This window comes from Curtobacterium sp. TC1, from assembly GCF_019844075.1.
Classification (GTDB): Bacteria; Actinomycetota; Actinomycetes; order Actinomycetales; family Microbacteriaceae; genus Curtobacterium.
This window is the reverse complement of the sequence record NZ_CP081964.1, coordinates 1,937,579-1,994,429: the sequence shown is the minus strand read 5'-3', so window position 1 is coordinate 1,994,429 and position 56,851 is coordinate 1,937,579. Positions and strand designations below refer to the sequence as shown.

Sequence of the window (56,851 nt, the reverse complement as noted above, 5' to 3'; positions counted from 1 at the left end):
GCTTCGGCGCCAAGTTGTACCGATCGGTAGTCTCGAATGCCGGGCACCGAAAACTTTGCGGTCGTAGATGGCCGCCGGTCACCAGTCATCCTCCGGCCGGGCCCGCGAACTGAGACCGGACGACGTCCGCGCTTCAGCAACGATGTTGCGCAGGGCGGTACCGGCTCGGCGTGCCTCCCTCCGCGATCATGAGCCTCCATTACCTTCGATGCTGGCCAACGTGGCCGAGGACAAAGGGGAAGAAGTGTTCACCCGCTTCAATCACATTGGTGACTACCGCATCTACCAACGCTGGTCGATGGGGTCGAGCGCGAGCCCGTTCGGTCGCGTGAACCTCGTCTTCGGTACGAACGGGTCCGGCAAATCGACGCTCGCATCACTGATGCAGGAATGCGTCGATGAGACGCTCCTGCCGTCGGCAGACGTGCGGTTCGACTGGCAGGAAGGAAGCCTCGCCACCGAACAAGTCACGAGTCCCGGCCACGACGCCTGGAGACGTGTCCACGTCTTCAACCGTGACTACGTGCTTCGGAGCCTTCGGTTCGAAGGTGGTGACGGTCCTCGCCCGGACGCGCTCCTCACGATCGGTGAAGCGAATGTGCGTGCGCGAGAGGAGCTCGCGGAGAAACGTGCTCGTGCGACCGAAATCACAGCTCGGCGCGCAGAGCTCCGCGCGCAGTCCACGGCCGCGTCGAAGCGACGCGACGACCTCATGCGCTCCGCCGCGAAGACGGTTGTTGCGAATCTCGGCCACGTCGGCGATCGCTTTCGCGCAACTAACGCCTACACCATCACGCAAGTCCGCAACACCCTCCGTCAGGACCGTTCCGTTCTCGAGGGCGCGTCGGCAGACCTGGCGGAGGATCTGGTCGTCGCCAAGGCTGCGCCGATGGTGTCCTCAACCCACGTGACACGACCAGATCTCGTCAATGAAGCGGACCTGGAATCGATCGATTCGGTGCTCTCGGAGAGCGTCACCGACCGAGCCATCGACGCACTCGCTGGAAACGGGGAACGGGCTGAGTGGGTGCAAGCAGGCCTGCAGCTGCACAAGGATCTCGACCGCTGCCTCTTCTGCGATGGATCCATCACGACGACACGCCGAGAAGAGCTCGACGCGCACTTCGGCGCGGCACTACTGCATCTACAACGTCGCGTCGACATCCTCATCCGTCGCATGGAGGACTCGTCGACCAACGCCGAGCGGCACCTCACTGCACTGCCGCTCAGCCGTGACCTCTACACCGAAGTCGTCGTCGATTTCGACAAGGCCAAAGAAGCGTACTCGAACGCACTCGCGGTCTACCAAGCCTCAATTCAGGCGCTCCTTGACGCCTTGCAGATGAAGCGATCAAACCCGTTCGACACCCCTCGTCGTCCCGCAGACCTGCGTCTCGTTCCGCCCTCAACGGCCGACATCGATGCGATTCTGTCTCGCCACGACGCACGCAGCCAAACGCACGCGAAGAGCGTCGCGGATGCAGCGCGTCGTGTCGAGCTTCGGTACATCGCCGATATCGCCTCCGAAGTCGACCGATCAGAGGCGGAAGTGACGCGAGCAGATGATGAATGGACGGAGCTCGGCCGTGAGAAGGTCAAGACAGACAATCGGATTCTCGCGCTAGCGGACCTTGAAGCCGATCCCATCCCGCTCGCAGATGAGCTCAATAGGTCATTGACGCGCCTGCTCGGCCGGGATGAGTTGTCGATCACGACAGGACCGGACCGGGTCACCTATCGACTCGAACGCAACGGATCCCCGGCAACCGCGCTCAGCGAGGGTGAACGTACCTGTATCGCGCTGATCCACTTCCTCGCGCGCCTACGAAGCAGTGCCGTTGTGGACACCAAGCCGATCGTGTTCATCGATGACCCGGTCTCGAGCCTCGACCACAACGTGATGTTCGGTGTGTCCTCACACCTATGGGCTGAGCTTGTACCGCGCACCTCCATCGCCCAGGTGTTCGTCTTCACCCACAGCTTCGAGATGTTCCGTCAATGGGTGATCCAGCTGCAGACCGGACGCAGGCACGTGCCGGGTTCCGCTACCGTTCACGAGCTGCACATCCGGAATGTCGAGGCCAACGGTTCCGTGCAGCGGACCCCGACGTTCGTGAAGTGGCCACACACTGACTCGTCCAAGGCCGCAACGCTCCGCTCGCAGTACCACTACCTCTTCAGCCAGGTCGGCCGCGCACTCGAAGCAGCGGTGAACGGTGGAACGCTGGCTGAGCAGCTGGACGCACTCGCGCTCGCACCGAACGCGGCACGACGGATGCTCGAGGCGTTTCTAGCGTTCAGATACCCTCAGCACGTCGGGAGCTTCGACGCCGCCCTCAGGGTGGCAATCGATGCCCTGGAATTGGGTCCCGCGCGCACTCGCGTCGTTCGGTACCTCCATGCCTACTCCCACAACGAAGAGCCAGACATCGGCCGTCCGCTGCAGCCGAGCGAAGCGGTCCCGGTGATTCAGGCGGTGTTCGAACTGATGAGGATTCTCGATGCGGACCATTACACGTCGATGTGCGCCGTTCTTGAGCTCGACGATGCGCTGCTGACCGGCGACGCCGGAGCGCTGTCGGCTTGAGGAGCAGGAAGTAACCGCTGTGTAGTTTCGCGCAGAATCCTTGGCTCGCCAGACTGTGCGCGCTGTTCGCGGCTGCCGATGGCCTCCTCCTTCGTGGACGTGTCCAGCGGGTTGTGGCGCCGTCGAGTCGTGGTGGCGTGTCGCCACTGCGCTGAACCTGAACTTCGCAGATCTCGTCGAGCAACTCGACTCGGCGGACCGCAACGACGAGTGAGCGGGCGGGTGATCTCGGCGTCGAGGTCGGGCACTTCGCCTCGGTCATCTCAGGATGACGAGCTCGACTGGTGGCGCGAGCTACCTGACCTTGTCTCGCGCGCCGTGTGGGGAAAACTCCTGCCCATTGGTTACTGAGTGGTCGATACCGTTGCTAGATGAATGACGAGCATGGCTCGAGTGGCGCTAAACGAGTACATCCCAGATGCTCGCTGAAGCCCCGCAGACCAGGCCGCCCCCGATCAGGAGGAGATCGACGAATCTGGCTTTGCGGTCCTCCGTCAGAACTTCTTCTGACCACGATGCGACAAAGGCATCGAAGTCCCCAAAGGTCGGTTCTATGAAACCGCGCTGATCGACCTCAGCTTGTCGTTTGATGGACGCGGCGCGTGCCGCTCGATAGAGACGAACCAGGCCCGCGATGGGCAAGATCGCGGAGGCTGAGAAGAGGACGATGAGGGCTACAGTCACATCGCGACGCTACCGGGCTGATCCGATCGTCCGACACACCTAAGTCGTCTGAATTCGTCTCTGTCGCCGCAAGTACAGCGAGGACGTCGAACGGCTCGTAGCGGTCGACCTTGAATGGAGCAGTCGATCCCGCTGACGCAAGACTGCACTGGCTCCCCAGGCAGCGCGCAACCGAAGACGATTCACCTCTGATGCATCCGAGTATGCGCACGAGGGTGGGCCTCGAGCGCCCGATACGGCTACGTCGTCTCGACGCGCTGATGCTTGACGCGCGCGTAAGCGCCGCTGCTTCGCCGCCACCGGAGCAGGCGTCCTGATGCCATCCGCCGGCGCACTCCCCCAGCGAGGCGGCTGGCCTTCTATAGCCCGACCCGTGCAACTTGTCACAGATAGCCCGTTCGCTGGAGTTCTCAAAGGTGGAGCGCCATACGGACTGCTTACCTGCCTCGAACTGGCCGACCGATACACCACCTGACAAAGTCACTGTCATCCTTTCCCGGGTAGTCATCAAGGTCCTTCGGCCGACATCGGTCGGTCGCAATAGATCCGTAACCGAAGACGGCACCGCCAGCGGTCATCGGGGCACCAGCTGGGACGTGCGTCCCGGAACTTCGAGGCGCGTGCCGCATCTGGCCGGTTCGGAGAACGCCGCGCTCAGGGGACACCGAGGTTGGGCTTCACCTTCTTGCCACACCTGACAGAGCTCTTTCGAGAGGACCGAGCGCGTCTCATGCGTAGGGAACGACTCGCCGACGTGACCTGGGCTTACGTTCTTTGATCACGGCTGATGTCGCGTTCGCGCATAGACGGTGCGTCACCCACTCCGGAAGACAACGGGCTCACCGAGCTCGCCACGTCCAGCACCGAAAGCGAACCACCCATGCCCACGTCCTTGAGCCGCCTGACCGCGGAATCGGAGACCCGCGAGCTCACCCAGAAGTACGCAGCTCTCCTCAAGCCGGCTGAAGCCGCATCGTTCCTCCTCACGTCCGTGGGCACGCTCGCCCAGTGGCGCTACCTCCGCCGCGGCCCCGCGTACATCAAGGTCGGCCGCTCCGTGGCCTACCGCCTCAGTGACCTGCTCGACTACGTCGAGCAGACGCGCGTCTCGCACAACGGAGTGGCTGCCTGATGGCCACGATCCGAGAGTACGAGACGGCAAAGGGCAAGCGGTTCGAGGTCGGGTACACCAAGCCGGACGGGGGAACGACGCGGAAGCGCGGGTTCCGGACCAAGCGAGACGCGAACGTCTGGTCCGCGGCAAACGTCGTCGCGATGAGTAAGCCGACCTACCGGACCCAGTCTGACCTGTCGCAGAAGCTCGGCCCGTTCATCGACGAGTTCCTCGCGCGGCGCGCGACGCTCGCCGCGACCACGGTCGCGAACCGCGCGGCCGTCGCGGGCAAGTGGATCACGCCCTACTGGAGCGAGACGTCGCTCGAGGCCCTCACGAAGAAGTCGGTGCGGGCCTGGGTGGAGTCCATCCACGCCGCCGGCGCCGGAGCGCAGACGATCCAAAAGGCGCACCAGATCCTCGGGGGCGTTCTCGAGGAGTGTGTCGAGCAGGGCCTGCTGACCGGGAACCCAGCGCGAGGAGTCAAGCTGCCCACCGTAGTGACGCGCGAGCACGGCTACCTCAGCGCCCCGCAGGTCGCGCACCTCCTCGACGAGGCGCAGGAGCGCGACCGGATGCTCATCGCCTTTCTGGCGTTCTCTGGTCTCCGGTTCGGCGAAGCCGCTGCGCTCACGTTCGCCGACCTCGACTTCGCGAACAACGTCGTGCGCGTGCGGAGGTCCGCGACCGAGGTCAGGGGCGAGCTCGTGCTCGGTCCGCCCAAGAACGGCAAGGCGCGACAGGTTCCCGGAGTGCCACAGGTCATGGAGCCGCTCCGACGACGCTCGGCAGGACGTGCCGCACACGACCTCGTCTTCATCGCGCCGGAGGGCGGCATGCTCAGGCTCTCGACCTGGCGGCGTCGCGTCTTCGCTCCGGCCGTTCAGCGGGCGATCGCAAGCTGGCCCGCGAGCGACTTCGCGCATCGGACGGTCGTGCAGCATTTCCCGAAGCTCACCCCGCACGACTTACGGCACACCGCCGCGAGCCTCGGGGTGTCTGCGGGTGCGACCGTGCCACTCGTGCAGAGCATGCTCGGGCACGCGAAGCCGAGCATCACGCTCGACGTCTACACCGGGCTCTTCCCCGCGGACTTCGACCCGCTGGTCGCGAAGCTCGAAGACCTCGCCTCGGGATCTGGCATCGCGAACCGGCTCTGAACCCCCATCCCCGTCCATCTCGCCGAAAGCCGGCCTGTTTGATTCGTCGACAGGCCGGCTTTCGGCGTTCGTGCGAGACTCGCCCCGCGGGCAGCACGGCGTCGGCCGTGAAGCACCGAAGCAGAGCGCGTGAGAGCGACTCGCGCATCGGACACGACGGTTCGAGCACCGACATCGGCCGTCGAGCTCTTGCAGCGCGGGCGCCGACTCAGTCACTGCACGTGCCACGCTCGCGTCACGGGCACACGCCAACGGTCGCTCGTCCGCGGGTCAGCCTGATCGGTTTCGGACGCGACGATGACGACGATCGACGACAAGGCGACCAAGGTGGCATCTGCCACGGCGCGGGGGCGGCAGGACCTTGCAAGGATCGTGCCAAAACCGTGCCACGTGCTCTGATCTGAGCCCTTCGTAATACCTGATGAAACGCGAAAACCCCCGGATTTCCGGGGGTTTTCGTTTCGTGGGCGATACTGGGATCGAACCAGTGACCTCTTCCGTGTCAGGGAAGCGCGCTACCGCTGCGCCAATCGCCCAGATTCCCTGTCTGAACCGGAGTTCGCACAGGATCTGGAGGGTGTTGCTGGAGGTGGGGACGGGATTCGAACCCGCGTGGACGGCTTTGCAGGCCGCTGCCTAGCCTCTCGGCCACCCCACCATCGAGGTTCACGTCTCCGTGAGTACCCGAACGGTGGGATACCCTCTGGTGAGTCGCAGGGCTTCGAGAAGCCCCACACTCGAGCGGATGACGAGATTCGAACTCGCGACCCTCACCTTGGCAAGGTGATGCGCTACCACTGCGCCACATCCGCACTTGTCTTTCCGCTGTCGCGGCGACGACGTAAACTCTATACGAACCCAGGGGCATCCGCCAAAATCCTTCCCGTTCACCGGGCGTGTCCCCCGAGTTCATGCGGATCCGGCCGGCTCGAGCCCCCTCGCACGGCGCAGTCTTTGCCATGTGGTGCACGGTTGTGTGCTCCGTGCCTGCTTTCAGCCCCGCACCATACGGTCAAGCTCGCACCGAGGCGCCAATGCCGCACCGTGCGAACGCGCCCCAACGCCGCACGGTGCGCCGCTGCACACGCGCAGCGCGCCACACCCGGGCAGCGCGTCGTGTTCGGAGCACCGCGAGACATCCGCTACTATCGACTCGCACGAACAGTGCAGGGGGCGATTGGCGCAGTTGGTAGCGCGCTTCGTTCACACCGAAGAGGTCATCAGTTCGAGTCTGGTATCGCCCACCCTTGAGACAGAGCCCGACGCAGCAGCGTCGGGCTCTTGTCATCTCACCGGCCCGCAGCACGCGGGCCGCACCACCAGCACGATCGGACGAAGGGGCGCATGACCGACGTCGACCTCGAGTTCGCCCGGGTCCGAGCGGTCCTCGACCGTCCGACCCTGCGGCTCATGTCCCGCCCGACGAGCGCGACGGTCCTCGCCGTGTTCCGCACGGTCTTCGACCGCGACGTCCAGTACGTCCCCGCCGACCGCATGCACCTGCAGGTCGAGGAGCACGTCGCCCGCCTGCAGGCCTCGGGCGCGCGCGTGCCCGCGAGCGACCAGCACGAGCAGAGCGAGCAGGACCCCCGACCGAACGGCCGCGCCCTCTGCCGTGAGTGGGTGGCGGCCCAGTGGCTCGTGCGCTCCAACTCCCCGGACGGCGACGAGCAGTACTCCCTGACGAGCCACGCGCTCGAGGCCCTGAGCCTCGTCGACGCCCTGTCCGCCGACCGTGCCCTGATCAGCGAGAGCCGCCTGGCGATGATCGTGGACGCCGTGCACCGCTGGGCCGCTCGCGCCGAGCCCGACCCCGACGTGCAGATCCGCCGCATCGACGCCCAGATCGCCGAGCTGCAGGCTGAGCGCGAACGCCTCGAGCACGGCGACGACGTCGTCACCGTCGAGGACGACCGGATGCGGGACGGCTACACGAACATCTCCGACCTCATCCGGCAGCTCCCGAGCGACTTCAAGCGTGTGGAAGAGGCCGTCGCGACGATGCACCGCTCGATCGTCGAGGACTTCCGGCAAGAGGTCCGTCCGATCGGCGAGATCCTCGACGACTACCTCGCACGCACCGACAACCTGATGCAGGCCACACCGGAGGGCCGCGCGTTCGAGGGCGCCTTCGAGCTCCTGCGCGACGACGCGCTGCTGCTCCGCCTGCGGGACGACATCGCCACGATCCTGTCCCATCCCTTCGCCGAGGGCCTCGGCGCCGGTGAGCGTCGCGCGTTCCGCAACACGGTGACGATCCTCCGCCAGGGCATCGAGGACGTCCTCGCCCAGCGCCGCCAGCTCACCGCCACGCTCCGCGACCAGATCGTCGCCCACGACGTGGTCCGCGACCGTGAACTCGACGCCGTCATCCGTTCGATCAACCGCGGCCTGGCGACGCTGATGGACCAGGGCGGCGCGCGCGACCGCATCCCGCTCCCGCTGCTGCCGGCATCGGCCGAGATCGGCACCCTGCGCGAACGCTTCTACGACCCGGACGCCGAGTCGGTGCCGCCACCCATCGAGGAACCCGACGACGACGTCTTCGAGGACCTCGACGTCGAGATGCTCCGCAAGCACGGCGGTCCGCTCCTGACCGAGCTGCGCGCCGCACTCCGGTTCGCCGAGGCCGACTCGAGCGTCGACGCGTTCCACGGGCTGCCGCCCCAGCAGCGTCGACCGGTCGAGTTGTTCGGCCTCGCCCACCTGCTGACGGGGCGCGACGACTTCGAGTCCGCCGCGCACCTCGCCGAACACCGCACGGTGCGCCCGGACGGCAGCCCGGTCACCTTCCACATGCCCACCGCGGCGCTCGCTGCGGAGCGCACGCCGGCCGGCGATCCCCACGACGACACACAGAACGCACAGGAGGCACGGTGAGCGACACGACGCCGGCACCGGTCGACGAGACGGTCCCCTACGACGACCCCGCAACGGTCCTGCAGGACGACGAACGCGACGAGTCCAGCTTCGCCCTCTTCGAGGGCGACGAGGGTCGGCTCGACGAACACCAGCGCCGCGCCCTGGTGGCGCTGCTCCGCCACTCGTACGTCAGCTCCCGCACACACCCCGACGAGTGGCGTGCGGTGCTCGACGGCGAGTACCAACTACGATCGCGCCTGAACGACCTGTTCCTCGAGCTCCACGTCGACCGCGACCGCGAGGTCGCCTGGAAGCGCCAGGCCCGCTCGGAGAGCCAGCGCCGCACGTTCCCGACCCTGCTGCGCGACCTGCCGTACACCCGCGAGGAGACGATCGTCCTCGTCTACCTGCGGATGCGGCTGCGAGCCGATGCCCGACCGGGGCCGGACCAGGTCGTCGTCGACCGCTCCGAGATCCTCGGGCACGTCGCCGGGTTCCGACCGGCCACCGCGACCGACCGCACCCGTGACGAGGGCCGTGTGGCGAAGGCCGTCGAGCGCCTCGTCACGGCGCGCATCCTGATCCGCACGTCCGACCCGGACCGCTTCCGGGTGGCGAGCGTCGTCGAGGTGCTGCTCCCCCTGGAGCGCCTGCTGGAACTGGACACGTGGTTGCGGACCACCACCGCGCAGGAAGTGGCGACCGCCCCGGGCGGCGAGCCGACCGACGGAGCCGACCCGGGCCTCCCGACTGACGACACCGACACCGACGACGAAGGCGAGACGGAAGCGTGACCGACACGTTCGAGATCCCGGCGCTCTTCGACACGGTCGCGCAGTGGCGCGCCGAGTCGATGCAGGTCGTCAACTGGGGCGGGTTCCACGGTCACCGCCAGGTCGAGCTGTCCGGCACCGCGACGCTCATCTCCGGCGCGTCCGGCACCGGCAAGTCCACGCTCATGGACGCGTACCTGGCCGTGATGATGCCGTCCGACGTGCCGTTCAACGGCGCCTCGAACGACGCCACGACCGGGCGTGCCCGCAGCGCCGACCAGCGCAACCTGCTCACGTACCTGCGCGGCAAGGTCGACACCCGCCGCGACCCCGAGTCCGGCGCCCTGCGCGACGTGAACCTGCGCGGCGACGACCAGACCACCTGGGGTGCGGCCGCGGTCACGTTCCGGAACGACGACGAGCGCCGCTTCACGGTGTTGCGGGCGTACATCGTGCCGAAGCGCGCGCGGGGCGTCGGCGACATCCAGATGACCATGGCCACGGTCGACGACACCTTCGACCTGCGTCGCCTCGAGGAGTTCGTGCCGACGCGGTTCCACCACCTCGAACTGACCGGTCGTGTTCCCGGCCTCGTCATCCGCGACACCTACCAGGAGCTCGCGTACACGCTGCAGACGCGCCTCGGCATCGGCGACTCCGGTGGCGGCAACCGGGCGATGCGCCTGCTCGCGCGCATCCAGGCCGGGCAGCACCTGCCGACGGTCGACGCGCTGTACAAGTCGCTCGTGCTCGAGACCCCCGGCACCTACGAGGCGGCCGACCGTGCCCTCGCGCACTTCTCCGCGCTCGACGAGGCGTACGAGGCGATGGACACCGAGGAGCGCAAGGTCCGCATCCTCTCCCCCATCACCGACCTGCACGACGAGATCGAGCGCTCGAAGGCCGCGGCCGCGGCGCTGGACGGCATCGCCACCGGTGCCGAGGTCTCCCCGTTCGCGCACTGGACGGCCTCGCGGAAGCGCGATCTGCTCGACGCCGAGGTGGACCGCAACGGTCGGGAGCGCACCGCGTCCCGCGCCGAGGTCGCCGCTGCGGAAGCCCGGCACGCCGCCGTGGAGATCGAGCTGCGCGACGCCGAGGCGCGGCTGCGCGACCAGGGCGGCAACGCGCTCGCCCAACTCGAGGACCGCATCGACCGCCGCACGCGCGAACGCGACGCGGTCGTCCGCACCCGGGCGACGTTCGACGAGCGGACCGCCGTCCTCGGGGTCTCGGTGTCCTCCGAGCAGGACTTCACCGGGATCCAGCGCGCCGCGCACGAGTTCCTCGGTGGGTACGCTGCTTCGCGCTCGGACCTGGACGACCGCCGCGACGCCCTGACGCGCGAGGAGTACCCGCTCCTCGACCGGGAGCGCTCGCTGCGGCAGGAGCGGCAGTCGCTCGAGCACCGCCAAGGCGCGATGCCGCTGCCGATGCACGAGGCCCGGCTCGCGATGGCCCGGGCGGCCGGCATCGACCCCGCAGACCTGCCCTTCGTCGCGGAACTGCTCGACGTGCAGCCCGGCGAGGAGCGCTGGCGCACGGCGATCGAGTCCGTGCTGGCTCCCGTCGCCCGCACCCTGCTGGTCGACCAGGACCGGCTGGGCGCGTTCAGCGAGGCGATCGACGCGCTCCGCCTGCCCGTCCGCGTGCAGTTCGAGGGCGTGCCGACCGGTCCGCACCTGGACCTCGACGGCGACCCCGCGATGGTGTCCGGCAAGCTCGCGATCAAGCACTCGCCGTTCAGCACCTGGGTGCGCGAGCGGATCGAGTCCGAGCGCACCGACGCCCGCTGCGTGACCGACGCCTCCGAGCTCGGCGGCGGTGGCCGGCGCGTCACCGAGTCCGGCCAGCTCCGCGACGGCCGTCGTGGTGCGCACGGCGACCGGCGCCAGGCCAACGTCATCGGCTTCACGAACGAGGCCCGCGTCGCCGCCGTCGAGCAGGAGCTCGCGTCGATCGCGCAGGACCTCGCCACGCTCGAGGCCCGTCGCACCGACGTCGCACAGGACCTCACCGCGCTCGACGTCCTGCGCGCCGCCCACCAGCACGTCGTCGACGTGACCTGGGACGCCATCGACGTCGAGGGGGTCGAGACCTCGTTGGCTCGACTCGACGAGGAACGCCAGGCGCTGCTCGCCGCCGACGATGGCCTGCGGACGCTGCGCGCCTCGGTCGCCCGCCTACGGAAGTCGCTCGACGAGACCGCCGACCGACGCTCCGCAGCACGGCTCTGGGTGCAGCGGCTCGAGGAGCGGCACGCCGTGCTCGTCGACGGTCAGGACGCCGCAGCCGAGATCCTGTCGCGTTTCGACGACACCCCCGAGTCGTTGCCCGACGACGAGCAGTCGCGACTGCTCGCCGAGACGTTCGCCGAGGTCGGCGCCCCGGACGGCGTGGACGGCTTCGACGACGCCACACGACGGCTCCGACGCCGGCTGGAGGAACGGCTGTCGCAGGCGCTCGACGGTGCCGCAGCGGCCTCGACGTCGCTGACGCTCACGTTCCAGCGGTACCAAGACGCCTGGCCGGACCCGAACCTCGGCACCGGCGTCGCGTCCTACCCGGACTACCACGCCATCCTCGACCAGATCGTCGCGACCGGACTGCACGCACGCCGCACCGAGTGGCGTCGGCGGCTGTCGCAGTGGAGCGGCGAGGACCTCGTCCCGCTCGCCGGCGCGTTCGACCGTGCCGTCGTCGAGATCGAGGAGCGTCTCGAGCCGGTCAACGAGATCCTGCGGGACCTGCCGTTCGGCGCGAACCGCGACCGCCTGAAGATCCAGATCCGCCGGGTGACGCGCGAGGACGTCACCGCGTTCCGCCGCGAGCTCCGCGCCCTGTCCGCCTCGGTCGACTCCGAGCTGACCGACGACGTGCTCGAGACCCGGTTCCGCCGGCTCCGGCGCTTCATGGCCGTCATCCGCCCCGATCCCGACGCCGCCCGTGGTCGCACCACGCAGCGAGACGCCGTGCTCGACGTCCGACGGCACATGGAGATCACGGCCGTGCGCTACGACACGTCGGGCGTCGACCTCGGGGTGTACTCGTCGCTCGGCGACAAGTCCGGTGGTGAGACGCAGGAACTCGTGGCGTTCATCGTCGGTGCGGCGCTCCGGTACCAGCTCGGCGACGAGACCCGTCCCCGGCCCCGGTTCGCCCCGGTGTTCCTCGACGAGGCGTTCATCAAGGCGGACTCGGAGTTCGCCGGCCGTGCGGTCACCGCGTGGCTCCGGCTCGGGTTCCAGCTGGTGGTGAGTGCGCCGCTCGACAAGGTCACGGCGCTCGAACCCTCGATGGAGCGGCTGCTCTCGATGCGCAAGCACCCCGAGACGGGCCACTCGTCCATCACCGAGATCGCGCGGGTCCCCGCCGACGCCTGACGCGGGGCGCGGCGCGGGCGCGGGCGGCGGGCGTCCCGGCGGCGGCGTCCCCCCAGGTTCCGAAATCTCGGCATCCCGGGCGCCCGCGCCGGCGTCCGTGGAACCTCGGCGGACCGCACGCGGCGTGTCGTGGAACCTCGGCGAACGGCAACGCGGCGTGTCGTGGAACCTCGGCGCCTCCCCGCGGTCGCTGCCGTCCCCACCCAGGCCGACTCGCCAGGTTCCGAAATCTTGGCATCTCGGGCGCCCGCACCGGCGTCCGTGGAACCTCGGCGGACCGCACGCGGCATGTCGTGGAACTTCGGCGCACAGAACGGGGCGCGCAGAACCGGGCGCACCGGACGAGGCTGGCTGAGCGGCGAGCACGCTACGGTGATGGCGTGTTCGGACGACGCTCCCCCAAGCCCCGCCCCGACGACGCCCCCGGCCTCGGCATCGGTGCGCTCGTGCAGGTCATCGACTCCGTGCAGGGCGGTGAGCGGTGGGCCGACGAGCCGATCGGCGTGATCGTGGCTCCCGGCGGCAACCAGATCGTCGGGTACCCCGGTGTCGGTGAACCGCTGTCGTGGACGGTCGCGTTCGAGGAGCCCGTGTACACGAAGGACGGCCGCGGCCCCTTCGAGCGCGCGACCGTCCTGAGTCGTCAGTTGGTGCCGATCACGACCGGCAGCGGCGAGTAGCCCAGCGGGCTCAGTACTCCTCGGAGCCGCTCTTCATCATGGCGGCAACCGCCATGCAGCAGCCAACACCACCGAGGACGCCGATGCCGATGATGATGCCGGCGATAAGTTCGAGCATGGGGTGACTCCTTGGTTGCTTCGGCCGTGTGGCTTCCCTCAGGTTAGCGGATACCGCGCATGAGCTTCAGGACCGGCTTGGCCAGGACGAGCAGGACCACGCCGACCGCCACGGCGACGAGACCGAGGATCGTGAAGTACGGGGCCTCGTCCGCCGGGTCGTAGTAGCGCGACAGCACCCCGGTGACGGCGGTGCCGAGCGACACCGACAGGAAGAAGAGCGCGACCATCTGCGTCTGGAACTTCGGCGGCGCGAGCTTCGTGGCGACGGACTGCCCGACGGGCGACAACAGCAGCTCGGCCAGCGTGAAGACCAGCAGGATCGCGACCAGGGCGAGCAGGGGTGTGCCGTTCTGGCCCGAGTTCACGAAGGGCAGGAACAGCAGGAACGCGACACCCATGATCCCGGTGCCGAGGGCGAACTTCGTCGGCGTGGACGGCTGGCGGTCGCCGAGCTTGGTCCAGAGCGCCGCGAAGACCCCGGACAGCACGATGATGAAGACCGGGTTGATCGACTGCACCCACGAAACCGGCATCTCCCACCCGAACAGCGAGCGGTCCAGTCGCTCGTCGGAGTAGACCGTGACGACGGTGAACTGCTGCTGGTAGAGCGACCAGAACACCGCGCTGCCGATGAAGAGCGGGATGAACGCGAACACGCGCGAGCGCTCCTGCGCGGTGATGCCGCTCGTCAGGATGACGACGAAGTAGCCGATCGTGGCGAGGATCACGATCGCGACGACCACGGTGGGCAGGTTGCCGACGTTCAGCAGCCCGGTGAGCACGGCGACCACGACCACACCGAGGGCGACGACGACGCCGACACCGATCAGCGGCAGGCGACGGCGGTCGACCGGGTTCGTGACGTGGCGAACGGTGTCGGGCAGGTTCTTCCGCCGGATCGCGTACTGCACCAGCCCCGCAGCCATGCCGACGGCGGCGAGCCCGAAGCCGTAGTGGAACCCGAGCGAGCTCTGCAGCAGACCGGTCAGGAGCGGCCCGAAGAACGCTCCGAGGTTGACGCCCAGGTAGTACAGCGAGAAGCCGGCGTCACGACGGGGGTCGTCGCGGCTGTAGAGCCCACCGACGATCGTCGTGGCGGTCGCCTTGAGCCCGCCGGACCCGAGCGCGATGAGCACGAGCCCGACGCCGACGCCCGCGACCCCGGGGATGAGCGCCAGGGCGATGTGCCCGAGCATGACGACGACCGCGCTGCCGAACAGCGTGCGGTCGGCGCCGAGCAGCCGGTCCGCGATCCACGCGCCGATGATCGTGAACAGGTAGACGGCGCCGCCGTAGGCGCCCATGATCCCGCTCGCGACACCCTTGTCGATCCCGAGGCCGCCCTGCGTGACGGTGTAGTACATGTAGATGAGGACGATGCCCTGCATCCCGTAGAACGAGAACCGCTCCCAGAGCTCCACCGCGAACGGTGTCGACAGCTCGAACGGCTGCCCGAAGAAGGTGCGTTTGGGCTTGGGATCGTGTCCCGTGGTGGAGCCTGACATGTCGGCCAGTCTGCCCCGCGGGCCGGTGGCACGCCCAATCGTCGATGGGTGCTCAACAAATCCGTCGGCGCGCGCGGTTGGAGGGTTCCCACGGCCAGGACCCCCGCGCACGGACCGCCGGTTGTCCGAGCCACACCGCGTTCGCCTGGCTCCAGGCGGCGGTGTCTAGCGTGGGGAAGGAAACACCGGACACCGCAGTTCAGGAGGACTCCGACCATGGTCGACACCGCATCCGCGCAGCACACCGGCACCCCGAAGACGAAGCGCGACGCCGGCGAGGACACGAGCGACAGCGCGAGCACGAACACCGGCGCGAACGAGAGCACGAACACCGGCGCCAACACGAACACGAACAAGACCGGCGCGAACACGCGCACGAACACCGACGTCCGCATCGACGTCGACATGGTCGAGACCCTCCTGCTCGGCCGCTGGGCCGAGGACCGCCGCATCTCGCGCCGCCTCGTGCTCGACCCCGCACTGCACAAGACCGAGGGCCTCGGCACCATCGAGCACCGCGCCCGCGCGTTCGAGCAGCTGCAGATCCTGGTGGACGCCGGTGCGATCCAGCGCCCGTACCCGCGCGAGCTCGGCGGCCAGGACAACCACGGCGGCAACCTGGCGGCGTTCGAGGAGATCACCACCGCCGACCCGTCGCTGCAGATCAAGGCCGGCGTGCAGTGGGGCCTGTTCGGCTCCGCGGTGCACCACCTCGGCACCGCGCGGAACCACGAGGAGTTCCTGCCCGGCATCATCGGCTTCGACGTGCCCGGCTGCTTCGCGATGACCGAGACCGGCCACGGTTCGGACGTGCAGAACATCGCCACGTCGGCCACCTACGACCCGGCGACGCAGGAGTTCGTCGTCCACACCCCGTTCCGTGGGGCGTGGAAGGACTACATCGGCAACGCGGCCCTGCACGGCAAGGCGGCCGTCGTCTTCGCGAAGCTCGTCACCCAGGGCGTCGACCACGGCGTCCACGCGTTCTACGTGCCGCTCCGCGACGACGACGGCGCGTTCCTGCCCGGCGTCGGCGGCGAGGACGACGGCGTCAAGGGCGGTCTGAACGGCATCGACAACGGCCGGCTGCACTTCGACCACGTCCGGATCCCCCGCACGAACCTGCTGAACCGGTACGGCGACGTCGCCGAGGACGGCACCTACAGCTCGCCGATCGACTCCCCCGGCCGCCGCTTCTTCACAATGCTCGGCACCCTGGTGCAGGGCCGCGTGTCGCTCGACGGCGCCGCGGTCGTCGCGCAGAAGATCGGGCTGCAGATCGCGCTCACCTACGCCATGCAGCGTCGGCAGTTCCCGACGGCCGGCGGTGTCGAGGGCGTCCTGCTCGACTACGGGCGGCACCAGCGTCGGCTCATCCCCCGCCTGGCGACGGTGTTCGCGCAGTCCTTCGCGCACGAGCAGCTGCTCCGCACCTTCGACGACGTGTTCAGCGGGCGTGCCGACACCCCGGAGCGCCGCGAGGACCTGGAGACCCAGGCCGCCGCGTTCAAGTCGCTGTCGACGTGGTCCGCCCTCGACACCCTGCAGGAGTGCCGCGAGGCCTGCGGCGGCGCGGGCTTCCTCGCCGAGAACCGCCTGACGAGCCTGCGTGCCGACCTGGACGTCTACGTCACGTTCGAGGGCGACAACACCGTCCTGCTGCAGCTCGTCGGCAAGCGGCTGCTCACCGACTTCCGGAAGCGGGCGCCGCGCGATGCCGCATCGACCGCGAAGTTCGTCGCCGCCCAGGTCGGCGTGAAGCTCGCGGACGCCTCGGGGATCCGCCGCCTCGGGCAGACGGTCGCCGACCGCGGGTCACTCGCGGCGAGCGTCACCGACCTGCACGACCCCGCCACCCAGCGGGCGCTGCTCGCCGGCCGCGTGGACACCATCGTCACCGAGATCGGGCTCCGGCTGAACACCGCTGGCAAGGACCGCGCCCGTCAGGCCGTACTCCTGAACCGGTCGCAGCACGAGCTCATCGAGGCCGCGCGCGCCCACGCCGAGCTCATGCAGTGGGATGCCTTCACCGAGGCGCTCGACGCGGTCCCCGAGGGCGACACCCGCCGGGTGCTCGTGTGGCTGCGCGACCTGTTCGCGCTCGGACTGCTCGAGCAGCACCTCGACTGGCACCTGGTGCACGGCCGCCTGAGCGCACAGCGTGCCCGTGCGGTCTCGGCGTCGATCGACCGGCTCGTCGCTCGGCTCCGTCCGGTGGTCCCGCAGCTCCTCGAGACCTTCGGCTACGAACCCGGACACGTGCGGGCGCCGATCGCGCTCGGCGAGGAGCAGGCGCGCCAGGACGAGGCCCGTGCGTGGTTCGCCGCCGAGGCGGCAGCCGGACGGCTCCCCGAGCAGGAGAAGAAGCCCCGCGCGTAGCCGCCCGTCGTTCCGTCCGGTCCGCGCCCCGGCAACGTCGTCGCGCCCCGAAGAGTCGGGGCGCGACGCCCGCAACGGGGCGCGCTCGCCAACGATGGGGCGACAATGACCGCGCGCGGACGCGCAGCCCCTGCGACAGCCCGGACTACGCCCGGTCGGCCCCGCCGCGGTCGCCGAGGGCCGCGCGCAACCGCGCCTCGGCGTCGTCTCCGGAGGCACCGGACGCCCCGGCAGCCGCAGCGGCCTCGGCGTTCGCCTCGGCGACCGCGCGCACGACCTCTTCGCGCTGGATCTTCACCCCGCGTGGTGCGTCGATGCCGATCCGCACGCCGTCCCCCCGGGCGTCGAGGACCGTGATGACGATGTCGTCACCGACGAGGATCCGCTCGCCGACCTTCCGCGTGAGTACCAGCACCCGCTCAGCCTAGCGACAGGACGGGGACCCCCAGCAGGTCGACGGACTCCGGCGTGGCGGTCTCTCCGGCACCAATCGCGACGACACCGGCCACCGGCAGCCGTGCGGCCACCGCGGAGACCATGGCCGCCGAGTCCTCCGGCTTCCGGCCGACGTCGACCACGACCCAGACCTGGTCCGCCTCGATCCGGTCGCCCGTGGCGCGGTCGTCCCAGGCCGCCAGGGCGAGCACGGCGTGGCCGTCGCGCACGCCGTCGGCGCGGGCGAGGATCGCGGACCGCCGGTCGGCGGCGTCGGTCGGCCGCAGTGCGTGCCGGACGGCGAACAGGCCAGCGGCGGCGTCGACGTCGTTCGGCCGACCGACCAGCAGCACCAGGTCGCCGTCGGCGGACCGCACTGCCGGAACAGCGGACCGCACTGCCGGAACAGCAGATCGCGCGGCAGGGGCCGTGGGCCGGGCCACGCGCACGGCGGGCGCGGCGTCGGGGACGGTGGCCGGGCCTCCTGGCAGGGTGTCGGTGACGGCCTGGAGGCGCGGGTCGACGTCCGCAGGCCCGTCCGGCTCCGGCAGGACGCGCGTCGGGCGCGGGGCGCTCCCCGTGATGCCGTCCGCCACGAAGCCGTCGAGCACCGACGCGAACGCGTCGGCGCGCGTGGTCGCGGTGCCGTCACCACCCGCGATGCGGGCCTCGGCCTCCTCGGCGTCGGCGAGCAGCGCCGCGATCCCGATCCGCTGGACGGGCGAGTCGGCGATGACCACGCGTGCGGTCGGGGTCTCCCCTGGCTCCGGCACCTCGACGGTGGCCTCGACGTGCGCCTTGCGGAACAGCCCGCCGATGCCCGGCGTGGTGACCCGCTCGGCGGCGACGATCCGTGCGCCCGCGCCGAACTCGGTCCGGACGGCGTCGCGGACCTCGTCGAGCGTGGCGCCGCTACGCTGCAATCGGGTCGGCGGCACGGACCACTCCCACGGTCTCGATGGTGGAACCCGCGGCGGTGGCCTCCTGGTACGACAGCACCGGGAGCCCGTTCGACTGCGCGGCGACCATGCGGTGCACGGCCGGTCGGAGCTGCGGCGCGCAGACCAGGACGGCGGACAGGCCCTGGTCCTCGACGCTGCGCACGGCGTCGCGGACGGACCCGAGCACCTGCTCGATGCGGTGGGCGTCGAGGACGATCTGGCTGCCCTGCTCGGACGGGCGCAGGCCCTCGAGCATCGACTGCTCGAGCAGCGGGTCGATCATGATGACGCGGAGCGTGCCCTGGTCGGTGTAGCGCGCGGCGAGGGCGGGACCGAGCGCGGCGCGTGCGGCCTCGACGAGCCCCTCGGGGTCGGTGGACGCCTTGGCCCGCAGGGTGAGGGCCTCGCAGATCCGGCCGAGGTCGTTGATCGGCACCCGCTCGGCGAGCAGGCCCTGCAGCACGCGCTGGAGTTCGGCCATCGAGAGCATGCCCGGCACGAGTTCCTCGACCGCGGCGGGGTTGACCTGCTTGACGCCCTCGGTCAGGACCTTGACGTCCTCGCGGGTGAGCAGGCGGGCGGCGTTGTCGCCGATGACGGCCTGCAGGTGCGTCACGAGGACGGACACGCGGTCGATCACGGTGGCGCCGGTCATCTCGGCGGCGTGCCGGAGTTCGGCGGGCACCCACTTGCCGGTCAGACCGAACACCGGCTCGACCGTCGAGGCGCCCGGCAGTCCGTCCAGGTGGTCGCCGAGCGCGAGCACGCTGCGGGCCGGGGCGGTGCCGCGGCCGGCCTCGACGCCGGCGATCCGGATGGCGTAGGTGGACGGTGGCAGGTCGATGCTGTCGCGGGTGCGGACCGGTGGCACGACGATGCCCATGTCGACGGCGATCTTCCGGCGGAGCGCACGGACGCGGCCGAGCAGGTCGTCGGAGGCGCCGGACACCATGTCGACCAGGTCCGGCGCGAGGAGGATCTCGAGGGCGTGCACGCGCATCTGCTCGATGAGGTCCTCGGGGGTGTCGCCGGTGGGCGCTGCGGCCTCGAGGGCCTGCTGCTCGGCGGCGGCCGACTCGGCGTTCGCGGCGTTCCGGCCGATCCGCCAGGCCGTGAAGAGCAGCGTCGCGCCGACGAGCAGGAACGGCAGGATCGGCATGCCGGGGATGAACCCCATCGCGATGGCGGCGACACCGGCGATCATCAGCGCGTTGCGTGACTGCGACAGCTGCGTCGCGGCCGAGGCGCCCATCTCGGACTCCGCGCCGGAGCGGGTGACGATCATGCCGGTGGACACCGCCATGAGCAGCGCCGGGATCTGCGTGACGAGGCCGTCGCCGATGGTCAGGATGCCGTACTTCGACAGGGCGTCGGTGGCGGAGAGCCCGTTCTGCAGCATGCCGATCGCGATGCCGCCGACCAGGTTGATGATGATGATGAGGATGCCGGCGATCGCGTCGCCCTTGACGAACTTCGAGGCGCCGTCCATCGCGCCGTAGAAGTCGGCCTCGGCGGAGACCGCGGCCCGGCGGTCCTTCGCCTGCTGGTCGGTGATGAGCCCGGCGTTCAGGTCGGCGTCGATCGCCATCTGCTTGCCGGGCATGGCGTCGAGGGTGAACCGTGCCCCGACCTCGGCGACGCGCTCGGCGCCCTTCGTGACGACGACGAACTGGATGACGATGAGGATCAGGAAGATCACCGCGCCGATGATGATCGACCCGGACACGGCGACGTGGCCGAACGCCTGGATGACGTCGCCGGCGAAGCCCTCGCCGAGCACGAGGCGGGTGGACGCGACGTTCAGGCCCAGGCGGAACAGCGTCGCGACGAGCAGGAGCGACGGGAACACCGAGAAGTCGAGCGGCTTCTTCACGAACAGCGTCGTGAGCAGGATCACCAGCGCCAGCAGGATGTTGCAGATGATCAGGAAGTCGAGCAGGAACGACGGCACCGGCAGGATCAGCAGCAGGATGATGCCGACGATGAACACCGGGACGACGAGCTTCGGCAGGTCCTTGCGGTTCATGCGGGGAGTCCTTCGGTCTGGTTCGCTGCGGTGCGCGGTGTGCGGAGCCTGCGGGGGCGGAGGTCGCCGGTGAGCGTCGCCGGGTCGATGACGCTCGCGACCTCGTCGGGCGTGGTCGGCCGCGGTGGTGCGTGGGTGCCGGCCGCTGCACCGCGGGCCTTGAGCGCCATCACGAACGAAAGCACCCGGGCCACCGGCGTGTACAGGTCGACGGGGATCTCGTGCCCGAGCTCGCACGCGGCGTGCAGCGCACGGGTGAGCGGGACGTCGCGGACGATCGGCACGCGTTCCTCCTCGGCCCGGGCGCGGATGACGTCGGCGACCGGGCCAGCGCCCTTCGCGACCACCCGCGGTGCCGCCTTGCCCGGCTCGTACCTGAGCGCGACGGCGTAGTGGGTCGGGTTCGTCATGACGACGTCCGCGGTGCCCACGGACGCGATCATCCGGTTGCGGCTCATCGCGAGCTGACGGGAGCGGCGCTGGCCCTTGACGAGCGGGTCACCGTCGCTCTTCTTGTGCTCGTCCTTGACCTCGCGCTTGGTCATCATGGTGCGCTTGCGGTTGCGGCGGATGACGACGAGCACGTCGATCGCCGCGAGGACGAGCCCGGCGGCGATCGCGGCGCGGAGCAGGGTGCCGGCGCCGTCCGCTGCCGCCTCGAGCACGGCGGACAACGGCAGCGAGCCGCTCGTCATGAGCACGGGCATCAGGCCCTGCACGGCGAACCAGAGCACGAGCCCGACGACGGCGGTCTTCAGCAGGGCCTTCGCCCCGTTCCAGAGCGCCTGGACGCCGAACACGCGCTTCAGGCCCGCGATGGGGTCGAAGTGCGACGCCTCCGGTGCGAGCTTCCGGATGTGCACCCCGCCCTGCGCGACGGCGGCCGCGGTGACCGCGACGAGGACCACCGCGAGCATCGGACCGAGGGTCGCGCCGACGCTCGCCATCGCCTCGCCGAACACGTGGTTCATGGTGCCGATGGTCGGGTTCGCGATGACGGACTGCACGGCGACGAGCTGCGCGGTGCCTGCGGCTGCCGCGTTGCCGATCATCGACGGCACCATGAGCGCGACGACGGCGATGCCGATCCACGCACCGAGGTCCTGGGACCGGCCGAGCTGGCCCTTCCGGTGGACCTCCTGCATGCGCTTCTGGGTGGCCTTCTCGGACTTCTCACCACTGTCGGACACGGCGCCTCACCCCCGTCCCGTGATCGCCTCGACGGCGTCGCCGGTCAACGACGACACCACCGAGGGCAGCGCCATGAAGAGCGCACCGGCGAACAGGACGGTCAGCCCGATCTTGATCGGGAACCCCATCTGGAACGCGTTGAGGGCCGGCGCGACGCGGGTGAGCAGACCGAGGCCGACGTCCGCCAGGAACAGCACGACCACCAGGGGCCCGGCGATCTGCAGCGTCGCGAGGAACATCTGCGACATCGCCGCCACGAGGGCGTGCGCCAGACCGTCGACGGCGAACGCCCCGGTCAGCGGCACGGCGTCGAAGGACCGCACGAGCCCACCGACGATGAGCTGGTACCCGCCCGAGGTGAACAGGAGCGCGAGCGCCGCCATCTGGAACAGCCGGGTGAACTGGGCCCCGTTGACCTGCGACTGCGGGTCGAACGCCTGTGCCAGTGTGAACCCGCCGAACAGGTCGATGAGCGCACCGGCGGACTGCACCGCGGCGAACACCAGGAACACGAGGAAGCCGAGCGACAACCCGACGACGAGCTGGGCGAGCAGCGCGAGCAGGAACGGCCCGGTGGCGAGTGATTCGTACCCGACGGCGACGCGCGGGGCGACCCCGATCGCCAGGCCGAGCCCGAGGATCACCTTCACGGTGCCGGGGAACGCCCGGTACGAGAACGGCGGCGCGATGACGAAGAACGCGACGAGCCGGACGCCCGCGAGCATGGTCGCCTCCAGACGGTCGGCGTCGACGCTGAGCTCCATCAACCGCTCCCGAGCAGCTTCGGGATCATGTCGAAGGCGACGTGGGTGAACGCCACCATCTCCGAGATCATCCAGTTGCCGCAGATCACCAGGGCGATCGCGACCGCGACGGCCTTCGGCACGAACGAGAGCGTGACCTCCTGGATCTGGGTCACGGACTGGAACAGCGAGATCGCGAAGCCGACGACGAGCGACGTGATGAGCACCGGCGCCGCGAGCTTCGCCGACACGAGGAGTGCCTGGAGGACCAGGTCGATGACCGCCTGCTGGTTCATGCGCGACCCCTAGACAACGTGGTAGCTCTCGATGAGCGACGTGATGATGAGGCCCCAGCCGTCGACCAGGACGAAGAGCAGGATCTTGAAGGGCAGCGAGATCATGACCGGCGGGAGCATCATCATGCCCATCGACATGAGCGCCGCCGAGACGACGAGGTCGATCACCAGGAACGGGATGAAGATGACGAACCCGATGATGAAGGCGCTGCGGAGCTCCGAGATGATGAACGCCGGGATGACCGTCGTCATCGGCACGTCCGCCATCGACTTCGGGTTGTCGAGGCCGGCGGCGCGGGTGATCAGGGCGACGTCCTCGTCGCGCGTCTGGTGCAGCATGAACGTGCGCAGCGGCTTCGTGCCGATCTCGACGGCCTGGTCGAAGCCCAGGTGGCCGGCGAGGTAGGGCTGCAGCGCGTCGTCGTTGATGTGCCCGAGCACCGGCGCCATCACGAACAGCGACAGGAACAGCGCCAGGCCCGCGATCACCTGGTTCGGCGGGATCGACTGCAGTCCGAGCGCGTTCCGGGTCATCGCCAGGACCACGAAGATCTTCGTGAACGACGTCATCATGAGCATGAGCGCCGGGGCGACGCTGAGCAGCGTGATGCCGATGAGCGTCACGACCGCCGACGACGGGGTGCCGTCCGGACCGTTCACGCTGACGCTGAAGTCGCCGTCCGCGGGAGCGGTCGGGGTGGCGGGAGCGGTCGGCTCCACGACCCCGGCGGCGTGGGCACCGGTCGCGGTGAGCATGAGGAAGCCGGCGACGACGGCGAGCCCGAGCAGGACGAGTGCGACGACGCGTCCGGACAGCGCCAGCCGGTGCGACCCTGCGGCGGTCACCCGACCCGCCGGTTCCGGAGCGCCGCGGCAGCCTGCCGCCACGTGTCGACCGACAGGATCGACCCCTGCAGCTGCTGCGCGGTCGGCAGCGTGGTGCGCTGCGGACGCCGGTTGCGCGGGCGCATCGGCAGGGCCTCCGGGAGGCCCGTGGGGGCGTCCGCCTGCAGCGCCAGTTCCTGACCGAACGCGTCGGCCGACGGGGCGGGACGCACGGGCAGCTGCACGGGTCCGGTCACGATGGTGAGTTCGGGAGCGGGCGCCTGGCCACTCGTCAACAGGCTGACGCCCTGCTCGGAGACCCCGAGCACGAGGCGCTCCCCCTCGACGTCGACCACGACGACGCTCGCCTTGCCGCCCAGGCCCTGGCGGCCGACGACCTCGACGGTCGCCGCACGGCGCCCGGAGGTCCTGCCCGCGAAGCGCTTCTTGCTGGCGCGGTGCAGCACCCACATGAGGGCGAGCACGACGCCGAGCGACAGCGCGACGCGGAGGGTGACGAGGAGGGTGTCCACGCGCAGGCTCAGAGGGATTCGGCGACGTCGAGGATGCGGGTGATCCGGACGGCGTAGTCCTGGTCGACGACGACGACCTCGCCGTGCGCGATCAGGCGGCCGTTCAGCAGGACGTCGGCGGGGGCACCGGCGCTGCGGTCGAGTTCCACGACCGCTCCGGGTTCCATGCCGAGCACGTCGCGGACCGACATGCGGGTGCGCCCGATCTCGACGGTCAGGGTCATCTCGACGTTGTTGATGCGGCCGAGGTTGCCGGCGGGCACACCGACCGGTGCGGCGGCCGAGACCGTGCCGTGCTCGCGCACGCGGATGCCGAACCAGCCGCTCGGCACACCACCGGCGGTCAGCTCGAACACCACCGTGTCGGGGTCGGCCAGCAGCGCGGCGGCCGACTCGCGGCTCGCCTCGCCGAGGACCCCGACGCCGAGCACGGACGCGGCGGCCTCGAGCGACGGGCGCAGCACGTCGGTGACGGCGACGATCCCGTGGTCGGTGCCGCCGGCCGCGATCACGGCCTCGAGGTCGGTGAGCACGAGGGCCAGATCGGCCGACAGGCCGCCGACGAACGAGGCGACCACGGCGTCGGTCGCCGCTTCGAGCGCGACGGGGGTCGCGCCTCCCGGCAGCAGCTGCGCACCCAGCGGGACGGCCGTCGGGAGCTGCGCCGCGAGCGACTCGGCCGCGGTGGTCTGGAGGGTGGTCGTGGCGTTCATGCGAGCTCCGTGCTGGTTGCGGACGACGTGCCGGCGGCGGCCGAGGTGGTGGTGACGACGATGCCGGCGAGGCGCGAGCCGTTCGCGCCGACCGCGGCGGTGCCGACGGGTTCCCCGTCGACCGCGATGGTGAGGGGACGGTGCTGCGGGTGCGGCAGCGGCAGGACGTCGCCGACGGCGAGCCGGAGCACCTGCGTCGGCAGGACCGTCGCCGGGGCGAACCGCAGGCTGACCCCGACGGGCACGCCCGCGAGCTGCGCGTCGAGCAGGGCCTGGGCGTCGGCGGGCGACACGGTGGCGGCGGTCTCGCCGAGCTGCGGGAGCACGGCCTCGGCCGGCAGGGCGAGGGTGCCGGGGGCGACGCGGTCGCCGACGCGGATCGAGAACGCCGCGACGATCATCAGGTCGCCCTTCTGGGCGGCCTGGGCGAACTGCGAGTTGAACTGGAAGCCGCCGGCCGTGACGTCGTGCGCGAGCAACCCGCCGAACGAGTACCGGAGGTCGTCGAGGGCGTCCTCGACGATCTTGCGCACGAGGGCCTGCTCGATGGGCGTGAAGGTGCGCTCCGGGGTCGGCAGGGGCTTCGAGGCGCCGAGGGCGTGCGAGACCCAGGTCAGGGCGGCGTCGAGCGGGACCTGCAGGACGCCCTTCGGGACGACGTCGGCGATCGGCAGCAGCACCATGCCGGTGAGCGCGGGCAGCGAGGCGGCGTACTCGTCGTACGTCACCATCTGCACCTGCTCGCAGGTGACCTGGCTGACGGCGCGGACCTTCGCGGTGAGCTGCGTGCCCCACTGGCGCGCGAACGTCTCGAACGCGAGCTCGAGGACCCTGGCGTGCTCGCGGGCGAGCGTCGACGGGCGCGCGAAGTCGTACACCTCGGGCGCGGGCAGGGTCTCGGTCACGGGTGCGTCTATCGGTCGCCTGTGCGGCACCCGTCAGTGCTGTACCCCGTACTGGGGAGGCGGGGTCCGGTCGTGCCGTCGATCGTGTGTCAGCCCTGGCGTGCTCCGTCCTGCGCCTTCGCGAGCGCCGGCATCAGTGCGCTGACGTCCTGGTCGGCGTTCGACAGCACCACGATGTCGACCCGTCGGTTCAGGGCGAGGTCCTGGTCCGTCCCGCCCTTCGCGAGCGGTCGGCTCGACCCGAAGCCGACGCTCTGCACGCGGTCGCCCGGCATCCCGCCGCGCTCGACCAGGTCGCGGAGGACCCCCGTCGCCCGGGCCGCACTGAGTTCCCAGTTCGTGGCGTACGGCGCCGTCGAGTTCCGCTGGTCGGCGTGCCCCTCGACGCTGACGTCGTGGTGGCTCGTCTTCAGGACCGGAGCGATCGCGTCCATGATCGACTTCGCCTGGTCGGACAGGTCCGCGCTGTTCGTGCCGAAGTAGGTCTCACTGCCGACGAGCCGGACGATCAGGCCACGGGCGTCGACGGTGAACTGCACGTTCGCGGTCTGGCCGGCCTTCGCGAGGTTCCGCTGGATCGCGGTCTCGATCGCGGTGAGGTCGTCGAGCTCCTCCTGGGCGTCGGCGAGGTCCTGCTTCGTCGCGGTCACCGGCACGACGGTCGACGCCGGGTCGACGTTGGTGTCCTCCGTGCCGGACGACGCCGTCGAGTGGTCGGCCTGCGACTTGTCGGTGGAGTACCCGGATCCGTCCTCGACCTGGTCCTTCGTCACCACCGTGCCGCTGGCGGTGTCCACCTTCTGCGACTTCACCTCGCCGAAGCCGGTCGCGAGCGAGTTCTTCAGGGCGATGTACTTCTCCTGGTCGACCGTCGACATGGCGAACAGCACCAGGAACATGCACATCAGCACCGTGATCATGTCCATGTAGGACGCCATCCAGCGCTCGTCGGGGTGCTCGGCCTCGTCGTGGCCCTTCTTCGCACGACCGCGGCCGCGGCCCCGGGGGTTGGCGCTCATCGTCAGGCCGCCAGCTGCTGGTCGTCGGCGTCGTCGGTGGCGGCGCCCTTGCCGTTCTTGCCCTTGTTCTTGCCGGCGGTGTCGGTCCGCGCGGCCGGCGGCACCATGGCCTTGAGGCGCTCACCGAGCAGGCGCGGCTGGCTGCCGGCCTGGACCGCGAGCAGCCCTTCCATCAGGAGCGTCTGCCGGTCCGACTCGAGCTGCGCGAGCTTCCGGAGCTTGCCGCCGATCGGCAGCCACATGAAGTTCGCCGTCAGCAGGCCCCACAGCGTCGCGACGAACGCACTCGCGATGAGCGGGCCGAGCTCGTCGGGCTTGCCGAGGTTCGCGAGCACGTGGGTCAGGGACACCACGGTGCCGATGATGCCGACCGTCGGGGCGAAGCCGCCGAGGCCCATGAAGAACGCACTCGCGCTCCGGGTCGGCGCCGCGTTCGACTCGATCTCGTCCTCGAGCAGGATCCGCAGCTCGTCGCCGTCGGTGCCGTCCGCGATGTTCTGCAGCGCCTTCTTCATGAACGGGTCGTCGTGCTTGTCGGCCTCCTGCTCGAGCGCGAGCAGACCGTTCGACCGAGCAGTCTCGGCCAGGCCCACCACGTCGTCGATGACCGACTGCGGCGGGGTGACCTTGCCCGTGAACGCCTTCGGCACGGCCTTGAAGCTCGCGATGGCGTCCTTCAGCGTCGTGCTCGCGATGCCGCACCCGATGGTCGCACCGAACACGAGCAGCATCGGCGCGGGCAGGAACAGTCCGGCGAGCTCGACGTGCTCCATCTCGACCATGCCGAACAGGGCGCCGAAGGCGAGCAGGATCCCGATGATCGTCGCGATGTCCACGTCAGCGGCCCCCGTCCTGCGTGCGGAGGGGTGCGACCGCGGTGAGCGTCGGCTGCGGGCCGGTGGCGTTCCTGGTCGGCAGGTCGGTGCCGTACGCCATCCCGACGATGCGGGCGCGGTACGCGGCGATCAGGTCGATGACGTCGGCCATGGACTCGCGGACGATGTACTTCGCCCCGTCGACCATGATGAGCGTCGTGTCCGGCGTCTCGTGGATGCGCTCCACGAGGTCGGGGTTGACAGCGAATGCGCTGCCGTTGAGTCGTGTGACGACGATCATGGCCCGTCCTGGTTCTCGATCGTCCCGCCGCCGTCCGTGGGGCGGGATGCTGCCCGTCCGTGGGCCTGCACGGAGGTCTATCGGCGGGTGGGGTCCCGCCGTTAGCAGGCGTCGCTAGCCTGGGACGGTGATCACCGCGGCGGACCTGCTCGACCACCCGCGGGGCCGCCGGTTCTGCCTCGAACTCGTCCGCGGGGTCCAGCAGCCCGACTCCCCGGCCGCGGAACACCTCGGCGGCCTGCTGTTCTGGGCGGTCCACCACCTGGGCGCGGAACGCGGCGACGGCCACGTGCTGTTCGGCGTCGGCGGCGACGTCCTCGAGGAGCCCGCGCCGGAGATCACCTCCGTGGCGAGCGCGCTCACCGCCGTGCCCCTGCCGGTCCCCGGCGAGGACGACGTCGTGGTGGCACTCGAGTCCACTGCCGAGAGCGCGCTCTGGTGGCAGCCGGCGGATGCGACCGATGCGCTCCTCAGCCGTGCCGTGTTGCGGCCGGCGCTGACCCGGATCGCGCGCTGGGCGGTGGACAGTCCGGTCGTCCGACAGCTCGCCGAGCCGCAGGGCGGAGCGTGGACCGTCGTGTTCGACGAGGACGAGCAGCCGCACCACCCGAGCACCGCCCAGGCGCTCCGCGACTGGGCGCAGGAGCTGCGCGACGAGGTCGCCGCGGGCAGCCCCGGCGTCGCGAGCGGTGTCTGGTGGACCACGCCGCCGTGGCCGCTGGTGCAGACGACCCGGGCACCCTTCCCGTCCGCTGGTCCCCTGGCACTGTGGGCGGTGGAGGACTCCTCGGGCCAGGAGCGCGCTCGTGCCCGGCCCGCACCGTTCGACCCCGCTGCCCGCGTGTTCACGGTCGACGCTCCCGGAGACTGGGCCGCGCTGTGCCGTCGTTGGCCGCTCGACGTGACCACGACCACGCGACGGAACGACTGGCAGCTGGCGACGGGACGCCAGGGCGCGTGGGTGCTGCCCGACTGGTCCGGGGTGGCCGCCGAGTACGACGTCGTCCACCTCACCGTCTCGGGGTGGTTGCGCACCTCGGGAGACGCGGTGACGGTCGATGACGACCGTGCGAGCGTCGTCGCCGGCTGGACGCCGGACTCGGCCTACTGGCTCACCGACCACGAACTCGGGACCGGCACGTGGGCGGCGTGGTCGCGGCCCGGGAACTCCGGGGTCTGGCGACGACACGACTGACCATCTCGTCCCCCGAATTCTCAGCTGTGATGTATTCGAGACCTCGATACGGGCGACGGGTGTCGTTCTTCAGTCGTTTTATCTCATGAGCGTGTTACGTTGGCGCCATGACCGACACCACCACCGTCGTCTCGCCGGCATCTCCGGCGACCGCAGCACCACTCCGCGAGGTCGGCGCCCTCATCCGGGGCGCCCGCAAGGGCCGCAGCATGACCCAGGCGCAGCTCGCCGAACGCGTCGGCACCAGCCAGAGCGCGATCAACCGCATCGAACAGGGTGGGCAGAACCTGTCCCTCGAGATGCTCACGCGCATCAGCGACGCCCTCGACCAGCAGATCGTCTCGATCGGCGGCGCCCCGCAGCGTGCCCACCTGCGCGTGCAGGGCGGCCGGAAGCTCAGCGGCTCCATCGCCGTGAACTCGAGCAAGAACGCGGCCGTCGCACTCCTCTGCGCCTCGCTGCTCAACCGCGGCGTCACCCGGCTGCACAAGGTCGCCCGGATCGTCGAGGTCGACCGCATCATCGACGTGCTCCGCAGCCTCGGCGCGAGCGTCACCTGGTCGGAAGACGGCGAGACCCTCGAGATCGTCGCCCCGTCCGACCTGCGCCTCGACGCGATCGACGCCGACGCCGCCCGCCGCACCCGCAGCGTGCTGATGTTCCTCGGCCCGCTCAGTGGCCGGTACGAGTCCTTCCGGCTGCCGTACGCCGGCGGCTGCGACCTCGGCACCCGCACGGTCGAGCCGCACCTCATCGCCCTGCGTCCGTTCGGCGTCGACGTCGAGGCGACCTCCGGCTGGTACGAGGTCGGCGTCGCGAACCAGGACGTCCCCACCAAGTCGGTCGTCCTCACCGAGCGCGGCGACACGGTGACCGAGAACGCGATCCTCGCCGCGGCAGCCCGCGACGGCGAGACCGTCATCCGCAACGCCAGCCCCAACTACATGGTGCAGGACCTCTGCTTCTTCCTCGAGCTGCTCGGGGTGCAGATCGAGGGCATCGGCACGACGACGCTCCGCATCACCGGCAAGAGCCGCATCGACGAGGTCGTGGACTACTGGCCGAGCGAGGACCCGGTCGAGGCGATGAGCCTGCTGACCGCGGGCATCGTCACCGACTCGACGCTGACCGTCACGCGTGCGCCGATCGAGTTCCTCGAGATCGAACTCGCGACCCTGGCCGAGATGGGCCTGCGCTTCGACGTCACCGACGAGTACCCGGCTGCGAACGGCCGCACCCGACTGGTCGACATCACCGTGCACCCGTCCGAACTGCACGCACCGATCGACAAGATCCACGCGATGCCGTTCCCCGGGCTGAACATCGACAACCTGCCGTTCTTCGTGGTCATCGCCGCGATGGCCGAAGGCACAACGCTCGTGCACGACTGGGTGTACGAGGGCCGGGCCATCCACCTGCTCGACCTGACCCGCCTCGGCGCGAGCGTCACCCTCCGCGATCCGCACCGCCTCGACGTCACCGGTCCGACGCACTTCTCCGGCGCCGAGATCAGCTGCCCGCCGGCCCTCCGCCCCGCGGTGGTCATCCTGCTGGCGATGCTCGCGGCGAAGGGCGAGAGCGTCCTGCGCAACGTGGGCATCATCGCCCGCGGCTACGAGCAGCTGCAGGAGCGCCTGAACTCGCTCGGCGCGTCCATCGAGACGTTCCACGACTGAGGCGACCGCCTCCCCGCGAGACCTGACGGCCCGTCCCCGCAAGTGGGGACGGGCCGTCACCCGTTCTGCGCGGATCGACCCGAGCCTCCAGGCTGATGCGCAGGAGCGCTCCACCACCCACCCAGGCGACCGGTGCTGGATGGGGTGATGGCCACGAGATCGCTCTTGACCGTCCCCCTGTTCACCACGGTCGCGGCCGCTGCCGCGGCCTGGTTCGTCCTCGGCCCTGCCGCCGCCCTCGCGTTCGTCGCGCTCGCGCTCCTCGAGATCGCGATGGCCGCCGACTCGTCGGTGCCGATGGCCGGTATCGCCGGACGACTGCACTCCCCCGCCCGACGGCTGTTCCTGTCGCTCGGGATCGTCGCGGGCGTCCTCGCGATGCGGCTGCTCCTCCCGCCGGCGGCGGTCGCGGTCGGCGACGCGACCGACCCCGCGAGCTCCGTGCAGGAGGCCGTCTTCGCCCCCGGTTCGTTCTCGGCGCACCTCGCCGAGGTGCGCCCCGCCCTCGCCGCCTTCGGCGCCGCCTTCATCTGGCTCGTGTTCGCCGAGTACCTGTTCAACACGGACCGTGCGTCGCGCAGGTCCTGGCTGGGCCGCCTGGAGGCCCGGCTCGCCGCCGTCGCGCGGCCCCGCGTCTGGTCGCTGGTCACCGCTGCGACGGGGGTCGCCGTGACGGCCGTCCTCGTCGGCCTCGACCGCGCGTGGTCGCCGGGAGCCCTGCTGCCGGTCGTGCTCGGCGGCGCGGCGGGCATCGCGGCGTACCTCGGGTCGAAGCGCGTCGCCGCCTGGGCGCTCGACGGGGTCGGGTCGGACACGGCGTCGATCGGGGTCGGGCGGGGTGCCTGGCGGATCCACGCCTACGCGTCGACAGTGGTGTTCGAGCGGGGACTCGTCGTGTTCATGCTGTTCGAGATCCTGGACGGCGTGTACAGCCTGTCGGGGTCGGGCACGCTCGGCGCCGACGGGCTCGGAGCGCTCGAACAGGCCGCGGTCGCCGTGGCGGCGATCGGCGTCGGCGCGGTGTTCCTGGCGCGGTTGACCTCGCGGTTGGACGAGGCCGCCGGGCTGAAGCGGTTGCGCTACCTGAAGGCCGGGGCGGCGTACGTGCTCGGCGTGCTCGCGGTGCTGCTGTGGGCGAGCCTGCTCGTGCCGATCCCGGGTGTCGTCGTCGGGTGGTTCGGCAGCGTGGTGATCGGCTCGGCGCTCGCGAGCTCCCTGCCGTGGCGAGCCTGGTGGCGTCGGATGTCCCGGCGCCCGCACCCCGTCTGATCACGCGCCTGGAAGGATCCACCGGGGATCGGCGTTGACTTGCGGGTCGGACGACGATCGGAGTGCACGTGCTGGGTCCTGAACTGGTGGTCGTCCTCGGCCTGGCCATCGCGCTGACGGCGGGGATCGCGGACCGGATCCGGGTGGCCCCGCCGGTGCTGCTGCTCGTGTTCGGCGCCGCGTTGGCGTTCGTGCCGCAGTTCGCCGACGTCGAGCTGCCCGCCGATGCCGTCCTGCTGCTGTTCCTGCCGGCACTCCTGTACTGGGAGAGCCTGACCACGTCGCTGCGCGAGATCCGGAAGAACCTGCGCGGCATCGTCCTGATGGGCACGCTGCTCGTGGTGGTCACGGCCGGAGCGGTCGCGGTGCTGCTCCACCTGCTCGGCCTGCCCTGGGGACCAGCATGGGTGCTCGGCGCCGCGGTCGCCCCGACCGACGCGACCGCGGTCGGCGTGCTCACGAAGATGCTGCCCCGCCGCAACGTCACCGTCCTGCGGGCCGAGAGCCTGGTGAACGACGGCACGACCCTCGTCGTCTACGGCATCGCGGTCGCCGTCACGGTGGGGACGCAGGAGCTCACCTTCTGGGGCGTCTCGGGGATGCTCGTCCTGTCCTACGTGGGCGGCGTCGCCGCGGGCCTCGCCGCCGCGTGGGTCGGGACGCTCGTCCTGCGCCGGGTCGACACCGTGGTGCTCGAGAACCTCGTCACGTTGCTCGTGCCCTTCGGCGCGTTCCTCGCGGCCGAGGCCATCGGCGCGTCCGGCGTGCTCGCCGTCGTGGCGGCCGGCATCGTCGTGAGCCAGGTCGGTCCGAAACTCGACCGGGCCGAGACCCGCCAGCAGGTCCGGGCGTTCTGGTCGTTCCTGACGTTCCTGCTCAACGGCGCGTTGTTCGTCCTGGTCGGCATCGAGGCGATGGTCGCGGCACGGGCCCTCACGCCACCCGAGCTGCTCCGCGCCGCCGGGATCGTGCTCGCCGTCGCGGTGGTGCTCGTCGTCGTGCGGTTCGCCTTCCTCAACGCCGCGGGCGGCACCGTCTGGCTCGTCACGCGACGCACCGGCGGCGCACCGCGCGAGGGGCACCGCGACCGGCTCGTCAGCGGCTTCGCGGGCTTCCGCGGTGCGGTGTCGCTCGCGATGGCCGTCGCCGTGCCGCGCATGCTCGAGTCCGGCGCGGACTTCCCGGACCGCGACCTCATCGTCTTCGTGACGGCGGGCGTCGTCGTCGTCACGATCGTCGGGCAGGCCCTCGTGCTGCCGGCGGTCCTGCGGCGGGCAGCGCTGCCCGAGGACGAGTCGGTCGGCGAGGAGCGCCGCTTCGCGGAGCGGACCGCGATCGAGGAGGCGCTCGACGCACTCCCCCGGCTCGCACGGTCCACGGGCGCCGACCGGGCGACCGTCGACCGCGTCCGCAAGGACTACGAGGCGCACCTCGACGTCATCCAGGCACGCGAAGAGGACGACGACGAGCACCCGGCACTGCAGCGGCACGACGCCGCCGTCGCGCTCGAACTCGCCCTGGTGCAGCACAAGGCCGCGACCCTGCTGCGGCTCCGCGACTCGGACGAGATCGACGACCTGGTGCTGCGCCAGGTCCGCGCCGGCTACGACGCGGAAGAGGCACGGTTGGGCGGCATCAGCCCCGCGTGACCTCACCGACGTGCCCAGCGACACCGCGGGGTGACGGCGTGACCACCGCCGGACGGGAGGCCCGGTGTCAGCTGGCACCGGGCCTCCCGTCTCGCGGTCTACGCGTCTTCGGACGCCGCCGCGTCGGACGCGAGCGCCTTCCGACGCTGCGCGACCTGGACCGCGATCGCGACCGGGACGGCGGCGAGGGCGATCGCCCGCAACCACGGGCGGTCGAACACGTGCCGCGTGGCGTGGTCCAGCGACACCGGGCCGGGGCCGCCGAGCGCGAACATCGCCGCCGAGAAGCCGAGGAACGCCGGGAACTCGAACCCGCCGTCGGCGTTGAAGAAGCCGTTCGGGGTGTGCACGCTCGACGCGACGCCCATCGTCGTCGCGGCGCCCGCACCGGCGATCGGGGTGGCGAGTCCGAGTGCCAGTGCGGCGCCGGAGCCGGCCTCGCCGATCCCGGCCAGGACGGCGTTCCGTTTGGCGGGGCGGAACCCCATCGCGTGCATGCCCTGCGCGGTGCCCTCGATGCCTCCGCCGCCGAAGGCGCCGAAGAGCTTCTGGGAGCCGTGCGAGACGAGGACGGCGCCGAGTGCGATGCGGAGCAGGGTCTTGGCGGTGACCGATGCGGTGCTGGTGGTGTGCGAGCTCATGCGCGCGACGGTACGCCGCGACGGACGATCGTGAGCAGGAATGGTCGGGTCGCCCGGAGGCACCCGACCATTCCTGCTCACGAAGCGCGCCGCGAAGCACGCCGCGAAGCGCGCAGCGAAGCGCGCCTACCGCTTCAGGTTCGTCAGCTCCTGCAGCACCTCGTCCGAGGTCGTGATGATGCGCGCGTTCGCCTGGAACCCGCGCTGCGCCACGATCAGGTTCGTGAACTCCTGCGACAGGTCGACGTTCGACATCTCGAGCGTGCCGGACGCGAGCGATCCGACGCCCGCCGATCCGGGGGTGCCGACCGAGGCCTGGCCCGAGTTCGCGGTCGCCCGGTAGCCCGAGGCACCGGTCTTCTCGAGGCCGGCCGGGTTCGCGAAGGTCGCCAGGGCGATCCGTCCGAGGGCCAGCGAGGCGCCGTTCGAGAACGACCCGGTGACGGTGCCGTCCTTCGAGATCGAGTAGCCCTGCAGGGAGCCGGCCTCGTGGCCGTTCTGCGACGAGATCGACGCGGTGTTGAGCGACGCGAAGCCGGACAGCTGGGTCATGTCGACGGTGATCCCACCGACTGCCAGGGTGGAACCGGAGGCGATCGAGCCGTCGGTCTTGAAGGTGATCGTGCCGGTGGCGGAGGTCCCCTGCCCGTTCGACGCCGAGACGTTCCACCCGGTGGTCGTGCGGGTGTAGGCGAGCGACATGGTGTGCTTCGTGCCGTACTGGTCGTACACGGTGGCGTCACGGTTGAGCGTCTCGCCCACGGCGGTGTCCGACGGCAGGTTGCCGCTGACGGTGGCCGAGGTGGTCGACGTGGCGGGTGCCGCGGCGTCGAGGGGCAGACGGATGTCGGTCAGCTGGCCGCCGTCGTTGACGACGCCGTTCGTCGCCGAGTACCCCTGCACGATCTTGCCGTCGGCGGTGACCAGACGGCCGTTCGCATCGAAGTCGAAGGCACCGGCACGGCTGTACACGGTGTCGTTGCCGAGGCGCGTGACGAAGAACCCGTCGCCCGAGATCATCAGGTCGGTGGCCTTGCCGGTGGCCTGGGCCGAGCCCTGCGCGAAGTTCGTCGACACACCGGCGACCTGGACGCCGAGGCCGATCTGCGCGGGGTTCGTCCCGCCGATACCGGACTGCGGTCCGCCAGCACCCTGGGTCATCTGCGACAGGGTGTCCTGGAAGACGGTGGTCGACGACTTGAAGCCGACGGTGTTGACGTTGGCGATGTTGTTGCCGGTGACGTCGAGCATCTGCTGGTGCGAGCGGAGGCCGGAGATCCCGGAGTAGAGCGAGCGGAGCATGGTGCGTCCTTTCGGAGAGGCAGGAAGAGCAGGAGGAAGGAGGGAAGCGGAAGAAGAACGGTCAGGAAGCCGGTGCGGTGGTGGTGATGCCGGAGATCACGTCGAGAGCGACCTCCTTCCCGTTCACGGTGACGGTGGGCACGCTGTTCGCGTAGGACACGGCCGAGGCGGTCCCGGTGACGGCGGTGCCGGTCGCGGCGTCGGTGTAGCTGACCTGCTTGCCGACGAGGTTCGCGGCGGCGATGCGCATCTGGAGCGAGAAGTTCTCGTTCCCCGTCGTGGTCTGGTTGGTGATCTGCTCCATCATCGCGAGCTGCGTCTGCTGGCTGATCATCTGGTTGGTGTCCATCGGCGACGACGGGTCCTGGTTCTGCAGCTGCGTGACGAGCAGCTTCATGAACACCTCGGAGTCCATCGTCTGGGACTTCTTCGCGGTCGAGCTCGCGGCGAGGGCCGCGGCCTGGGCAGCCTGGTCCACGCTGCCGGTGATGCCGTCGATGGGCATGGTCTGGTTCCTGTTCGTGAGCCGGTCAGGCGAGGACGTCGAGTCCCGCGGTGCGGATGGTGGAGTTGGGGGCGGCGGACGCGGGCTGCGCGGCGGACGTGCGCCGTGCCTCCAGGCCGGTGTCGGCACGCAGGCGGCCGTCGGCCGGTCGGTGGTCGCGACCCGGCGCCGTGTCCGGGTGGTTCTGGGAGGACAGGTCGAGCGTCGTGCTCAGCCCGGTGCCGGCGGCGTCGCGCCGCAGGTCGGGCAGCACCTGGCGGACAGCGTCGCGGCCCGCCTCGGACGCCGCGAACAGCTCGACGTGCATGCCGTGTGCCGTGACGTGTGCCCGGACCGTGACCGGTCCGAGGCTGTCCGGCACGACCTGCACGGTGACGACGTGCTCACCGGGGCCGGCCTGCGCGAGCGAGAACACCGGGCGCGCGAGCTGCTGCCCGAGCGGTGCCGGCGTGGCCGACGCAGACGGAGCCGCGGTGGCCGGGGTGGGCGCGGCGGTCGGCGTCGTGGGCAGGACGAAGGGCGTCTCGCCACCGCGGGCGGTGGTGACTGCCGGGAGGCCCGGATCACCCGCCGTCGCCCCCTGCTGCTCCGTCCCGTGGCCGGTCTGGGCACCCCGTGCAGCGGTCGTCGCGGCGACCGTCACGACGGCGGGGGCGCCGGTGGCGGCGCCGTCGGCGGGCTGGGTGCTCTGGGCGGTCTGGGGTGCCGCGCCGGTCGGCTGGAGCGTCGCGGCGGCCGCGGCGGCAGTGGCAGCAGTGGCAGCGGCAGCGGGTGCGCTGCTCGCGGTCGTGGTCGTGCTCGTGACTCCGACGGCGCCGGTGCCGGTGCCGGTGCTGGTCGTCCCACCGGACGGGATGCCTGGCCTCGGGGCGGACGCGGGTGACGGCGCGGGGCCGTCGGCGGGGACTGCGGCGGTCGTGCCCGGTGCCGGTGCAGTGGCGGATGGGGCGGACGCGGTCGTGTCGGCCGTCGGTACCGAGGTGCCAGCCAGCGGGAGCGCAGCCGCCGTGGCAGCCGCAGCTCCGGTGGTGGCGGGGTCGGCTCCAGGCGTCGTCGGCGCGATCGTCGTCGGCGAGATCGTCTTCGGGGCCGGGGCCGGGGCCGGGGCCGCCGCCGTCGCGGCGAGGTCCTGCGCCGTCGACCCGGGCGCGGTCGACTTCGCCGTCGTGACCGTCTCGGCAGGGATCGTCGACGCGGCCGGAGGGACCGGGGCGGGCACCGTCCCGGCGAGCGGGAGCGCGGGGGCCTGCGCGGCGGCAGCGGTCGCGCCGTCAGCGGGAGCCGCCACGTCCGTCCCGGTGGCCGTGGCAGCGGTCGTCGTCGTGGTCGACCCCGTGTCGGCTGTGGCGTGGGAGTCGTCTCGGCGCCCCGGGGCGCGGTCGCCGGCACGACGATCGCCGGCGACCACTGCGGACAGGGCGGCGTCGAACGATCCGGGCGCTGCAGGGTCGGAGTTCGGGCAGGATGGCGCGGTGGTGCTCGTCGGAGCGGGCGCGGGCTGGGTGGCGATGGTCAGGCTCATGCGGCGCTCCCGGACTGCATCATGGACAGCAGCGCGGCGGTCTGCAGGTCGGTGGCGCTGCTCGCGGCCGTGGTCGCGGTCGGCGCCGGGGTCGCGGACGCCTGGGCCGGCACGATGCGGCGGATGGTCGCGATGTCGGCGTCGGAGTACCAGTTGTCGACGATGCGGACGTCCTTCCCGGGGCGCGGCGCGTGCAGCACCTTGCCGTCGCCGACGTAGATGACGACGTGGCCCTCGCCCTTCGGGACGATGAGGTCGCCGGGCTGTGCGTCCTTGAGGGACCCGACCTCGACGCCCATCTTCGCCTGGTCCGGCACGACCCGTGGCATGGTCACACCGAGGTCCTTGAACACGGTCTGCACCAGCCCCGAGCAGTCCATGCCGGCGGTCGTGGTACCGCCGAACACGTAGGGCACGCCGAGGTACTTCTTCGCGTCCGCGACGACGTCGGAGCCGGTGGCGCCGCTGCCCGTGGCGAGCGTGCCGGCGCCGCCGTCGACCGAGGTGGCGGGCGCGCTGCCGGTCGGGGCGGCGGCTGCGGCAGCGGTGGTCGCGGTGCCGGTGCCGGTGCCGGTGGAGCCCGTGGCGGTCGCCAGTGCATCGGCGAACGCGCTCGACGACGCACTGGTCGCGGCAGCGGACGACGACGAGCTGGCCGCCGCGGCCGAGCCCCCGCGCAGGGTGTCGATCTGGGACCGGATCTCGGAGATCCGGGAGAGCACCGCTTCGACGCTCATCGGGCACCACCTTCCGTGCGGCGTCGTGCCGCGATCTCGTCGAGGGCGTTCTGTTCGGTGCGGAGTTCCTCGGCGGCCTGCTCGGCGGCGTGCTTGCCCTCGAGCTTCTCCAGGCCGACCGCGGCACGTCGTGCGGCGGTGTACTCGTCCTGTGCACGGTCGGCGTCCGCGCGGCGGGTCCGCACGACGGCGTCGAGCTCCTCGAGCATCCCGCGGGTCGCAGCGCGCGCGGCGGCGACGGCGCTCAGGGTGGCGGCGTCCTCGATCGGCTGCGCGCCCTCGGTGTCGGCGAGGCTCCGGCGCGCGGCGATCCGGGCGTCGGCAGCGTCACGGACCCGTTCGTTCGCGGTGGCGAGCGAGGCGGCGGCGCGGTCCTGTTCGGTGTGGCGCAGGCGCAGGAGTCCGGCGAGCGGGAACCGGCGGGCCATCACGACACCCCCAGCTGCTGCACGAGGCCGCCGAGTCGCTGCCAGGACGCGTCAGCGGTCGCCCGCTCGTCCATCCCCTGGCGCAGGAACGCGTCGATCGCGCCCTGGTGGTCGACGGCGGCGTCGACGAGCGGGTTCGAGCCACGCTGGTACGCGCCGACGTCGAGCAGGTCCTGGGCGCCGGCACGCGCGGCCATCACCTTCCGCAGCACGGTGGCGGCAGCGCGCTGCTCGGGTCGCGTGACCTTCGAGGCCACGCGCGACACCGAGCCGAGGGCGTCCACCGACGGGAAGTGCCCGGTGATCGCGAGCTTCCGGTCGAGCACGACGTGCCCGTCCAGGATGCTGCGGGCGGCGTCGGCGATCGGTTCGTTGTGGTCGTCGCCGTCGACCAGGACGGTGTACATGCCGGTGATGCTGCCGACCCGGTCGGTGCCGGCGCGTTCGAGCAGCCCGGCGAGCACCGAGAACGTCGACGGCGGGTAGCCCCGGGTCGCCGGCGGCTCGCCCACGGACAGCCCGATCTCGCGCTGGGCCATCGCGACCCGGGTGAGCGAGTCCATCATGAGCACGACGTCCTGGCCGGCGTCGCGGAACGACTCGGCGATGCGGGTGGCGACGAACGCGGCACGCAGCCGCATGAGCGCGGGCTCGTCGGAGGTCGAGACGACGACGATCGAGCGGGCGAGACCCTCGGGCCCCAGGTCGTCCTCGAGGAACTCGCGCACCTCGCGGCCACGCTCCCCGACCAGCGCGATGACGTTGACGGCGGCGTCGCTCCCCCGCGCGATCATCGACAGCAGCGACGACTTGCCGACACCGGAGCCCGCGAAGAGCCCCATGCGCTGGCCGCGGCCGACGGTGGTGAGGGTGTCGAGCACCCGCACGCCGAGCTGCATCGGGGTGTCGATGCGGGTGCGCGCCATCGCGTTCGGCGTCGCGTGGTCGAGCGGTACCAGGTCGACCGGCTCGCCACCGGCGCCGAGGAGCGGGCCGCGGTCGTCGATCGGCCGGCCGAGCCCGTCGAGCACACGACCGAACAGCCCGGCCCCCGTCGGCACGAGCACCGGACGGCCGGTGGGGCGTGCGGGGGTGCCGGCGGTGACACCGGTCAGGCGGCCGAGCGGCATGCAGCGCACGCCGGAGGCATCGGTGGCGACGACCTCGACGGCGGTCTGCACGCCGTCCTCTGCCCCGACCGTGACGACCTCGCCGACGTGGGCGTCGAGCCCGGCGATCGTCAGACCGAGGCCGACGGCGCTCGTGACGACGCCGACCCGCTGGGGTGCGGCCTGTCGCAGGGCGTCGTCGAGCCCCCGGGGCCGGAGCAGTGTGGCGCTCATGCCGACGCCCCCCGAGGCTCGACACCGAGCGCCGTACGGGCGCGGTCGAGCGCGGTCGCGATCCGGGCGTCGAGGATGCCGTCGGGCAGGTCGACGACGGCGTCGCCGTCCCGCAGCGCGGGGTCCGCGACCACCGGGACGGGCAGGTCGACGTCGGCGACGCGGGCCGCGTCCGCCGGGCTGAGCCGGACGGCCACCGGGACGCTGCGGTCGATGGACGCGAGCGCCCGCCGGACGGTGGTCTCGGCGCCGGACGTGATCCGGGCCTCCCGTCCGTCATCGGGACCGACTGTCGGACGGGAGGCGCGGATCTCGTACCCGACGATCGCCTCGGCCAGGTCGGTGGCCGCGCTGGCGACCGACGCCTCCGCGTCGCTGAGGACGGGTGCGACCGTGGACAGCATCGCGTTCGTCGCCGCGTCGAGGACCGCGATGCGGCGGACGGTGTCCGCGCGCAGCGACGCGGTCAGCGCCGCGTGCTCGGACTGCAGGCGGGCGCGCAGGGCGTCCGTCTCGGCCTGTGCGGCGCGGAGCCCGGCGGTGTAGCCGGCCGCGTGGCCGCGGACGTCCGCACCGGACGCACGTTCGCGCCCGGCGGCGTCGCCGATGACGGGGAACGCGATGCGCTGCACGGTGCCGGCGGTCGTGGTGTCAGTCAACGAGCTCGTCCTCCTCGGCGCGGTGCACGGTGATGACGCCCTGCGCCTCGAGCTCGCGCACGGAACGGACGACCTCGGCGCGCGCTTCCTCGACCTGCGAGACACGGACCGGGCCCATGGCCTGCAGTTCGTCGTCGAGCAGCGAGCGGTTCCGCTCGGACACGTTCGCGCGGATCGTCTCGACGACGGGTCCGGCCGCACCCTTCATGGCGGTCGCCAGCAGCTTCGAGTCGATGCCGCGGAGCACCTGCTGGATGTCGCGGGACTCGAGCTTGACGATGTCCTCGAAGGTGAGCATGCGCGAGCGGATGTCCTCGGCGAGCTCCGGGTCGCGGGCCTCCAGCCCGTCGAGGACGGCCTTCTCGGTGGCGACGTCGGAGCGGTTGATGATGTCGACCAGGGGCGCGATGCCCCCGACGACCTCGACGCTCTCGCGCGGCGACACGACGGCGCCGGCGCGCTGCCGCAGGACACCCGCGACGATGCCGACGGCTTCCGGGGTCGCGCTGCCCATCGTCGCGAACGCCTGCGCGACGTCGGTGCGGACGCGCTCGTCGACACCTGCGAGGACGGCGCTCGCCTGCCCCGGCTTGAGGTGTGCGAGGACGAGGGCGATGGTCTGCGGCAGCTCGCCCTCGAGCAGGGTGATCACCTGACCGGGCTCGGCGTCGTCGAGGAAGTCGAAGGACTGGCCGGCCAGGTTCGAGGCCAGGCGGTCCATCACGCCGGCAGCCCGCTCGGCGCCGAAGGACGCCTCGAGCAGCCCGAGCGCGGTCTCCTTGCCGCCGCGCTTCTGCAGCCGACCGCTCATCGTGATCCGGTGGAACTCCGACATGGTCTGGTCGACGACGGTGTCCTCGACGCGGCGCATCCGCACGATCTCGGCCGAGATCTCCTCGGCCTCCATCTCGGTGAACTGCTTCATCACCTCGGCGGCGCGGTCGGTCTCCATCTGCATGAGGATGAGCGCGACCTTCTGCGCGCCGCTCAGCGTGCGGTCGCTCGAGTTCTTGCCGGTGCCGTTGCCCGGGCCGCCGGCGCTCGGCATCAGGGCGCTCACACCGGCGCCCGGTCGTCGAGGAGCCCACGCAGCAGCTCCGCCGTGCGCTTCGGGTCGCGTTCGGCCAGCGCGGAGATGTCCTGGCGGCGACGCTCGGCCGTGATCTCGTCGGTCGTCAGCACCTCGGTCGGCGGGTCGCCGGCGGGCATCGTCGACAGCACGGCGGTCGGGGCGTCACCGGCACCGAGGGTCGCACGGTCGGCGGCGCCGTCCATCGCGAGGGGCAGCTGGAACGTCTCGCCGGCGAAGGCGTCGAGTTCGCCGAGGTCGACCGCCTCGCGCTCCTGCTTCCGACTGCGACGGGCGATGACGAACATGACGGCGATGAGCGCGAGCAGGATGCCGATGACGATGCCGGCGGTGCGGATCGACGACCACAGGGCTTCCTGCTGGTCGGCCTTCTGCTGCGCCTCGAGGGCCTTGGCGGCCTGGTCGGCGCCGCTGGTGTCGAAGTCCATCATCGCGACCTTCACCTGGTCGCCGCGGTTCTGGTCGACGCCGGCGGCGGCCGACACCAGGTCGTTGATGCTCTGCAGGTTCGCGTTCTGCACGGCGTCGGCCTTCGAGTTCAGCGCGACCGAGATGGTCTGCCGGTCGAGGGACCCCGAGGGGATCTGCGTGGTCTCGGTGGTGTGGTCGACGGCGTTGTTCTTCGTCGCGGACTCGTTGGTGTACCCGTCGTCGCCGGTGCCGCTCGTCGCCGTCCCGTTGGGCACGGCGATGTTGTCCGGGCCGAGGACCCCGGTCGCGCCGCTCGACGCGCCCGCGGCACCCGAGCCGTACTGCTCGGTGGTGCTCGACTCGTTGAGCGCGACCGGTCCGGAGGTCGGGGTCGTGTAGCTCTCCGACGTGCGGGTGCCGGACTCCTGGTTCATCGTGCCGGAGACCACGACGGTCGCGTTGCCGACACCGAGGGTGGTGTCGAGCAGGTCCTGGATCTTCTTGCTCGTCGCGGCGTCGTAGTCGGCGGCCTGGTCGGCGCCGCTGCCGGTGGCGCCGGTGCCGACGGCGGACAGCGTCTGGCCCTTGGCGTCGACGACCGAGACGTCGGTGGGCTGCATGCCCTCGACCGACGCGCTGGTCAGGTGCACGATCGCCTGCACCTGGTCGGTGCTGAGCTGCGTGCCGTTGTCGGTGGCGATGAACACCGACGCCGTCGGGTCCTTCTCCTCGGACACGAACACGGACTTCTCCGGGATCGCGAGCTGCACGGTGGCGGTCTGCACGCCGTCCATCGCGCCGATGGTCTTGGCGAGTTCGCCCTCCATCGCCCGCTTGTAGGTGACGTCCTGCTGGAACTCCGAGCTCGTCACGCCCATCTGGTCGAGCAGCGAGTACCCGCCCTCGTTCGACGACGGCAGCCCGTTCGACGCGGCCTTGAGGCGCTCCGAGTAGACCTGCGCCTGCGGCACGAGGATCGTCGCGCCGCCGTCGGTGAGCTGGTACGGCACACCGTCGGTCTGCAGCTGGTCGGTGATGGAGCTCGCGTCGGCGGCGGCCAGCCCGGTGAAGAGCGGCGCGTAGGAGGCCTTGCCGAGCCACGACGCCAGGGCGATCCCACCGAGCACGAGCGCGGCGATCACCAGGATCGCGATCGTGCGCTGGGCGGCGGAGAAGCCCTTGACGTACGCGGACAGGCGCGCGAAGACGTTCTTGACGGCGACGGGCATCAGGCCTGCATCCTCATGATCTCGTTGAAGGCGTCGACGCCCTTGTTGCGGACGGCGGAGACGAGCTCGAGCGTGACCTGCGCGCGGGTGGCGGCGATGGTCGCGTCGTGGATGTCGTCGAGGTTACCGGTGACGGCCTTGAGCGCGAGGGTCTTCGAGTCGCTCTGCAGCGCCTGCAGCCCGTCGACGGCGTTCCCGAGGCTGGCGGCGAACCCGCTGCCGTCGGTGCTGGTCGCGCCGGCGGTTCCGGCGACGTCGCTGGACGTGCCGGACACGCTCGTCAGCGCGTTCGTCATCGCGTTGGTGGTCACACCGTTGACAGCGTCGATGGGCATCAGTTCTTCCCGATCTGCAGTGCCGCCTCGTAGGCGGTCTTGGCACGGTCGACCACGGCGGCGTTCGCCTGGTAGCCGCGCTGGGCCATGATGAGGTCCGCCATCTGCGTGCCGAGGTCGATGTCCGGCATGCGGACGTAGCCCTCGTCGTTCGCGAGCGGGTTGTCCGGGTCGTAGGTCACGCGGCCGGCGGCGCTGCCGAACGCGGCGCCCTTGACGTAGGCGCCGGACACGCCGTTGCCCTCCTGGACCTCGACGTAGCGGGCCTGGAACGCGGTGTCGTCCATCGACTTCACGGTGTTCGCGTTCGCCATGTTGTCCGCGACGGCGTCGAGCCACTTCCGGTGCACGGTCATGCCGGTGCTCGCGATGCCGATCGCGTCGAAGGTCGTCACGAGTTCGTCCGCATCGCCGCACGGACGCTGGTGAGCTCGGAGTTCATCGCCTGGGTGGCGAACTGGTACCGGAGCACGGTGTCGACGTTGGAGAGTGTCTCCTCGTCGAGGTTGACGTTGTTGCCGTTCGTGTTCGTCGGCTCGAGGCTGCGGGCGACCGTCGGCGCGGTGTCGCCGCTGCCGTCGGTGATCGACTTCGCCAGGGCGTCCTCGAACTGGACCTTCTCGGCGTGGTAGTTCGGCGTGTTGATGTTCGCGATGTTGTTCGCGATCACCTTCTGGCGCATCGACAGGCCGTCGAGAGCGCTCTGCAGCGCGACGCTCGTCACGGAATCGAACACTGGTGGACCGTCCCCTCGATGGCGACGTCCCCTGGAGACGTCGCCTGATGGTGGTGGCCGATCCGTGGCCGAACTGGTGAGCGATCCGTGCTCGTGTGGCGCTATCGGTGCCCGTCGCGCGCCGCGTTAGCCCTCGCCCCGAACGGGGGTGGCACCACTTCTGCGACAGACCACTCGTCGAACGACACGTGGTTCGTCGCGGAACAGGTGGCGGGGGCGGACGGGTCAGGCGGAGGCGTCGAGGTACACCGCGCGACGCGGCTCGCGCGTCGCGTCGACGGCCCGCAGGGCACCGAGGTGCTCGAGCGTCGCCCGTCGGTCCGACTCCAGTTCCGCGATGCGGTCCCGCTGCGCGGCGAGCAGCCGGGAGGCACGCCCCACCAGGTCGCGCGGCACCGGACCCAGCCCGGTCGGCTCCGACCACCCCACCACGGCCGTGGGGTCGGCCGCCTGCCGGGCGGCGTCGTGCTCCAGGGAGTCGAGCAGGGCCTCCCAGGCGAGGCGGTGGTCGACCGGCTCAGGCGACACCGAGGGCTCCGCCCGTCGCCTGCTGGCGTGCCGGCGTCGCCGGGAGCGACGCCGCGGCGTCGTGCCACGACTGCCGCAGCGGTTCGAGGATCCGGATGCAGTCCCGCGTGGCCTGCACGTCACGGTGCACGTTCGCGGTGATGAGGGACGTCGACGCGTAGTTGTAGACGGCGAGCAGGCCCTCACCCCCGTCCCAGACGTCGATCCGGAGCGTCGACGACAGCTCGCCGACGATCGCCTGGGCGTGCAGGAGCTGTTCGCGGGCGGCGTCCCAGTCGGCGCCGGTCTGTGCGGCCTCGGCACGGTGCAGGTCGAGCAGCAGCCGGTCGTAGAGCATCGTGACGAGCTGCGCCGGGGTGGCCGACAGGACGGCTTCGTTCGTGTACTGGGCGCGACGCTGGTCGGTCACGGTGCGGGGCTGCGCGGCCTGCCGGAAGGCGGCGGCCTGGAAGTCGAAGGTCATGGTGATCCCGTCAGCTCGTCGTCGATGCGAGCTGGCTGGCGAGCCAGCTCGACTGGGACTGGAGCTTGCTGAGGCTGGTCTCGAGGGACGAGTACAGCGTCTGGAGCGCCGCGCGGCGCATCGTGAGTCGGTCGGTCCAGCTGTCGATCTGGGTGTTCAGGTCCTTGGCGACCGCCTGCTGGCCGGTGATCGCCGTGGTGAGGGACCCGTCGTACTTGTCGGACGCCGCCGTCGCGGCGGCACCGACGTTCGTGGCGACGCCGGAGAGCATCGCCTGCGTGCCCTCCGGGTCGGTGGCGAGGGCCTTCTGGAAGACGTCGGCGTCGAAGGTGAAGCTGCCGTCCTTGGTGATCGTGATGCCGATCGACGACGGCGACTTGCCGCCGACGGGCGCCGACATGGTGCTGCCCAGGCGCTGCACGGCGTCGCGTGAGGTCCCGTCGCCCATCAGGACGCCGGCGGTGGTGGTCGTGGCACCGCTGGTCGCGCTCGTGGTGCTCGTGACCGCCGTGTTCGTCTTGTAGTAGGACGTGATCGCGTTCATCGCGTCGACGAGTCCGGAGGCCACGGCCTGGGCCTTCGTGGTGTCCTGCGCGACGCCGACCGTGACCGGGTCCGTCGACGCCTTCGACACCGTGACGCTGAGCCCGGGCACCAGGTCGGTGAACGTGTTCGTCGCGCTCGTGATCGTCTGCTCGGCGGCGGTGCCGGCCCACAGCGTGACGCTGGCGTCCTTCGCCTGGGCGACGACCGCGGCGCCGACCTCGGTCAGCACGTTCGTCGCGGTGCCGGCGGCGACCTGGTCGGCGGTCCCCCGGTACACCTCGAAGCCGCCGGCGGCGCCGGTCTTGGCGGACGTGAGCTGCAGCCGGTAGAGCTTGGTGCCGTCGGCAGCGGCGCCCGCGGCGACCTTCGTGGCGGTGACGCCCACCCCGGACTTGTTGATCGCCGAGACGGTGTCGTCGAGGGAGCCCGACGACGGCGTGACGGTGGTCTTCGTGCCGTCCGCGCCCACCAGGGTGATCGGCTCGGCGGCGGCCGACCACGTCGACATCGCGGCAGTCACCCCGACCTGCGCGGAAGCGGTCGCACCGACGGTGAACGTCAGCGACCCGGCGCTCGCGTTCGTGTCGGTCACGGCGGTGACGCCCGACGACGAGCTCGTGGCGGTGAACAGGTCGAGCGAGGTCGCCTTCGCGGCGTCCTTCGCCTTCGTCGCGAGGGCCTGCACCAACCCGTTGATCGTCTGCAGTGACGAGATGAACGAGTTGGTGCTCGTGAGCTTGTTCTTGAGCAGGGTCTGCGGCACGCCCTCGACGCTCATCAACGAGTTGATGAGGTCGGTCGTCTTGAGCCCGCTGACGAGCCCGTCGATCGCGAGGCTGGTGCTCGAGGACACGGACGATGACATCGTCGACACTCCCTGGCGTCGTGGGGATGGTCAGGAGGGCGACGCCGCCTCCCGGGAAGCCTGAACGATCCCGGAAGGCGGCGTCGTGGGTGCTAGCGCAGGAGCGAGAGCACGCCCTGCGTGCTCTGGTTCGCCTGCGCGAGCATCGACGTGCCGGCCTGGCTGAGGATGTTGTCGCGCGTGTACTTGACCATCTCCTCGGCCATGTCGACGTCGGTGATGCGCGAACCGGCAGCGGTGAGGTTCTCCTTGGCCACGTTCGTCACGTTGATGGCGTGGTCGAAGCGGTTCTGGACAGCACCGATGCTCGAACGTGCCGAGGACACGTACTTGATCTGCTCGTCGATCGCGGTGATCGCGGCCTGAGCGTTCGTCGCGCTGTCGAAGGTGAGGGCGCCGACCGCGGTCGACACGGACTCCACGTTCGCCTTCGACAGGTCGACGTCGATCTGGCTCGCTGCGTCGCCGTTGGCGCCGACCTGGAACTTCAGGACGCCTGCGGTGCCGGCGGAGCCGTCGAGCAGGTTGATGCCGTTGAAGTTGGTCGACTCCGAGATGCGGGTGAGCTCCTTGGTGAGCTCGCCGACCTCGGTCGTGATCGCCTTGCGCGAGTCCTCGTTGTTCGAGTCGTTACCGGCCTGGACGGCCAGGTCGCGCATGCGCTGGAGGATCGAGTGGGTCTCGGTGAGGCCACCTTCAGCGGTCTGCACGACGGAGATGCCGTCCTGCGCGTTGCGGGCGGCGACCGTGAGGCCACCGACCTGGGACTTCAGCCCCTCGGAGATCGACAGACCGGCAGCGTCGTCGGCAGCACGGTTGATGCGGAGACCCGACGAGAGCTTCTCGAGGGACTTCGACAGGTCGTTCTGCGTCGCGTTGAGGTTCCGGTACGTGTTGAGTGCCGAGAGGTTGGTGTTGATGGACATACCCATGGTGGTTTCCTCCGTGAATTCTGGGTCGTACTACAGCCCGTCCGTGGGCTGACGTGGATGACTCTCGACCGGGTGCCGGGAGTCGTTAGGGAATCGACGGAAATGACCGTCGACGGTTCAGCTCGCCGCCACGACGACCGGCGCGGTCGCGTCGTGGACGGCACGCGCGACGCCGGCGGTGGCGTTCGACGCGACACGTGCGAGGTAGGCGCTCCGGCGGGCTGCCGTGGTGCGCGAGGCGGGTTCGGCGACCGCGCCGCCGTCGCCGTAGTGCACGGCCAGGCCGTCGCGGAGCAGGCGCATCGCCTCCGAGCGCTGCTGCGACACGGCGGAGTGCGTGATGCCGAGCTCCGCGGCGACGTCGGTCACCGAGCGGTCCCCGAAGTAGACGGCCTCGACGACGAAGCGCATCCGCTCGGGCAGCGCCTCGACGGCTGCACGCAGGTAGCGGCGCTTCTCGGTCTCGAGCAGGTCGTCGCCCGGCAACGGCAGGTCGGCGGCGACGAGGTCGTGCACGGTCTCGTCGAGGGGCGCGACGATGCGGGCCGCGTCGCTCATGGCGTCCGAGGCGGTCTGCCGGTCCACGCCCATCGCGTCCGCGATCTCCTGCACGCCGACGCTCCGGCCGAGTCGGGCGGACAGGGCCTCCTGCGTGGCGAGGGTCTCGCGGATGCGCTTCCGGGTGCCGCGCGACGCCCAGTCGGAGGAACGCATGTCGTCGGCGAGGGCACCGGCGATCCGGGTGCGGGCGTAGGCGCCGAAGGGGACGCCGAGGGTGGGGTCGAAGGCGTCGGCAGCGGCGACGAGTGCGAGCGAGCCGACGGCGGCGAGGTCGTCGCGGTCCAGGTGCGTGGCACGGGAGCGGACGTCGGCGACGATGTAGCCCACGAGCGGGAGGTGCTCCACGATCATCGCGTTGCGTGCGGTGCGGTCCATGCTGATCCCCTGATCGACCTGAGGTGACTGTCCTGACTCACCCGTCCGTGGGCACGGCGAACGCCGGCCTCGGATGGCCGGTGCGTACGCCGAAGAACCGCCCGGTTCCCTCCGAGCGGCGCACCCCGCGCCTCGTTCGCGCGGTTCGAGGTCGCCCTCGTGGTGCGTTCCGAATGTATCGGCTGGCAATGCGCTGCACGGGGGGCGATCAGTCCCCAGTGCGGGGGTGTTCCCGGTGTTTCGGGGTCGGCACTTGTGGGGACACCGGGCCGGGAACGGTCGTTCTCGTCCCCCATCGGGGGTCATTGGACCGCGGCGGGACGATGTCCGTTCCACGCACTCGTCCTCGGGCCTTACGGGTGGTGCCACAGCGTCGATAGGTCTCGGTGTCCGCCGGAAGGTGGACCGAAAGACCCGAACACCCGACGCCCGACGACGACCCACACGGGAGGAGCTGATGAGCGTGAACGACCTGTCCGCCGTGCTCTGGCGCGAACGCGAACTGCTCGAGCTGCTCACCTTCAAGCTCGAGGAGGAGCAGCTGCTGCTCACCGCGGGCCGCTCCCGATGGGTGTCGCACGCCAGCCGCGAGGTCGAGCAGGTCCTCGAACGACTCCGCAGCACCGGACTCGAACGCGCCGCGTCGAGTGCCGAGGTCGCCGAGGAGTGGGGCGTCCCCGCCGACGCACCCCTGCGCGAGGTCGTCGCCGCCGCACCGAACGGACCGTGGGGGGAGATCCTCGCCGCGCACCTGACCGCGATGGTCGAACTGACCACCCAGATCGGTGCCCTGCGCGACGAGAACGACCGCTTCCTGCGCACCGCCGCCCAGGCCACCGAGGAGACCCTCGCCGGCACCGTGACGAACGCCGCGACCTACGACGCCTCGGGCACCTCCGGCGCCGGCTCCGACGGCGCCCGCCTGTTCGAGGGGACCCTGTAACCCGTGGTCAGCACCTTCGGCTCCCTCGCCACCGCGTACTCCGGACTCGCCGCGGCCCGCGCCGGCATCGACGTCACCGGCCAGAACATCGCGAACGCCGGCACCGCCGGGTACACGCGGCAGCGCGTCACGCAGAACTCGATCCCGGCGACCCAGACCGGCTTCATGCGGGGCACCGCCGCCCTCGCCGGACAGGGTGTCTCGGTCGACGGCATCGCCCGGCTGGCATCGCTGACGCTCGACGTCGGCGTCCGGGTCGCCGCTGGTTCCTCCGCCTCCGCCGACGCCCGCGCGACGGCCCTGTCCGCCCTCGAGACCGGCCTGCACGAGCCCGGCAAGGACGGCCTCAGCGCCAAGCTCGACGCCTTCTGGTCGTCGTGGAGCGAACTCGCCAGCCACCCGGACGATCCGGGTGCCGCCAGCGCCGTCCTCGGAGCCGCCGGCACCGTCGCCGCGGCCCTGGCCTCCGGCTCGAAGGCGGTCGACGCGCAGTGGTCCTCGGTCCGGGGCACCGTGGCCGGCCAGGTGACGCAGCTGAACGACGCCGCGAAGCAGGTGGCCGACCTCAACGGGCGGATCCGCAGCGCGCTGGCCTCCGGCGGCACCGCCAACGAACTCCTCGACCAGCGCGACCAGCTCACCGAGCAGATCGCGACGCTCGCCGGCGGGACGACCCGCACCAACGCGGACGGCACGGTCGACGTGCTGCTCGGCGGGAACCCGCTCGTGCAGGGCACCGACGCCCGCGCCGTCGCCCTCGGTGGTGGCGAACGGCTCGCCGACGGCGCGGCGGTCACCCTCACCTGGACCTCCGGCAGCGCCGGCGCGGTGTCCCTCAGCGGTGGGTCGATCGGCGGCGCCCTCGCCGTCCTCGCCCCGGCGGACGGGAACGGCACGGGCGGTGCGCTCGCCCAGGCCGCCACGTCGTACGACGCCGTCGCGACCCAACTCGCGACCACGGTCAACGCCGTACACGCCACCGGCACCACCCCGGCCGGCACCACCGGTACCGCCTTCTTCGCCCTCGCGGCGGGCGTCCCCGCGGCACAGGGCCTGTCGGTCGTCCCGACGGACGGCAGCGGTCTCGCGACGCGGAACGCGGCGGGGCAGCTCGACGACTCGTTCGCCGACGCGCTCTCGCGACTCGGCACGGGCCCTGGTGCTGCCGACACGACCTGGGCGACCTTCGTGGCGGGGGTGGGCACCGCCTCCCGGTCGGCCGCGACGGAGTCGACGCTCACCGGACTCGCCCTGACCAACGCGCGCACCCAGCAGCAGTCGAGCGCGGGCGTCGACCTCGACGAGGAGAACGTGAACCTGCTGAGCTACCAGCACGCGTACCAGGGCGCGGCACGCGTCCTGACCGCCGTCGACGAGATGCTCGACACCATCATCAACCGAGTCGGACTCGTCGGGAGGGGCTGATCGTGATCACCCGGGTGACCACCCAGATGTCGATGGCCGCGGCCTCGGCCCGCCTGCAGACCGGTGCGGCGCGCGTGGCGCAGCTCACCGAGCAGGCCACCACGCTGCAGGCGATCCAGAAGCCGTCCGACGACCCGGTCGGCACCGCGTCGTCGATGCAGGTGCGCAAGGAGCAGGCCGCCGCGGCGCAGTACACGCGCAACGCGAACGACGCCGTGGCCTGGCTGGCGACCACCGACAGCGCCCTGTCGAGCGTCTACTCCGTGCTCAACAGCGTGCGCGACCTGACCGTGCAGGCGGCGAACTCCGGCACCATGAGCGACACCGACCGCGACGCCTTCATCACGCAGTTCCAGTCGCTGCAGTCCGACCTCGAGGCACGGGCCAACACGACCTACGGCACCCGGTCGGTCTTCGCCGGTGCCTCGACCGCCGCCGCCGCGTACGACCCGGCGACCGGGTGGGCAGCGTCCGGCACGGACGTCACCCGCCGGATCGGCGACGGTACCACCGTGCGCGTCGACACCGCAGGGGCCGACGTGTTCGGCACCGGGGCGTCGTCGGTGTTCGGCGTGCTCGACTCCATCGTCAGCGACCTGCAGAACGGGGTGAACGTGAACGCGCGGATCAACGACGTGGACGGTGCCCTCGGGGCCGTCCGCGGCGCCCAGGCCGACGTCGGTGTCCGGCACGCCACCGCCCTCGCCGCCCAGGACTCGCTGAAGACCGCGTCCGTCGCGCTCGAGAACCGCCGCGCCGGCATCGAGGACGTCGACCTCGCCAAGGCCGTCCTCGACCTGCAGGTGCAGCAGACCAACTACCAGGCAGCCCTCGCCGTCACCGCGAAGGTCCTGCAGCCGACCCTGATGGACTACCTCCGATGAGCATCTCCCTGACCTTCGCCGTCCCGCCGTTCGGCCTGTCCCCCGCGCCCGTGTTCACGCTGACCCCGGTGGACGGCGCCGAGGGCCTGTTCACCCTCGTCGGGGGTTCCTCGCGCCTGTTCGTGCTCGACGCCGCGGTGCACCTGCCGTCGTACGCCCCCGAGCTCACCGACGAGCAGGCCGCCGGGCTCGAGCTCACCGACCCCGCCGACGCCATGCTGCTCGTGGTGGCGAACCCCGGGGCCTCCGGCACGACCGTCAACCTGCTCGCGCCCATCGTGGTGAACGCCCGGACCGCCGTGGGCGCCCAGCTCATCCTGGAGGACCAGGACCTGCCGCTGCGGGCGGAGCTCGCGCGGGCGTAGGGGGGCGGGTCGGCTGGTCGGCTCGGCAGCTCGGTCGACTCGGAACGACGTCCTCGATGTCGTACGACTTCGAGTTCGTCGCACCTGCGCGCGCGCAACAGTTGCACGCGCGGCCCGGGGACAACATCGACGTCGTGCGACATCGCTGTTGTCGCACCTTGCACGGGTATCGGTCCAGCTTCGAACACGCGTACGCCCTCGGCCAAGGGCACCTGATCCCCGCAGGACCCTGTCACTGGTCGACTCGGAACGACGTCCTCGATGTCGTACGACATCGAGTTCGTCGCACCTGCGCGCGCGCAACAATTTCACGCGCGGCCCGGCGACAACATCGACGTCGTGTGACTTCGCTGTTGTCGCACCGTGCGTCCGCCTCACCCCTCCACAGACTGGAGGCCCGGCTCGTTCTCCACAGATCGTCGCTCCGAACCGACGTGGTCGGCTCCCACCACCGATCGTTGAGACATGAACGACCGAGTCCTGGCCATCCCCCTCGTCCGCACCGGTGACCATCCGAGCGCTGAACGGCGCGCCCTGCAGCGTCGCGTGCACCGCGGTTCGCTTGCCGCGATCCGGCCCGGCGTGCTGGTCGATCCGTCGCTCGTACACGGGCTGCGGAGCGAAGACCGTCTGCTGCTGCTCGTCCGGGCGACGGCCCCGTCGGTCCGACTGCCCCGAGCGTTCTCGCACTCGTCCGCGGCAACCGTGCACGGACTGCCCTTCACGGCAGCGGCGCCCGACCGGGTCGAGGTCGTCGACCCTCGGTTGACCCGGCCGGAGACCACGGCGCTCGCCCGGGTCAGGCCGGGGCACGCGATCGACGACTCCGGCGGACGATGGACCGGGACTCCTCCGACCATGCCGATCGAGATCGACGGCTCGCCGGTGACGTCGTTGGTCCGGACGCTCGTCGATGTCTCTGCCACTGCACCGCTGGACCAGGCCGTACCGATGATCGACCAGGCGCTGCGCGAGCGACGGGTCCTGACGGAGATGCTCCGCGACGAACTCTCGGCCCACGAGCGGAAGGGGTCCGAGAAGGCGGGGGTGGCGATCGGGATGGGGTCGGCGCTGTCGGGGTCGCCGGCGGAGTCGGTGTGCCGGGTGCGCTTCCGGCAGGTCGGGACGCCGGTACCGGTGCAGCAGCACGAGTTCCGACGCGCCGGTGGTGGAACGGCCGTCGTCGACTTCTGGTTCCCGGATCAGGGCGTCGTGGTCGAGGTCGACGGCCGCGCGAAGTACGAGGACCCGACGATGCTCGACGGGCGCACCACCGCCGAGGCGCACTGGCAGGAGAAACGGCGCGAGGACTTCGTCCGGTCGTTCCCCGAGGTGCGGTTCGTGGTCCGGCTGTCGTGGGCCGACCTGATGCAGCCCGACCGCGTGCGCGCCGCGCTCCGCCGAGCAGGGGTCCCGTGCCGGTGACGAGGCGACGACCGACACCCGGTCCTCGGCCGGCGTCAGCGGCTCGGTGCCTCCGGGTGGTGTGCACGCTGCCGTTCGACGACGAGCGGCGCACTGGGCGCGCCGCCGCCGACGACCACCTCGCCGACGCCGACCCGCGCTCCGTGCACCCGTCCGATCCCCTTGACCACCCCGGCACGTCGGTCCGGGTCGGCCTCGCGGTGGTCGCCGCCCGCTGCGAGCACGGCGTCCCGAACAGCGACCGCACCCAGCACCTGCGCCCCGGTACCGAGGACGGCGGGCCCTTCGACATGGCACCCGCCGGACAGTCGAGCGCTGTCGCCGACGCGCACGTCCGACCCCGTGGCCGTGATCGTGACGGGACCGGGCCCCAGTTCGGCGCCGGACCCGATGGTCACCCGGGCCGTGGTCGCGACGACCGTGACGCACCCGGGACCGAGCCGCACGCCGGACCCGACGGTGATCGAGCCGCCGGCGCGGGTCTCGAGCACGGTTCCCGGGTAGAGCACCGCCCCGGCTGCCAGGGCCACGTCCGTACCGATGAGCACCGAGCCGGGATCGAGCACACGGACCTCGGGCAGCAGACCGAGTACCTCGGCGGCCGTCAGGAACCCGGCGGCCCGCCGAGCGTCGTCCGCCGGATCCGGCGCGCCGTCGATGTCCATCCAGCGAGCCTCCCACATGCCCGGCGTACGGTGAGCGCATGGCCCGCTCCCCGAAGGACCAGGCGATCGTGCCGCTGCCGAACGCCCAGGTCTCCCCCATGCCCGACGACTCCCGGACCCCACAGGTGCAACAACCCGCCGGGTGGGTCAAGTTGCTCGACCGTGCCATCAGCGTCCAGCGCCCGGTGGTCGTCGCGCACGTCAACGCGATCCGCCGACGCAAGCCGGACGCCACCCCCGCCGAGGTCATCCAGATCCTTGAGCGGCAGTACCTCACCGCGGTCACCACCGGTGGCGCAGCGGTTGGTGCGAGTGCGGTCATCCCCGGCGTCGGGATGGTGGCAGCCCTCGGGCTGAGCGGCGCAGAGACGATCGGGTTCCTCGAGACGACCGCGCTGTTCGCCCAGTCGGTCACCGAGGTCCACGGCATCGCCCTGGACGACCCTGAGCGGGCACGGACCCTCGTGATGGCGATGATCCTCGGCGCGCCGGGCACGCAGCTGATCAAGCAGCTCGGCGGGCAGATCGCCGGCGGCCAGGCACGCACGGCGTTCTGGGGTGAGTTGGTGACCTCGTCGTTGCCGAAGCAGGTCGTGAACGGCCTCGGCGGACAGGTCCGCGACCAGTTCATCAAGCGGTTCGCGGTCCGTCAGGGGACCTCGGTGCTCGGTCGCGCCCTCCCGTTCGGGATCGGCGCAGCGGTGGGTGGGCTCGGCAACCACGCGCTCGGGCGGAAGGTCATCCAGGCCTCGCGGACCGGGTTCGGGCCGCCGTCGGCGCACTTCCCGGTCGTGCTCGAGCCGAAGCCCGCAAAGCCGGAGAAGCAGCCGAAGGACAAGCAGCCCAAGGCCAAGCAGCTGAAGCAGCCCAAGCAGCCAAAGCAACAGAAGCAACTCGGCTGGCGCCGAGGATCCGCGAAGGACGAGGACCTCTGGTCGGAGACCCCGGAACGCTGAACCGCTCGGCTCGGGAGCCGGCAGGGCCCGATCAGAACGACCGCACCGGCGTCCTGACCACCTGCCCGGCGTGCGCGAACCCACCGCCGAACCCGAACAGCAGCGCGGGGACCCCCTCGGGCAGGTCGCCGCGCGCCCAGGCCTTCGACAACCCGAGCGGCACACTGGCGGCCGAGGTGTTCCCGGACTCGACGACGTCGCGGATGACGAACTTCGACTCGCCGCCGAGTGCGGTGACGAGCGGCTCGATGATCCGCAGGTTCGCCTGGTGGAACGCGAAGACCTCGATGTCGTCCATCGTGAGCCCGGCGGCCTCGACGACCTCGCGGGCGTGTCCCTCGGCCTCGGTGATGGCCCAGCGGTAGATGGAGCGGCCCTCCTGGTTGAAGCGGCCGGGCGACCCCTCGACCCGCACCGCGTCGAGCAGGTGCGGCACGCTGCCCCACGACACGGGTCCGATCTCGGGGGTGTCGGTGGCGCCGAGCACGGCGGCCCCCGCTCCGTCGCCGACGAGCACGCACGTCGAACGGTCGGTCCAGTCGGCGATGGCGGACAGGGTCTCGGACCCGATGACGAGCGCGACGTCGGCGGAACCGACGCGGATCGACTGGTCGGCGAGGGCGAGCGCGTACTCGAACCCGCTGCAGGCGGTGTTGATGTCGATGGGCGCGGGACCGTTCGTCATCCCGAGCGCCGCGGCGACCCGGCCGGCGGTGTACGGCGCGCGGTCCTGGTGCGTGGTGGACGCGACGATGACGAGTCCGACGGCCGAGGGTGAAACGCCGGCGTCGGCGAGGGCGTTGCGGCCCGCTTCGATCGCCATCGACGTGACGCTGTCGTCCGGTCCGGCGATGTGCCGGGTCTGGATGCCGGTCCGGGTGCGGATCCACTCGTCGTTGGTGTCGACCATGGTCGAGAGCTCGTCGTTGGTCAGGATGCGTTCGGGCTGGTGGTGACCGAACCCGAGGATCCGGCTGCCACGGAGTGCTGGGGTGTTCACCGACGTCACGGTACTCCTCCCCCGAACCGGAACATGCCCCCGACGGCATGCAGGACCACACGACGAACGACCACGTCGCCGCACGGTGCACCGTACAGAACCGGTACTCCCAGGGCCTGGCACGGTGCCCCTCGGAGCGCGTAGACCGGAGACATGGACTACACACACCTCGGACGGACAGGGCTGTCGGTCTCACGGGCA

General features: G+C 71.0%; 54 protein-coding genes and 4 tRNA genes (1 of these 58 only partly in view). 20 read left to right on the top strand and 38 right to left on the bottom strand.

All coding sequences use genetic code 11. The features are described from left to right. Positions 1-208: 208 nt before the first annotated feature. Positions 209-2,587, top strand: coding sequence for an AAA family ATPase (locus KZI27_RS10525; protein WP_222657609.1), 2,379 nt, complete (start codon positions 209-211; stop codon positions 2,585-2,587). 399 nt (positions 2,588-2,986) lie between these two features. On the opposite strand, the gene KZI27_RS10520 is transcribed toward KZI27_RS10525, so the two are convergent. Beyond that, complete coding sequence (locus KZI27_RS10520) at positions 2,987-3,271, bottom strand: hypothetical protein (RefSeq protein WP_222657608.1); 285 nt, start codon at positions 3,269-3,271, stop codon at positions 2,987-2,989. Between the two features lie 880 nt (positions 3,272-4,151). On the opposite strand from KZI27_RS10520, the gene KZI27_RS10515 reads away from it, so the two are divergent. Both KZI27_RS10515 and KZI27_RS10510 read left to right on the top strand, forming a co-directional pair. Then, complete coding sequence (locus KZI27_RS10515; protein ID WP_222657607.1) at positions 4,152-4,403, top strand: helix-turn-helix domain-containing protein; 252 nt, start codon at positions 4,152-4,154, stop codon at positions 4,401-4,403. Then, the gene (locus KZI27_RS10510; protein ID WP_222657606.1) at positions 4,403-5,545 is read left to right on the top strand and encodes a tyrosine-type recombinase/integrase; all 1,143 of its coding nucleotides are present in this window, start codon (positions 4,403-4,405) and stop codon (positions 5,543-5,545) included. Before KZI27_RS10515 ends, KZI27_RS10510 begins: the two co-directional genes overlap by 1 nt. Before the next feature lie 464 nt (positions 5,546-6,009). Here KZI27_RS10510 and KZI27_RS10505 read toward each other — a convergent pair. The 3 genes from KZI27_RS10505 to KZI27_RS10495 all read right to left on the bottom strand — a co-directional run bounded on the left by KZI27_RS10505 (position 6,010) and on the right by KZI27_RS10495 (position 6,357). Then, positions 6,010-6,081 (bottom strand) — tRNA-Val (locus KZI27_RS10505). A 48-nt stretch (positions 6,082-6,129) separates the two neighbouring features. Further along, positions 6,130-6,203 (bottom strand) — tRNA-Cys (locus KZI27_RS10500). Between the two features lie 82 nt (positions 6,204-6,285). Continuing rightward, a tRNA-Gly gene (locus KZI27_RS10495) sits at positions 6,286-6,357 on the bottom strand. Positions 6,358-6,716: 359 nt separating this feature from the next. Between KZI27_RS10495 and KZI27_RS10490 the strand changes: the two genes are divergently transcribed. From KZI27_RS10490 to KZI27_RS10470, 5 genes are all read left to right on the top strand, one after another. Continuing rightward, positions 6,717-6,789, top strand: a tRNA-Val gene (locus KZI27_RS10490). Between the two features lie 100 nt (positions 6,790-6,889). Then, positions 6,890-8,425, top strand: a complete 1,536-nt coding sequence (locus tag KZI27_RS10485) for a DUF3375 family protein (protein ID WP_222657605.1) — start codon at positions 6,890-6,892, stop codon at positions 8,423-8,425. Then, complete coding sequence (locus KZI27_RS10480; protein ID WP_222657604.1) at positions 8,422-9,201, top strand: DUF4194 domain-containing protein; 780 nt, start codon at positions 8,422-8,424, stop codon at positions 9,199-9,201. The genes KZI27_RS10485 and KZI27_RS10480 overlap by 4 nt, the downstream gene beginning before the upstream one ends. Next, the gene (locus KZI27_RS10475) at positions 9,198-12,563 is read left to right on the top strand and encodes an ATP-binding protein (protein ID WP_222657603.1); all 3,366 of its coding nucleotides are present in this window, start codon (positions 9,198-9,200) and stop codon (positions 12,561-12,563) included. The genes KZI27_RS10480 and KZI27_RS10475 overlap by 4 nt, the downstream gene beginning before the upstream one ends. 380 nt (positions 12,564-12,943) lie before the next feature. Further along, entirely contained in the window at positions 12,944-13,243 is a 300-nt protein-coding gene (locus KZI27_RS10470) for a hypothetical protein (protein ID WP_222657602.1), read from the top strand. A 161-nt stretch (positions 13,244-13,404) separates the two neighbouring features. On the opposite strand, the gene KZI27_RS10465 is transcribed toward KZI27_RS10470, so the two are convergent. Next, positions 13,405-14,868, bottom strand: coding sequence for a peptide MFS transporter (locus tag KZI27_RS10465; RefSeq protein WP_222657601.1), 1,464 nt, complete (start codon positions 14,866-14,868; stop codon positions 13,405-13,407). Positions 14,869-15,273: 405 nt separating this feature from the next. Between KZI27_RS10465 and KZI27_RS10460 the strand changes: the two genes are divergently transcribed. Further along, complete coding sequence (locus KZI27_RS10460) at positions 15,274-17,247, top strand: acyl-CoA dehydrogenase (RefSeq protein WP_261784230.1); 1,974 nt, start codon at positions 15,274-15,276, stop codon at positions 17,245-17,247. Positions 17,248-17,392: 145 nt separating this feature from the next. Here the strand turns inward: KZI27_RS10460 and csrA are convergent, their stop codons facing one another. The 13 genes from csrA to KZI27_RS10395 form a co-directional block, all read right to left on the bottom strand. Next, positions 17,393-17,662 carry a carbon storage regulator CsrA gene (gene csrA / locus KZI27_RS10455; protein WP_222661101.1) on the bottom strand — a complete coding sequence of 90 codons (270 nt, stop codon included), beginning with the start codon at positions 17,660-17,662 and terminating at the stop codon, positions 17,393-17,395. 4 nt (positions 17,663-17,666) lie between these two features. Next, positions 17,667-18,620: a hypothetical protein gene (locus KZI27_RS10450; protein ID WP_222661099.1), complete on the bottom strand. Its 954-nt coding sequence runs from the start codon at positions 18,618-18,620 to the stop codon at positions 17,667-17,669. Further along, positions 18,595-20,649 (bottom strand): flagellar biosynthesis protein FlhA, encoded by a 2,055-nt coding sequence (locus KZI27_RS10445; protein WP_222661097.1) that lies wholly within the window; start codon positions 20,647-20,649, stop codon positions 18,595-18,597. Before KZI27_RS10445 ends, KZI27_RS10450 begins: the two co-directional genes overlap by 26 nt. Continuing rightward, entirely contained in the window at positions 20,646-21,839 is a 1,194-nt protein-coding gene (locus KZI27_RS10440; protein WP_222661095.1) for a flagellar biosynthesis protein FlhB, read from the bottom strand. The genes KZI27_RS10445 and KZI27_RS10440 overlap by 4 nt, the downstream gene beginning before the upstream one ends. A gap of 6 nt (positions 21,840-21,845) precedes the next feature. Continuing rightward, on the bottom strand, positions 21,846-22,604 hold the full coding sequence (locus KZI27_RS10435) for a flagellar biosynthetic protein FliR (RefSeq protein WP_222661094.1): 759 nt from the start codon (positions 22,602-22,604) through the stop codon (positions 21,846-21,848). Beyond that, the gene (gene fliQ, locus KZI27_RS10430) at positions 22,604-22,879 is read right to left on the bottom strand and encodes a flagellar biosynthesis protein FliQ (protein ID WP_123312689.1); all 276 of its coding nucleotides are present in this window, start codon (positions 22,877-22,879) and stop codon (positions 22,604-22,606) included. Before fliQ ends, KZI27_RS10435 begins: the two co-directional genes overlap by 1 nt. A gap of 9 nt (positions 22,880-22,888) precedes the next feature. Then, entirely contained in the window at positions 22,889-23,725 is an 837-nt protein-coding gene (gene fliP / locus KZI27_RS10425; protein ID WP_222661092.1) for a flagellar type III secretion system pore protein FliP, read from the bottom strand. Beyond that, positions 23,722-24,237 (bottom strand): FliO/MopB family protein, encoded by a 516-nt coding sequence (locus tag KZI27_RS10420; protein ID WP_123312690.1) that lies wholly within the window; start codon positions 24,235-24,237, stop codon positions 23,722-23,724. The genes fliP and KZI27_RS10420 overlap by 4 nt, the downstream gene beginning before the upstream one ends. An 8-nt stretch (positions 24,238-24,245) precedes the next feature. Beyond that, positions 24,246-24,950, bottom strand: a complete 705-nt coding sequence (gene fliN, locus KZI27_RS10415; RefSeq protein ID WP_222661091.1) for a flagellar motor switch protein FliN — start codon at positions 24,948-24,950, stop codon at positions 24,246-24,248. Continuing rightward, on the bottom strand, positions 24,947-25,855 hold the full coding sequence (locus KZI27_RS10410; RefSeq protein ID WP_222661089.1) for a flagellar motor switch protein FliM: 909 nt from the start codon (positions 25,853-25,855) through the stop codon (positions 24,947-24,949). The genes fliN and KZI27_RS10410 overlap by 4 nt, the downstream gene beginning before the upstream one ends. Positions 25,856-25,944: 89 nt before the next feature. Beyond that, positions 25,945-26,874, bottom strand: coding sequence for a flagellar motor protein MotB (locus KZI27_RS10405; RefSeq protein WP_222661088.1), 930 nt, complete (start codon positions 26,872-26,874; stop codon positions 25,945-25,947). A gap of 2 nt (positions 26,875-26,876) precedes the next feature. Continuing rightward, positions 26,877-27,710, bottom strand: a complete 834-nt coding sequence (locus tag KZI27_RS10400) for a motility protein A (protein ID WP_222661087.1) — start codon at positions 27,708-27,710, stop codon at positions 26,877-26,879. Position 27,711: 1 nt separating this feature from the next. Beyond that, positions 27,712-27,990 carry a flagellar FlbD family protein gene (locus KZI27_RS10395; RefSeq protein WP_222661086.1) on the bottom strand — a complete coding sequence of 93 codons (279 nt, stop codon included), beginning with the start codon at positions 27,988-27,990 and terminating at the stop codon, positions 27,712-27,714. Positions 27,991-28,117: 127 nt separating this feature from the next. On the opposite strand from KZI27_RS10395, the gene KZI27_RS10390 reads away from it, so the two are divergent. The 4 genes from KZI27_RS10390 (at position 28,118) to KZI27_RS10375 (ending at position 33,779) form a co-directional block, all read left to right on the top strand. Then, positions 28,118-29,185, top strand: a complete 1,068-nt coding sequence (locus KZI27_RS10390; protein WP_222661085.1) for a hypothetical protein — start codon at positions 28,118-28,120, stop codon at positions 29,183-29,185. Between the two features lie 107 nt (positions 29,186-29,292). Continuing rightward, positions 29,293-30,861 carry a helix-turn-helix domain-containing protein gene (locus tag KZI27_RS10385; protein ID WP_222661084.1) on the top strand — a complete coding sequence of 523 codons (1,569 nt, stop codon included), beginning with the start codon at positions 29,293-29,295 and terminating at the stop codon, positions 30,859-30,861. 165 nt (positions 30,862-31,026) lie between these two features. Continuing rightward, complete coding sequence (locus KZI27_RS10380; protein ID WP_222661083.1) at positions 31,027-32,130, top strand: DUF475 domain-containing protein; 1,104 nt, start codon at positions 31,027-31,029, stop codon at positions 32,128-32,130. Between the two features lie 68 nt (positions 32,131-32,198). Beyond that, the gene (locus KZI27_RS10375; protein WP_261784218.1) at positions 32,199-33,779 is read left to right on the top strand and encodes a Na+/H+ antiporter; all 1,581 of its coding nucleotides are present in this window, start codon (positions 32,199-32,201) and stop codon (positions 33,777-33,779) included. 98 nt (positions 33,780-33,877) lie between these two features. Here KZI27_RS10375 and KZI27_RS10370 read toward each other — a convergent pair whose 3' ends face one another. The 18 genes from KZI27_RS10370 to KZI27_RS10285 form a co-directional block, all read right to left on the bottom strand. Then, a complete protein-coding gene (locus KZI27_RS10370; protein ID WP_222661081.1) occupies positions 33,878-34,420 on the bottom strand; it encodes a DoxX family protein in 543 nt (180 codons plus the stop codon). A gap of 126 nt (positions 34,421-34,546) precedes the next feature. Next, positions 34,547-35,722 (bottom strand): flagellar hook protein FlgE, encoded by a 1,176-nt coding sequence (locus KZI27_RS10365; RefSeq protein ID WP_111084147.1) that lies wholly within the window; start codon positions 35,720-35,722, stop codon positions 34,547-34,549. A gap of 61 nt (positions 35,723-35,783) precedes the next feature. Continuing rightward, positions 35,784-36,227: a flagellar hook assembly protein FlgD gene (locus KZI27_RS10360; RefSeq protein WP_111084148.1), complete on the bottom strand. Its 444-nt coding sequence runs from the start codon at positions 36,225-36,227 to the stop codon at positions 35,784-35,786. Between the two features lie 25 nt (positions 36,228-36,252). After that, entirely contained in the window at positions 36,253-37,749 is a 1,497-nt protein-coding gene (locus KZI27_RS10355; protein ID WP_222661080.1) for a flagellar hook-length control protein FliK, read from the bottom strand. Then, the gene (locus KZI27_RS10350) at positions 37,746-38,486 is read right to left on the bottom strand and encodes a C40 family peptidase (RefSeq protein ID WP_222661079.1); all 741 of its coding nucleotides are present in this window, start codon (positions 38,484-38,486) and stop codon (positions 37,746-37,748) included. Before KZI27_RS10350 ends, KZI27_RS10355 begins: the two co-directional genes overlap by 4 nt. Continuing rightward, positions 38,483-38,914: a flagellar FliJ family protein gene (locus KZI27_RS10345; RefSeq protein WP_123312735.1), complete on the bottom strand. Its 432-nt coding sequence runs from the start codon at positions 38,912-38,914 to the stop codon at positions 38,483-38,485. The genes KZI27_RS10350 and KZI27_RS10345 overlap by 4 nt, the downstream gene beginning before the upstream one ends. Next, positions 38,914-40,257, bottom strand: coding sequence for a FliI/YscN family ATPase (locus KZI27_RS10340; protein ID WP_222661078.1), 1,344 nt, complete (start codon positions 40,255-40,257; stop codon positions 38,914-38,916). The genes KZI27_RS10345 and KZI27_RS10340 overlap by 1 nt, the downstream gene beginning before the upstream one ends. After that, positions 40,254-40,916 carry a hypothetical protein gene (locus KZI27_RS10335; RefSeq protein WP_222661076.1) on the bottom strand — a complete coding sequence of 221 codons (663 nt, stop codon included), beginning with the start codon at positions 40,914-40,916 and terminating at the stop codon, positions 40,254-40,256. The genes KZI27_RS10340 and KZI27_RS10335 overlap by 4 nt, the downstream gene beginning before the upstream one ends. Then, entirely contained in the window at positions 40,909-41,976 is a 1,068-nt protein-coding gene (gene fliG, locus KZI27_RS10330; protein WP_261784217.1) for a flagellar motor switch protein FliG, read from the bottom strand. The genes KZI27_RS10335 and fliG overlap by 8 nt, the downstream gene beginning before the upstream one ends. After that, positions 41,973-43,646, bottom strand: coding sequence for a flagellar basal-body MS-ring/collar protein FliF (fliF, locus tag KZI27_RS10325; RefSeq protein ID WP_222661074.1), 1,674 nt, complete (start codon positions 43,644-43,646; stop codon positions 41,973-41,975). Before fliF ends, fliG begins: the two co-directional genes overlap by 4 nt. Further along, a complete protein-coding gene (gene fliE, locus KZI27_RS10320) occupies positions 43,646-43,981 on the bottom strand; it encodes a flagellar hook-basal body complex protein FliE (RefSeq protein ID WP_123312739.1) in 336 nt (111 codons plus the stop codon). The genes fliF and fliE overlap by 1 nt, the downstream gene beginning before the upstream one ends. After that, the gene (locus tag KZI27_RS10315; protein ID WP_235035933.1) at positions 43,981-44,376 is read right to left on the bottom strand and encodes a flagellar basal body rod protein FlgC; all 396 of its coding nucleotides are present in this window, start codon (positions 44,374-44,376) and stop codon (positions 43,981-43,983) included. The genes fliE and KZI27_RS10315 overlap by 1 nt, the downstream gene beginning before the upstream one ends. Further along, positions 44,373-44,717 carry a flagellar basal body rod protein FlgB gene (locus KZI27_RS10310; RefSeq protein WP_123312740.1) on the bottom strand — a complete coding sequence of 115 codons (345 nt, stop codon included), beginning with the start codon at positions 44,715-44,717 and terminating at the stop codon, positions 44,373-44,375. Before KZI27_RS10310 ends, KZI27_RS10315 begins: the two co-directional genes overlap by 4 nt. A 225-nt stretch (positions 44,718-44,942) precedes the next feature. Then, on the bottom strand, positions 44,943-45,245 hold the full coding sequence (locus KZI27_RS10305) for a hypothetical protein (RefSeq protein WP_222661072.1): 303 nt from the start codon (positions 45,243-45,245) through the stop codon (positions 44,943-44,945). Then, positions 45,235-45,708 carry a flagellar export chaperone FliS gene (fliS, locus tag KZI27_RS10300; RefSeq protein WP_222661070.1) on the bottom strand — a complete coding sequence of 158 codons (474 nt, stop codon included), beginning with the start codon at positions 45,706-45,708 and terminating at the stop codon, positions 45,235-45,237. The genes KZI27_RS10305 and fliS overlap by 11 nt, the downstream gene beginning before the upstream one ends. A gap of 10 nt (positions 45,709-45,718) precedes the next feature. Then, positions 45,719-47,107, bottom strand: coding sequence for a flagellar filament capping protein FliD (gene fliD, locus KZI27_RS10295; protein ID WP_261784216.1), 1,389 nt, complete (start codon positions 47,105-47,107; stop codon positions 45,719-45,721). A gap of 104 nt (positions 47,108-47,211) precedes the next feature. Beyond that, positions 47,212-48,051: a flagellin gene (locus KZI27_RS10290; RefSeq protein ID WP_222661066.1), complete on the bottom strand. Its 840-nt coding sequence runs from the start codon at positions 48,049-48,051 to the stop codon at positions 47,212-47,214. A gap of 117 nt (positions 48,052-48,168) precedes the next feature. Continuing rightward, positions 48,169-48,987: a sigma-70 family RNA polymerase sigma factor gene (locus KZI27_RS10285; RefSeq protein WP_222661064.1), complete on the bottom strand. Its 819-nt coding sequence runs from the start codon at positions 48,985-48,987 to the stop codon at positions 48,169-48,171. Positions 48,988-49,444: 457 nt separating this feature from the next. On the opposite strand from KZI27_RS10285, the gene KZI27_RS10280 reads away from it, so the two are divergent. From KZI27_RS10280 to KZI27_RS10260, 5 genes are all read left to right on the top strand, one after another. Beyond that, positions 49,445-49,930, top strand: coding sequence for a flagellar protein FlgN (locus tag KZI27_RS10280; protein WP_123312744.1), 486 nt, complete (start codon positions 49,445-49,447; stop codon positions 49,928-49,930). Between the two features lie 3 nt (positions 49,931-49,933). Continuing rightward, positions 49,934-51,355 carry a flagellar hook-associated protein FlgK gene (gene flgK, locus KZI27_RS10275; RefSeq protein WP_222661062.1) on the top strand — a complete coding sequence of 474 codons (1,422 nt, stop codon included), beginning with the start codon at positions 49,934-49,936 and terminating at the stop codon, positions 51,353-51,355. Positions 51,356-51,357: 2 nt separating this feature from the next. Beyond that, a complete protein-coding gene (gene flgL, locus KZI27_RS10270) occupies positions 51,358-52,239 on the top strand; it encodes a flagellar hook-associated protein FlgL (RefSeq protein WP_222661060.1) in 882 nt (293 codons plus the stop codon). Next, positions 52,236-52,604 (top strand): flagellar assembly protein FliW, encoded by a 369-nt coding sequence (gene fliW / locus KZI27_RS10265; RefSeq protein WP_222661058.1) that lies wholly within the window; start codon positions 52,236-52,238, stop codon positions 52,602-52,604. The genes flgL and fliW overlap by 4 nt, the downstream gene beginning before the upstream one ends. A gap of 465 nt (positions 52,605-53,069) precedes the next feature. Then, positions 53,070-54,029 carry a hypothetical protein gene (locus KZI27_RS10260; RefSeq protein WP_222661056.1) on the top strand — a complete coding sequence of 320 codons (960 nt, stop codon included), beginning with the start codon at positions 53,070-53,072 and terminating at the stop codon, positions 54,027-54,029. A gap of 35 nt (positions 54,030-54,064) precedes the next feature. Here the strand turns inward: KZI27_RS10260 and KZI27_RS10255 are convergent, their stop codons facing one another. After that, entirely contained in the window at positions 54,065-54,694 is a 630-nt protein-coding gene (locus KZI27_RS10255; RefSeq protein WP_222661054.1) for a hypothetical protein, read from the bottom strand. Positions 54,695-54,732: 38 nt separating this feature from the next. On the opposite strand from KZI27_RS10255, the gene KZI27_RS10250 reads away from it, so the two are divergent. Then, positions 54,733-55,650, top strand: a complete 918-nt coding sequence (locus KZI27_RS10250; protein ID WP_222661052.1) for a hypothetical protein — start codon at positions 54,733-54,735, stop codon at positions 55,648-55,650. A gap of 31 nt (positions 55,651-55,681) precedes the next feature. Here KZI27_RS10250 and KZI27_RS10245 read toward each other — a convergent pair whose 3' ends face one another. Then, a complete protein-coding gene (locus KZI27_RS10245) occupies positions 55,682-56,650 on the bottom strand; it encodes a beta-ketoacyl-ACP synthase III (RefSeq protein ID WP_222661051.1) in 969 nt (322 codons plus the stop codon). Between the two features lie 153 nt (positions 56,651-56,803). Here KZI27_RS10245 and KZI27_RS10240 point away from each other — a divergent pair, with 153 nt between their 5' ends. After that, positions 56,804-56,851 carry the 5' end (the start) of an aldo/keto reductase gene (locus tag KZI27_RS10240; protein ID WP_123312750.1) on the top strand. 924 nt of this gene lie beyond the right edge of the window, so the window shows 48 of its 972 coding nt (coding positions 1-48); its start codon is at positions 56,804-56,806; its stop codon lies off the right edge, out of view.

Coding starts and splice junctions, on each gene's coding strand:
- KZI27_RS10525 (WP_222657609.1), top strand. CDS start 209: ATGCTGGCCAACGTGGCCGAGGACAAAGGGGAAGAAGTGTTCACCCGC.
- KZI27_RS10515 (WP_222657607.1), top strand. CDS start 4,152: ATGCCCACGTCCTTGAGCCGCCTGACCGCGGAATCGGAGACCCGCGAG.
- KZI27_RS10510 (WP_222657606.1), top strand. CDS start 4,403: ATGGCCACGATCCGAGAGTACGAGACGGCAAAGGGCAAGCGGTTCGAG.
- KZI27_RS10485 (WP_222657605.1), top strand. CDS start 6,890: ATGACCGACGTCGACCTCGAGTTCGCCCGGGTCCGAGCGGTCCTCGAC.
- KZI27_RS10465 (WP_222657601.1), bottom strand. CDS start 14,868: ATGTCAGGCTCCACCACGGGACACGATCCCAAGCCCAAACGCACCTTC.
- KZI27_RS10460 (WP_261784230.1), top strand. CDS start 15,274: ATGGTCGAGACCCTCCTGCTCGGCCGCTGGGCCGAGGACCGCCGCATC.
- KZI27_RS10445 (WP_222661097.1), bottom strand. CDS start 20,649: ATGAACCGCAAGGACCTGCCGAAGCTCGTCGTCCCGGTGTTCATCGTC.
- KZI27_RS10435 (WP_222661094.1), bottom strand. CDS start 22,604: ATGGAGCTCAGCGTCGACGCCGACCGTCTGGAGGCGACCATGCTCGCG.
- fliQ (WP_123312689.1), bottom strand. CDS start 22,879: ATGAACCAGCAGGCGGTCATCGACCTGGTCCTCCAGGCACTCCTCGTG.
- fliN (WP_222661091.1), bottom strand. CDS start 24,950: ATGAACGCCACGACCACCCTCCAGACCACCGCGGCCGAGTCGCTCGCG.
- KZI27_RS10405 (WP_222661088.1), bottom strand. CDS start 26,874: ATGAGCGCCAACCCCCGGGGCCGCGGCCGCGGTCGTGCGAAGAAGGGC.
- KZI27_RS10395 (WP_222661086.1), bottom strand. CDS start 27,990: ATGATCGTCGTCACACGACTCAACGGCAGCGCATTCGCTGTCAACCCC.
- KZI27_RS10385 (WP_222661084.1), top strand. CDS start 29,293: ATGACCGACACCACCACCGTCGTCTCGCCGGCATCTCCGGCGACCGCA.
- KZI27_RS10370 (WP_222661081.1), bottom strand. CDS start 34,420: ATGAGCTCGCACACCACCAGCACCGCATCGGTCACCGCCAAGACCCTG.
- KZI27_RS10365 (WP_111084147.1), bottom strand. CDS start 35,722: ATGCTCCGCTCGCTCTACTCCGGGATCTCCGGCCTCCGCTCGCACCAG.
- KZI27_RS10360 (WP_111084148.1), bottom strand. CDS start 36,227: ATGCCCATCGACGGCATCACCGGCAGCGTGGACCAGGCTGCCCAGGCC.
- KZI27_RS10355 (WP_222661080.1), bottom strand. CDS start 37,749: ATGAGCCTGACCATCGCCACCCAGCCCGCGCCCGCTCCGACGAGCACC.
- KZI27_RS10350 (WP_222661079.1), bottom strand. CDS start 38,486: ATGAGCGTCGAAGCGGTGCTCTCCCGGATCTCCGAGATCCGGTCCCAG.
- KZI27_RS10345 (WP_123312735.1), bottom strand. CDS start 38,914: ATGGCCCGCCGGTTCCCGCTCGCCGGACTCCTGCGCCTGCGCCACACC.
- KZI27_RS10340 (WP_222661078.1), bottom strand. CDS start 40,257: ATGAGCGCCACACTGCTCCGGCCCCGGGGGCTCGACGACGCCCTGCGA.
- fliF (WP_222661074.1), bottom strand. CDS start 43,646: ATGCCCGTCGCCGTCAAGAACGTCTTCGCGCGCCTGTCCGCGTACGTC.
- fliE (WP_123312739.1), bottom strand. CDS start 43,981: ATGCCCATCGACGCTGTCAACGGTGTGACCACCAACGCGATGACGAAC.
- fliS (WP_222661070.1), bottom strand. CDS start 45,708: ATGACCTTCGACTTCCAGGCCGCCGCCTTCCGGCAGGCCGCGCAGCCC.
- KZI27_RS10290 (WP_222661066.1), bottom strand. CDS start 48,051: ATGGGTATGTCCATCAACACCAACCTCTCGGCACTCAACACGTACCGG.
- KZI27_RS10285 (WP_222661064.1), bottom strand. CDS start 48,987: ATGGACCGCACCGCACGCAACGCGATGATCGTGGAGCACCTCCCGCTC.
- KZI27_RS10280 (WP_123312744.1), top strand. CDS start 49,445: ATGAGCGTGAACGACCTGTCCGCCGTGCTCTGGCGCGAACGCGAACTG.
- fliW (WP_222661058.1), top strand. CDS start 52,236: ATGAGCATCTCCCTGACCTTCGCCGTCCCGCCGTTCGGCCTGTCCCCC.
- KZI27_RS10260 (WP_222661056.1), top strand. CDS start 53,070: ATGAACGACCGAGTCCTGGCCATCCCCCTCGTCCGCACCGGTGACCAT.
- KZI27_RS10255 (WP_222661054.1), bottom strand. CDS start 54,694: ATGGACATCGACGGCGCGCCGGATCCGGCGGACGACGCTCGGCGGGCC.
- KZI27_RS10250 (WP_222661052.1), top strand. CDS start 54,733: ATGGCCCGCTCCCCGAAGGACCAGGCGATCGTGCCGCTGCCGAACGCC.